At 42.3% G+C, this 57671-nt stretch carries 57 protein-coding genes and 1 pseudogene (1 of these 58 running past the window's edge); 9 read left to right on the top strand and 49 right to left on the bottom strand.

The window, feature by feature from the left end; all coding sequences use genetic code 11:
- The 5 genes from ABHC48_RS16415 to ABHC48_RS16395 form a co-directional block, all read right to left on the bottom strand.
- Positions 1-585, bottom strand: the 5' portion of a protein-coding gene (locus ABHC48_RS16415) for a hypothetical protein (protein ID WP_195700029.1). Its footprint begins 1197 nt before the window's first position; 585 of the gene's 1782 nt are visible here — the first part of the coding sequence; the start codon lies at positions 583-585; its stop codon lies beyond the left edge, outside the window.
- 69 nt (positions 586-654) lie between these two features.
- Entirely contained in the window at positions 655-2877 is a 2223-nt protein-coding gene (locus ABHC48_RS16410) for an ATP-dependent RecD-like DNA helicase (protein WP_195700030.1), read from the bottom strand.
- Positions 2874-3266 (bottom strand): DUF4870 domain-containing protein, encoded by a 393-nt coding sequence (locus ABHC48_RS16405; protein WP_147422317.1) that lies wholly within the window; start codon positions 3264-3266, stop codon positions 2874-2876. The genes ABHC48_RS16410 and ABHC48_RS16405 overlap by 4 nt, the downstream gene beginning before the upstream one ends.
- Before the next feature lie 16 nt (positions 3267-3282).
- Positions 3283-3873: a single-stranded DNA-binding protein gene (locus ABHC48_RS16400; protein ID WP_173718710.1), complete on the bottom strand. Its 591-nt coding sequence runs from the start codon at positions 3871-3873 to the stop codon at positions 3283-3285.
- A 402-nt stretch (positions 3874-4275) separates the two neighbouring features.
- Positions 4276-4425 (bottom strand): hypothetical protein, encoded by a 150-nt coding sequence (locus ABHC48_RS16395; protein ID WP_237925509.1) that lies wholly within the window; start codon positions 4423-4425, stop codon positions 4276-4278.
- Between the two features lie 204 nt (positions 4426-4629).
- Here ABHC48_RS16395 and ABHC48_RS16390 point away from each other — a divergent pair, with 204 nt between their 5' ends.
- Positions 4630-4938: a type II toxin-antitoxin system RelB/DinJ family antitoxin gene (locus ABHC48_RS16390; RefSeq protein ID WP_195700031.1), complete on the top strand. Its 309-nt coding sequence runs from the start codon at positions 4630-4632 to the stop codon at positions 4936-4938.
- The gene (locus ABHC48_RS16385) at positions 4935-5306 is read left to right on the top strand and encodes a type II toxin-antitoxin system RelE/ParE family toxin (RefSeq protein ID WP_118580600.1); all 372 of its coding nucleotides are present in this window, start codon (positions 4935-4937) and stop codon (positions 5304-5306) included. Before ABHC48_RS16390 ends, ABHC48_RS16385 begins: the two co-directional genes overlap by 4 nt.
- Positions 5307-5388: 82 nt before the next feature.
- Here ABHC48_RS16385 and srtB read toward each other — a convergent pair whose 3' ends face one another.
- The 13 genes from srtB to ABHC48_RS16320 form a co-directional block, all read right to left on the bottom strand.
- Entirely contained in the window at positions 5389-6117 is a 729-nt protein-coding gene (gene srtB, locus ABHC48_RS16380; protein WP_173718709.1) for a class B sortase, read from the bottom strand.
- 68 nt (positions 6118-6185) lie between these two features.
- Positions 6186-12572, bottom strand: coding sequence for a SpaA isopeptide-forming pilin-related protein (locus ABHC48_RS16375; protein WP_334285702.1), 6387 nt, complete (start codon positions 12570-12572; stop codon positions 6186-6188).
- A 156-nt stretch (positions 12573-12728) separates the two neighbouring features.
- Complete coding sequence (locus ABHC48_RS16370; protein WP_195700032.1) at positions 12729-13985, bottom strand: hypothetical protein; 1257 nt, start codon at positions 13983-13985, stop codon at positions 12729-12731.
- A gap of 48 nt (positions 13986-14033) precedes the next feature.
- Entirely contained in the window at positions 14034-15308 is a 1275-nt protein-coding gene (locus tag ABHC48_RS16365; protein ID WP_195700033.1) for an ERF family protein, read from the bottom strand.
- 20 nt (positions 15309-15328) lie between these two features.
- A complete protein-coding gene (locus tag ABHC48_RS16360) occupies positions 15329-16012 on the bottom strand; it encodes a hypothetical protein (RefSeq protein WP_195700034.1) in 684 nt (227 codons plus the stop codon).
- 49 nt (positions 16013-16061) lie between these two features.
- Positions 16062-17177: a hypothetical protein gene (locus ABHC48_RS16355; RefSeq protein ID WP_118580588.1), complete on the bottom strand. Its 1116-nt coding sequence runs from the start codon at positions 17175-17177 to the stop codon at positions 16062-16064.
- Positions 17178-17194: 17 nt separating this feature from the next.
- A complete protein-coding gene (locus ABHC48_RS16350) occupies positions 17195-17326 on the bottom strand; it encodes a hypothetical protein (protein WP_255610563.1) in 132 nt (43 codons plus the stop codon).
- A 348-nt stretch (positions 17327-17674) separates the two neighbouring features.
- On the bottom strand, positions 17675-17905 hold the full coding sequence (locus ABHC48_RS16345) for a cold shock domain-containing protein (RefSeq protein ID WP_173718706.1): 231 nt from the start codon (positions 17903-17905) through the stop codon (positions 17675-17677).
- A 94-nt stretch (positions 17906-17999) separates the two neighbouring features.
- Positions 18000-18506 carry a hypothetical protein gene (locus ABHC48_RS16340; RefSeq protein ID WP_195700035.1) on the bottom strand — a complete coding sequence of 169 codons (507 nt, stop codon included), beginning with the start codon at positions 18504-18506 and terminating at the stop codon, positions 18000-18002.
- Complete coding sequence (locus ABHC48_RS16335) at positions 18469-19161, bottom strand: hypothetical protein (RefSeq protein ID WP_195700036.1); 693 nt, start codon at positions 19159-19161, stop codon at positions 18469-18471. The genes ABHC48_RS16340 and ABHC48_RS16335 overlap by 38 nt, the downstream gene beginning before the upstream one ends.
- Positions 19162-19174: 13 nt before the next feature.
- Positions 19175-19849: a hypothetical protein gene (locus tag ABHC48_RS16330; RefSeq protein WP_237925505.1), complete on the bottom strand. Its 675-nt coding sequence runs from the start codon at positions 19847-19849 to the stop codon at positions 19175-19177.
- The gene (locus ABHC48_RS16325; RefSeq protein WP_195700037.1) at positions 19846-20307 is read right to left on the bottom strand and encodes a zinc-finger-containing protein; all 462 of its coding nucleotides are present in this window, start codon (positions 20305-20307) and stop codon (positions 19846-19848) included. Before ABHC48_RS16325 ends, ABHC48_RS16330 begins: the two co-directional genes overlap by 4 nt.
- Before the next feature lie 83 nt (positions 20308-20390).
- Entirely contained in the window at positions 20391-21350 is a 960-nt protein-coding gene (locus ABHC48_RS16320; protein ID WP_118580573.1) for a S1 RNA-binding domain-containing protein, read from the bottom strand.
- Between the two features lie 451 nt (positions 21351-21801).
- Between ABHC48_RS16320 and ABHC48_RS16315 the strand changes: the two genes are divergently transcribed.
- Both ABHC48_RS16315 and ABHC48_RS16310 read left to right on the top strand, forming a co-directional pair.
- Positions 21802-22125, top strand: coding sequence for a type II toxin-antitoxin system Phd/YefM family antitoxin (locus ABHC48_RS16315; protein WP_173718701.1), 324 nt, complete (start codon positions 21802-21804; stop codon positions 22123-22125).
- Positions 22122-22457 carry a type II toxin-antitoxin system RelE/ParE family toxin gene (locus ABHC48_RS16310; RefSeq protein WP_118580567.1) on the top strand — a complete coding sequence of 112 codons (336 nt, stop codon included), beginning with the start codon at positions 22122-22124 and terminating at the stop codon, positions 22455-22457. Before ABHC48_RS16315 ends, ABHC48_RS16310 begins: the two co-directional genes overlap by 4 nt.
- A gap of 228 nt (positions 22458-22685) precedes the next feature.
- Here ABHC48_RS16310 and ABHC48_RS16305 read toward each other — a convergent pair whose 3' ends face one another.
- From ABHC48_RS16305 to ABHC48_RS16270, 8 genes are all read right to left on the bottom strand, one after another.
- The gene (locus tag ABHC48_RS16305) at positions 22686-23003 is read right to left on the bottom strand and encodes a type II toxin-antitoxin system RelE/ParE family toxin (protein WP_118580564.1); all 318 of its coding nucleotides are present in this window, start codon (positions 23001-23003) and stop codon (positions 22686-22688) included.
- A 2-nt stretch (positions 23004-23005) separates the two neighbouring features.
- Positions 23006-23272 carry a type II toxin-antitoxin system prevent-host-death family antitoxin gene (locus tag ABHC48_RS16300; protein WP_173718699.1) on the bottom strand — a complete coding sequence of 89 codons (267 nt, stop codon included), beginning with the start codon at positions 23270-23272 and terminating at the stop codon, positions 23006-23008.
- A 124-nt stretch (positions 23273-23396) separates the two neighbouring features.
- Complete coding sequence (locus ABHC48_RS16295; RefSeq protein ID WP_195700038.1) at positions 23397-24182, bottom strand: transglutaminase-like domain-containing protein; 786 nt, start codon at positions 24180-24182, stop codon at positions 23397-23399.
- A gap of 212 nt (positions 24183-24394) precedes the next feature.
- Entirely contained in the window at positions 24395-24904 is a 510-nt protein-coding gene (locus ABHC48_RS16290; protein ID WP_118580558.1) for a Uma2 family endonuclease, read from the bottom strand.
- A 194-nt stretch (positions 24905-25098) separates the two neighbouring features.
- Positions 25099-26430, bottom strand: coding sequence for a threonine/serine exporter family protein (locus ABHC48_RS16285; protein WP_118580555.1), 1332 nt, complete (start codon positions 26428-26430; stop codon positions 25099-25101).
- Between the two features lie 27 nt (positions 26431-26457).
- Positions 26458-27264 (bottom strand): DUF4866 domain-containing protein, encoded by an 807-nt coding sequence (locus ABHC48_RS16280; RefSeq protein ID WP_118580552.1) that lies wholly within the window; start codon positions 27262-27264, stop codon positions 26458-26460.
- 166 nt (positions 27265-27430) lie between these two features.
- On the bottom strand, positions 27431-27904 hold the full coding sequence (locus ABHC48_RS16275) for a DUF2284 domain-containing protein (RefSeq protein WP_117849756.1): 474 nt from the start codon (positions 27902-27904) through the stop codon (positions 27431-27433).
- Between the two features lie 56 nt (positions 27905-27960).
- Positions 27961-28854: a LysR family transcriptional regulator gene (locus ABHC48_RS16270; RefSeq protein WP_118580549.1), complete on the bottom strand. Its 894-nt coding sequence runs from the start codon at positions 28852-28854 to the stop codon at positions 27961-27963.
- 139 nt (positions 28855-28993) lie between these two features.
- Between ABHC48_RS16270 and ABHC48_RS16265 the strand changes: the two genes are divergently transcribed.
- From ABHC48_RS16265 to ABHC48_RS16255, 3 genes are read left to right on the top strand one after another with little or no spacing between them, the layout of a single operon-like run.
- On the top strand, positions 28994-30295 hold the full coding sequence (locus ABHC48_RS16265; RefSeq protein WP_173718696.1) for an adenylosuccinate synthase: 1302 nt from the start codon (positions 28994-28996) through the stop codon (positions 30293-30295).
- Positions 30292-31233, top strand: a complete 942-nt coding sequence (gene pyrB, locus ABHC48_RS16260) for an aspartate carbamoyltransferase (RefSeq protein ID WP_118580546.1) — start codon at positions 30292-30294, stop codon at positions 31231-31233. The genes ABHC48_RS16265 and pyrB overlap by 4 nt, the downstream gene beginning before the upstream one ends.
- Entirely contained in the window at positions 31233-31658 is a 426-nt protein-coding gene (locus ABHC48_RS16255; RefSeq protein ID WP_118580543.1) for an aspartate carbamoyltransferase regulatory subunit, read from the top strand. Before pyrB ends, ABHC48_RS16255 begins: the two co-directional genes overlap by 1 nt.
- A gap of 85 nt (positions 31659-31743) precedes the next feature.
- On the opposite strand, the gene ABHC48_RS16250 is transcribed toward ABHC48_RS16255, so the two are convergent.
- From ABHC48_RS16250 to ABHC48_RS16185, 14 genes are all read right to left on the bottom strand, one after another.
- A complete protein-coding gene (locus ABHC48_RS16250; protein ID WP_118580540.1) occupies positions 31744-32106 on the bottom strand; it encodes an MmcQ/YjbR family DNA-binding protein in 363 nt (120 codons plus the stop codon).
- Positions 32107-32693: 587 nt separating this feature from the next.
- Positions 32694-32990, bottom strand: a complete 297-nt coding sequence (locus ABHC48_RS16245; RefSeq protein WP_118580537.1) for a hypothetical protein — start codon at positions 32988-32990, stop codon at positions 32694-32696.
- Positions 32980-34896: a VirD4-like conjugal transfer protein, CD1115 family gene (locus tag ABHC48_RS16240; RefSeq protein WP_226855588.1), complete on the bottom strand. Its 1917-nt coding sequence runs from the start codon at positions 34894-34896 to the stop codon at positions 32980-32982. The genes ABHC48_RS16245 and ABHC48_RS16240 overlap by 11 nt, the downstream gene beginning before the upstream one ends.
- Positions 34889-35905 (bottom strand): DUF6017 domain-containing protein, encoded by a 1017-nt coding sequence (locus ABHC48_RS16235; RefSeq protein WP_118580534.1) that lies wholly within the window; start codon positions 35903-35905, stop codon positions 34889-34891. The genes ABHC48_RS16240 and ABHC48_RS16235 overlap by 8 nt, the downstream gene beginning before the upstream one ends.
- 27 nt (positions 35906-35932) lie before the next feature.
- Entirely contained in the window at positions 35933-37000 is a 1068-nt protein-coding gene (locus ABHC48_RS16230) for a hypothetical protein (RefSeq protein ID WP_207749349.1), read from the bottom strand.
- Positions 37001-37141: 141 nt separating this feature from the next.
- Positions 37142-37780 (bottom strand): DUF6100 family protein, encoded by a 639-nt coding sequence (locus ABHC48_RS16225; RefSeq protein ID WP_226855589.1) that lies wholly within the window; start codon positions 37778-37780, stop codon positions 37142-37144.
- Positions 37781-37853: 73 nt separating this feature from the next.
- Complete coding sequence (locus ABHC48_RS16220; protein WP_118580531.1) at positions 37854-38411, bottom strand: DUF5697 family protein; 558 nt, start codon at positions 38409-38411, stop codon at positions 37854-37856.
- 211 nt (positions 38412-38622) lie between these two features.
- The gene (locus tag ABHC48_RS16215) at positions 38623-41448 is read right to left on the bottom strand and encodes a hypothetical protein (protein WP_226855590.1); all 2826 of its coding nucleotides are present in this window, start codon (positions 41446-41448) and stop codon (positions 38623-38625) included.
- Positions 41345-41839, bottom strand: coding sequence for a hypothetical protein (locus ABHC48_RS16210; protein ID WP_177968933.1), 495 nt, complete (start codon positions 41837-41839; stop codon positions 41345-41347). Before ABHC48_RS16210 ends, ABHC48_RS16215 begins: the two co-directional genes overlap by 104 nt.
- Before the next feature lie 22 nt (positions 41840-41861).
- Positions 41862-42686 (bottom strand): hypothetical protein, encoded by an 825-nt coding sequence (locus ABHC48_RS16205; protein WP_118580528.1) that lies wholly within the window; start codon positions 42684-42686, stop codon positions 41862-41864.
- 11 nt (positions 42687-42697) lie between these two features.
- Entirely contained in the window at positions 42698-44761 is a 2064-nt protein-coding gene (locus ABHC48_RS16200) for a transglycosylase SLT domain-containing protein (RefSeq protein ID WP_118580525.1), read from the bottom strand.
- A 3-nt stretch (positions 44762-44764) separates the two neighbouring features.
- Entirely contained in the window at positions 44765-47137 is a 2373-nt protein-coding gene (locus ABHC48_RS16195; RefSeq protein WP_195700039.1) for a hypothetical protein, read from the bottom strand.
- Between the two features lie 71 nt (positions 47138-47208).
- The gene (locus ABHC48_RS16190; RefSeq protein WP_226855591.1) at positions 47209-47592 is read right to left on the bottom strand and encodes a hypothetical protein; all 384 of its coding nucleotides are present in this window, start codon (positions 47590-47592) and stop codon (positions 47209-47211) included.
- Positions 47593-47837: 245 nt separating this feature from the next.
- Positions 47838-48338: a hypothetical protein gene (locus ABHC48_RS16185; protein WP_118580522.1), complete on the bottom strand. Its 501-nt coding sequence runs from the start codon at positions 48336-48338 to the stop codon at positions 47838-47840.
- Between the two features lie 175 nt (positions 48339-48513).
- On the opposite strand from ABHC48_RS16185, the gene ABHC48_RS16180 reads away from it, so the two are divergent.
- Positions 48514-48762 (top strand): helix-turn-helix transcriptional regulator, encoded by a 249-nt coding sequence (locus ABHC48_RS16180; protein ID WP_118580519.1) that lies wholly within the window; start codon positions 48514-48516, stop codon positions 48760-48762.
- Positions 48763-48871: 109 nt separating this feature from the next.
- On the opposite strand, the gene ABHC48_RS16175 is transcribed toward ABHC48_RS16180, so the two are convergent.
- Positions 48872-49327, bottom strand: coding sequence for a transposase (locus tag ABHC48_RS16175; RefSeq protein ID WP_226815984.1), 456 nt, complete (start codon positions 49325-49327; stop codon positions 48872-48874).
- A gap of 26 nt (positions 49328-49353) precedes the next feature.
- On the bottom strand, positions 49354-50088 hold the full coding sequence (locus ABHC48_RS16170) for an IS110 family transposase (protein WP_243284565.1): 735 nt from the start codon (positions 50086-50088) through the stop codon (positions 49354-49356).
- A gap of 499 nt (positions 50089-50587) precedes the next feature.
- Here ABHC48_RS16170 and ABHC48_RS16165 point away from each other — a divergent pair, with 499 nt between their 5' ends.
- The gene (locus tag ABHC48_RS16165) at positions 50588-51031 is read left to right on the top strand and encodes a transposase (RefSeq protein WP_243110512.1); all 444 of its coding nucleotides are present in this window, start codon (positions 50588-50590) and stop codon (positions 51029-51031) included.
- On the opposite strand, the gene ABHC48_RS16160 is transcribed toward ABHC48_RS16165, so the two are convergent.
- From ABHC48_RS16160 to ABHC48_RS16130, 7 genes and pseudogenes are all read right to left on the bottom strand, one after another.
- Positions 50965-51810, bottom strand: a complete 846-nt coding sequence (locus tag ABHC48_RS16160; RefSeq protein WP_118584005.1) for a transposase — start codon at positions 51808-51810, stop codon at positions 50965-50967. The two genes, ABHC48_RS16165 and ABHC48_RS16160, sit on opposite strands and share 67 nt — an antisense overlap.
- A complete protein-coding gene (locus tag ABHC48_RS16155; protein WP_040446298.1) occupies positions 51767-52255 on the bottom strand; it encodes a hypothetical protein in 489 nt (162 codons plus the stop codon). Before ABHC48_RS16155 ends, ABHC48_RS16160 begins: the two co-directional genes overlap by 44 nt.
- Entirely contained in the window at positions 52209-52580 is a 372-nt protein-coding gene (locus tag ABHC48_RS16150) for a transposase (protein WP_118584006.1), read from the bottom strand. Before ABHC48_RS16150 ends, ABHC48_RS16155 begins: the two co-directional genes overlap by 47 nt.
- Positions 52581-52731: 151 nt before the next feature.
- On the bottom strand, positions 52732-53604 hold the full coding sequence (locus ABHC48_RS16145) for a DegV family protein (RefSeq protein ID WP_005360251.1): 873 nt from the start codon (positions 53602-53604) through the stop codon (positions 52732-52734).
- Positions 53605-53684: 80 nt separating this feature from the next.
- Positions 53685-54881: an AI-2E family transporter gene (locus ABHC48_RS16140; protein ID WP_118584007.1), complete on the bottom strand. Its 1197-nt coding sequence runs from the start codon at positions 54879-54881 to the stop codon at positions 53685-53687.
- 20 nt (positions 54882-54901) lie between these two features.
- Positions 54902-57523 (bottom strand): cation-translocating P-type ATPase, encoded by a 2622-nt coding sequence (locus ABHC48_RS16135; protein ID WP_118584008.1) that lies wholly within the window; start codon positions 57521-57523, stop codon positions 54902-54904.
- Between the two features lie 57 nt (positions 57524-57580).
- A pseudogene (locus ABHC48_RS16130) lies at positions 57581-57671 on the bottom strand (CDP-alcohol phosphatidyltransferase family protein); the annotation flags it as partial.

Raw genomic sequence — 57671 nt, 5'->3', positions numbered from 1 at the left:
TGTGGCAGTCATCCGCAGATACAGGTTATCACAGCAGCGAAAGGACATTTTGAGCGCCTGCCCCGCCAGTCCTGCTTTTATAGCACGTTTCAGTTCATCAAAGCAGGTATGAAACTCATCGTCGTAATACTGGCTTTCGGGAACTATACTTGCATAGACAAGCATTGCAAGATACTCCTCCCCGGTAGATTTTCCCTTTAAAACGCCAGGCATCTTTGTTGTTTCTCCTGCGGGATCATTTTTCTTTCTAATTCCACAGAATCTTCCGTTTTGATAATTGTACGTCATGACACAAAGTTCCTGCTCCACCGGGTATTCCAGGCAAAAATAACGAACAGACTTTTCTGCCAGCTGAATTCCGGCAGCACCTTCTTCTTTTTCTTTCATTCCCAAAAGCTTAAAAATAGCAGCCAATGTAGGCGGATGAAGCTTTGCAGATTTTCCATTTGTCCGCGTATTATATCTGGAGCAGTCTTCCGCTTCATAGCTGATTCTTTTTTTCTTTGCAAACTTTAAATATGCCTCAATTTTTTCCGGCAATGCCAATTGATAGGTCCACGGTTCATAAAAACAGATTTCTGGCATTTTGATTCCTCCATATGGAAAAGCAGGGTATGAGCATTTTGCGTCTCATATCCTGCTGATCTTTGTTTGTTATGCTGATTTCTTTTCCTGTTCCAGGTAGGCTTTGTAAATCTTTTTGATCCGGTAACCAAACATGGTATTTCGTTTGCTCACCGTATCGTTATTGATTGCGATTACCATTGCCTCTTTACTTCCTACTATTTTCACCCCACGCCTTGCTCTTGTGACTGCCGTATAGAAAAGATTTTTCCGCAGCATCCGATAAAAACAGGTGAGCATCGGCAGAATCACTACTGGATATTCCGAGCCCTGTGCCTTATGGACGGTGATACAGTAAGCCAGATTTAGCGGCCATATATCCCATTCGGTATATTCCATGATTTTTCCATCCCCAAAATCTACACGCATCCTGCTTTTCCCGTCTGCTTTATAGATATTTAGGACTTCTCCAACGTCACCGTTTGCCACATCTTCCTCATTTTTCAGCTGCATAACGAGATCTCTCTCCCGATATGTAGTCGATCCATTCTTAATTTCCGGATAACCGTACCGCTTCGGATTCACGATATCCCGAAGGACAGGATTTAATGCATCTGCACCTACCTTCGTATCCTTTCGAAGTGGGGAGAGTACCTGAACCCCTTCTACCCGGTTTTCGTTTTTTTGAAGTTCTTCCCGGTAGAGCTTCTGGATAATTTCAGCAGCTTCTTCATCATCTTTTGCCGGATAAAACTGGAATGTATCATCAAAAACCAGATTGGTTTTCCTTTCGTTTATCTTATCCGCATTCTGAATAATCGTGGATTTTCCTTCCTGCCGGAAGCTCTCTGTTAGTATCGTAACTGGGATCACACCAGATTCGATCATCTCTTTAAATACGTTTCCCGGTCCCACTGATTCCAGCTGGTCTTTATCGCCTAAGAATACCAGGCGGGTTCCAATAGGAACCCGAGACAAAAACTTATCCATAAGTGGCATGTCGATCATACTGCACTCATCCACAATGATAAGAGATGCCTCCAGCATACTCTCTTCGTCCCATTCTTCCTCACCCGCTTCTCCTTTTAACCCAATTGCTTTATGAATCGTCAGAGCGGGATAAGCAGTACAATCACTCATCCTTCGTCTGGCACGACCAGTTGGAGCACATAACAGTATCTCCGCGTTCTTATGAAGAATTTTCTCTACCTCAATGATAAAGCTGATATCTGTCGTCTTTCCACGTCCAGGTCCTCCGGTAATGATGGTAACCGGATATTGAAACGCTCTTAAAATTCCTTCTTTTTGCCTGACATTTAGTAGAATCTTCTCTTTTTTCTGAATGCTGCTTATAATGGAGTCCACCTGATAACTTTGTGTCCCACCTCGCAGGATCAGTTTAACTAGAGATGCAGCGGCTCCAAGTTCTGCACGAAAACTATTCTTTAAATAAAATCCGCCATCACTACACACCAGGGTCCCATCCTTACGGATCATTTCATTTCCGGCATCCCGGATGGCTCTTTCTGGCACCAGTCCGGTTTCCTTTTTATGGTTTAAAAGCAGGGCTGTCCGCTTTAAGATTTCCTCACAAGTCAGGTATAGATGGCCTTCGCCCTCTGCTTCCGACATAATATGAAGGATCGCCGCTTTGATCCGCATAGGCTCATCTGGCTTAAAATTCTTTGCTTTTACCGCAATCGGATCCACCGTTAGAAATCCAAACCCAGGAATCTCGCACAAACGAAATGGCGTGTTCTGAATAATGAGTGGGGCTGCATTTCCAAAGTGTTCCTGGATCTGCGCCACCTTCCTTGGTGTCACCCCAAAGGGAGATAAGGTCACCATTAACTGCCGCAAAGTCTCGCTTCCACGGTATCCTTCCAGAATCTCTGAGAGCTTTTTTCGGGTAATGCCTTTGATTTCCAATAACTTCTCAGGATTTTTTTCAAGAACTTCAAACGTATTTTCCTGGTAACGGTCTACAATCCGCTCGGCAAGTACTGGCCCGATTCCCTTGATAAGGTCAGAGGCCAGGTATGCCTTGATTCCTTCTGTGCTCGTGGGTAATACAATCTGAAAAGAAGAAACCTTATACTGCATTCCAAATTTTCCGTCTTTCCAGGTTCCGTTCAGTTCTACTTCAAGGCCATCCTCAGTCGGAAGCTCATTTCCAACTGCCACAAACATGCCATATCTGCCATTTTTCTGGCTGCTTACTTCCTTGGGAAGGGTTTCTTCCGTTACATAGGAGGCAACGGTGTATCCATTTCCTGCATTGTAATAGATACACCGGACTGCTTTACATTTCATTTTGGTCCATCACCTCCGGAAACACCTCTTTTTCTTCCCTGTTTTCTTCCTTGCTTTCTCCTCTGTTTTACCGGTTCTGACCGCGTTTCATCCGGACTCTTTTGAACGCCACCGGGCGCTTCAGCATGACCGCGTACTTTACCGGGAGCTGGTTTCTTGGTTTCAGGGTGGCTGTGTTTTTGTTCATCATTCTCATTCGGATTCTCCTTTTTTTCATTTAGATATTTGTAACAATAGATACCTGCTGCAATTGGAAGCCCCAGTGTCAGACTCTGTACAATCACTGCTAAAAACAGCGGCCATAAAAAGGGTGACAGAAGCATTCCTATAATTCCAGTTATCAGGCAGGCTTTTTGGTGTGCCTGGCACCATTTTTTTACTCGTTCCATTTTTTCTCCTTTGTTATCAGCAAAAATCTCCCATCTCTTCATTTCCCATATTCATAAATTCCTCGTCTACGTTGTAGCGGTTTTGTGAAGTCTGGCGTGAAGACTGGGCTCGTTGTGGTTTACTTCCTGTACGGTTTGTTTTCCCCTGGTTCGTGTTTTTGTAGTATGGCGAATTTTGATAGGAATTTCCTGGATTCTGGCTGGATCGTCCATTGGAATTTGATCCACTATTTCGTGAGGGCTGTGAGGAATTCCGATTGGTACGTCCGTTCTGGCTCACATTTTCACTTTCGTCCTTACTGTCTACAAACTCAATGTCGTTTACAAGCAGTCTCATACCATATACTTTTTCGCCACTATTACCTGTATAGTTATCATTATGCATCTCGCCCTCTAAAGCGATTTTTTTGCCCTTATAAAAATACTTTGCTACAAACTCAGCTCTTTCCCCAAATGTGACACAGCTAAAGTAATCAGCATTCGGAGCTCCTTCCTGCTTGAAATTTCGCTCAACCGCAATCCGAAAATACGCGACTGTCTTTTTTCCCGCTGAAGACATCACCTTTGGATCCGTTGCCATCCGTCCGATAAATATAGACTTATTCATGTGCACACTCCTTGTTGTTTTTGATTCGATAACAAAAAACATTCAGAATGAATCCCAAATGTCCGTTATCATTTTCCTTCTTTTACCAGTTCTTCCGATCTCCTTTCTTTTGGATTTTTTATTTTTCCTCCTTTCAAGATGTTGATTCGTATTTGTTTTTTTGCAATAAAAAAAGGCCACTTAGAACGTTTCATTCTAAATGACCTAATTTCTCACAAAAGGCAGGAACCATGTTCCTCATATTTTTCTTTCGGGCTTCTCCGAAACCAAATTTTTTTACCTGTTTTACAGGCACAAATATAAATCTCAAAATCATAATAACACAAGATATAGTATGCGTCAACAATTCATTTTCTGTATTTTGTGTTATAAACAATATGTTTTTCATTTTTACTACAAGAGTCAAATTCTTGCCCAAAGTTCGGTTGGTGTAAATGCCATAACTTTACTTTTGGTAAAATCTTTCAAATTTCTTGTAATGATATAATCTGCATGAACAGATTCCACCATTGCACTATGCACTGCATCTTCAAACAATTTTGCTGTCATCATAGCAAAGCTCCTTTTCTATGTTTAGTACATATCGCGATATATATCATAGTCAAGAAGATATTCTGCTATATATCTTATCGTCTCCAGAACAGTAGCTATTCACCATTTATACCTGATTCAATCCCAAGATTGTATTGCTATTGTACTGACATTTGTGTATAATAACTATAGATATCTTATTTCTCTTGAAAGGAGCGGATCTATATGGCTGCAAAATCAGCAAATTTATATGCACGAATCGAACCAGATGTAAAAGAAAAAGCAGAAAACATTTTGTCTACGCTTGGAATTCCAGCTTCCAGTGCTATTAATATGTTTTATAAACAGATTATTTTACAGAGGGGACTTCCATTTGAAGTGAAATTACCATCTTCAAGACCAGTTGACATTCATACATTATCTGAAACAGAATTCAATGAAGAATTGGAGAAAGGATATTCGGATATGCAAGCTGGACGGGTTAAAAATGCGAAAAAAGCCTTTGCAGATATCCGCAATGATTATGGCATATAATCTATGAGGTTGAATTATCTGAACAGGCTGACAACGATTTAAGAGGGATTTTTGAATATATTGCATTTGAATTGCAATCCCCTGAAAATGCAAGCGGACAGCTTGATCGTCTTGAAGAACAGATTTTAAGTCTGGATATTATGCCAGAACGGTATCGAAAATATGAAAATGAACCATGGAAAAGTCGTGGACTTCGTGTATTACCTGTAGATAATTATGTGATATTTTATATTCCTGATTCCAATAAGAAAGTCGTAACAATTCTTAGAGTAATGTACGCTGGACGTGATATTGAAAATCAGTTAAAATTTCACACAAAGCAATCAGAGACCATAACTTCCTTTTCTGCAAATATGGAAACGCCATAATAACTCGAATTAAGTTTCACTTTCTAAACAATGCCATCTTTGATAATTTTGCTATCAAAGATGGCATTTTAACTTCCTGCAATTAAAAGACTTCTATACTTATATCCTCACCATTTGTCTCTGACTCTTCACCTTTCTCTGGCAGTTCACAAAAAAGCACCAGCCGTTTTGAAGAATCAGAGCCGCAGGTGGATAACAAAAGTGTCCTGGTCTCCACCTGTTCTCCCAGCCAGAAGGTATCACTATCCGCTTTTACATAGCCACATTTTATGACGGTATAGGTTAAGGCTTCCCCATCTGGTAAATACAGATATACCTTATTATGCTCCTGTAAATACGATTCACTTTCATATTTATGCAGCCCCTGAAACATGCTGCCATCTTTCATGTTATGCCCGTATAGAATAGTTTTACGGTTGGTAAAATCCGGACTATTATCTTTATCCAGAAAAATACTTCCTGCCACATGTTCCGTCTTTTTAAAGGTATGCTTCAGATAATATTCATTGTCAGTTCCCTGCACAACCGGATAATCAATCCTGGTGTCCGGGATCCGTATCCAGGCAATGATCTCTGGATTTATTTTTTTTAGGGCTTCAAAATCCACGGTAACCGTTTCTTCCTGGTTTTCCTCCGGTGTTTCTCCATCTTTCCTTTCTTTTGGCTCCTCCACGGCAACGTATTCCCGCAGGGTGTCATATTCCTGCTCTCCGTCCCTATACATGAGAAACGTCCCAGCTCCCATACAGATACCAAACCCAAGCAGCAAAAGGCACACCGCTACAATCCCCATTTCTTTTACCTGCTTCATAAATTTCCTCCACTTCCAATTTTTTTGCAAGAAAAAAGGACCGCCACAAACGTGACAGTCCATTTTTCTTATTCCTCGTGATTTTTCTTTTTGGTGTACCAGAAGATTCCGGCTATTCCTCCAACGGATAAAACAAGAAGAAGGATTGGCAGCCAAATGTTAGTGTCATCTCCTGTTTTCGGGGATTTTACATAGTCACCAGTCGGGATCCGCTCATTGGTAAGTTCTTTTGTGATCTCGATTTCTTTTGTCTTATCGTCCTGGTAGGTAAATACAATGGATTCCTCTTTTTCGCTTCTCACATAGCCATCCGGCGCTTTGGTTTCAACCAGGATATACTCGATTTCTTTTTTCATCTTTCCATCTTTATAAGAAGCGATTGGAATATCTCCGCTTGTAGCAACGCCCTCTTCATCTGTGACAAGGGTTGCCACAACTTTTCCGGATTTCTTGATCCGAAGTTCAAACTCTGCTCCAGCAAGAGGGGAGCCATCTTCTGCATCGGTTTTCTTAAGAACCAGTTTTCCAACTGGGCGGGCATCTTTCATTTCCACCTTCTGGATTTCTCCAGTATCTTTGACCTCAAAAGATACCTCTTCTGCAACCAGGTAACCATCTGGTGCCTGTTCTTCCCGAAGGGTATAGGTTCCAACTGGAAGCTTCTCCACCATATGCGGATCTTTTTTTGATACCCAGCTTTCCACCACTTTTCCATCTTTGTCCAGGATGGTTAATTTTGCGCCAGGTACTTCCTTGGAATCTGTCACGTCCGTTTTACTAATTTCTACTTTTGTCACATCATCCAGCATCTGGTGTTTTTGAACCTCGGCCGTATCTTCCACCTTAAATTCAATACTTTCTGCGGTGGTGTAGCCATCTGCCGGTTTGGTTTCTACCATGGTGTAGGTTTCGCCTACCAGCAGGCCACGGATCAGATGTGGCTCATCGGTAGAAATCCATTCTTCTACTACAGTTCCATTGGAATCTAAAACCTGCAAGGACGCGCCTGGAAGTTCTTTTCCATCTGTTAAATCCGCCTTGGAAAGCTCCACAGAAGTCTGCACATCCTCAAAAGTAAATTCATAGACTGCCTGGGTGGTTTTATCTCCCTGGTACTCAAAGGTAAACTCCTGTGTTTCGGTTCCACGCACATACCCGTTTGGTGCATAGATTTCCTTGAGGTAATACTTTGCACTGATTGGAAGGTCTGCCATAAAGTGGATCCAGCCGCTTTCATCTGTGGTCTTCAGTTCAATGATGGTATCCTTCTCAATCAGGATTTTGCCGCTTGCAGATACAATATCTTCCGCTGCAAACAGTCCAAAAATGGCTCCGGAAAGAACCTTTTCACTGTCCTTTTCTTTTTTCAGAACATTTACCTGCACCTTCTGGCGTCGGTTCTGCCAGTCTGCACTATAGGTTACCACCGGGGTGTCCTGGTCGCGGTAGGTAAGGTCTACATATCTTGGCTCATCATCCAATACATATCCATAGGAAGTTTCTTTTTCGATAATGTAATATTTACCAAGAGGCAGATTGTCAAGCTCTGCGATACCTGTTCCATCCGTTGTAATGGTACCCACAAGCTGATCTTTTGTGTAGTAGTTTTCACTGACACCATCTGCTGCTTTAATGTCCTCAGCCGCGTACACGTTAAAGGAAACATCCATCAGACTTCCAGTTACATAGCTAAAGAAATGTTCCACCACACCTTTTGCATTGTCAAGCAGGGTAACATCATCTATGAACTCCCCTTTTTTATTTACCAGCAGGCGTGCAATCGGCACATCATCTTCCATCTTTACCTTCTGTACCTCTGCGGTATCGGAAATCTGAAAGCTGATATCAGTGGTGCGTAAATAGCCGTATGGTGCGATCTGTTCCCTGAGAGTATAGATTTCTCCAACCTTTAAGCCTTTGATTACATGCGGCTTGTCTTTTACAGATGTCCAGGAATCTACCACTTCGCCTTTTTTATTTAGGATAATTAAGGAAGCTCCGTCCAGTTCCACGCCGGTCGTTACATCTGCCTTTGTGATTTCCACGGTGGTTGGCTGGTTTTTCTTGGTGGCTTTTAATTTGATTACTTTTACATCCTGTCCCTGGTAGCTGGCATCAAATTCCAGGATTTCATCCGAGGAAACATAGCCATCCGGTGCCTGAAGCTCTTTCACATAATACTTGCCAAGCGGCAGGTCCAGGGTAATCTGTGCCAGTCCATTTTTGTCACTCTTTACCTTCTGAAGCAGGGTATCTGCCTTTACAATTACCTTATCGCCGGAATAAATGTCATTATTGTTATAAATTCCAAACTCGGCACCTTCCAGCTTTTTACCAGTTTCGGCATCCTCTTTCACCACTTTAAGTTCTACCTTCTGGCGCTTATTGGAAAATTCCACGGTTTCTTCCACAACTGGAGTGTTCTGATCTTTATACAGGAAGGTAAGCTCCTGGCTGTCCGAGTTAATGACAAATCCGGTTGGTGCTTTGGTTTCCACAACACGGTAGGTACCAAGGGGCAGATCATTTAGAATGGCCTCTCCTTTTTCATCTGTGGTAACCTTCTGGATCAGCGTATCTTTTGGGTAAATGACAGTGCGGTTGCCCGCTTCATCCACCTGGTGATCCGGGGTATAAATATCCTCTGCGGCATAAACCGCAAACTCAGCACCAGAAAGGGAAGTTTCCTCGTAGATAAAATCTTTTTTGAAAGATTTTAAGGTTTCCCCAGATTTATGGATGATGAGCTTTCCTTTTGCCGGATGGTTCTCATAGACAACCGTGATGATCGCATCCCCAGTTGTGGAATCCATCTGGTAAGCAGTGTTGCTGTCTACTTTAATCTCAACGAAATTGGTATTCTGGATATACCCATCCGGGGCAGTTACTTCCTCAATCCGGTAGTTGCCGCATTTAAGAGCATTTGGCAGGATTAAATAACCGTTTTCATCGGTGAAATAAGATTTATGGGTTACGGTACTTGGATAGGTTGTGGTCTGCTCCACATATTTTCCTGCATCCAGGTCGTAGATCTTAAACTCGGTGTTTGCAAGAAGGACCGGCTTCTTGGTTTCATCGTCTTGTTTGATGATTTTTAATTTTGCTGAAAATTCATCGTCCAATAACACTCTCCAAACCTGGGGTTCTGACTTGTTCTCGCTGATCACAACCGTAAAATCATCAACAGGTTTGAAATTATGAGGGGTAGTGGTTTCCCTTACGATATAAGTTCCATAGGGAAGGGGAATGGTGCAGGCATAACCTTTTTCATCCGTAAAGATTTCCGTCTTTCCATCTTCAGTTAATACGACCGGAACTGCATTTTCAAAATCATAGGAGCCATCCTCTTTTGTATTTAGGCTGCTCACCAGATAGGCCGAAAATCCGGCACCCTTTAACAGATCCGCATCTGTTTTTCCATTATTGGCGGTCTTAATCAGCTGGAACGGCTGTTTCTTTACATCCTCAGTAACCGTGATGGTACGCTCGATTTCTTTTACCTGGTCACCTTCATAGGTGCCCTCTACATCATGCTCTCTTTCGTCAAGGACGTAGCCCTCAGGAGGGGTAATCTCTTTTACATAGTATTTTCCAGGATAGAGATCGGACACACTTGCATTTCCATCTGCATCTGTTGTCAGGGTTGCCACCTGTGCATTTTTGGGATACAGGACACCGCTGACACCATCCGGATGAGTGACCACCTCCCTTGCATACAGTCCGTAAACCGCGCCTTTTAAAGTGGCATCTCCCTGTGCGCTCTTTCCTGTTTCACTGTCTTCCTTGGAAAGATGGAGGTTCACACGTACACGCTCATCGGTAAAGATATGGGTAAATTCCACGTTTGCCTCTTTGTCCCCAGCGTAGTTAAATGCAAAGGAATAAACATCCGCTGCATTTAACACATACATCTGCGGAGCCTGAAGCTCTTTTACATAGTAGGAGTTATTCACCGGAAGATCCGCGCTGAAATGCCCGGTTCCATCCGCAGCAGTTGCCACCTTTTCGATCAGGGTATCCTTCTTTACGATCACGTTACCGTCCTCGGATACAATATCGTTTCCTGCGTACATGCCAAAGATGGCACCAGGTAATGGCTGCTTGGTGTCCCCGTCCTGTTTCACCAGTGACACAGAAGCTTTCTGCCTGTCATTCGTAAAGGTTACGGTGCTAAAAGAAACTTCCTCATTTTCACTGGCAGCGGATAAGGTTACGGTTTTGGATTCCCCAGTGCAGATGAGTTTGTCCGGTGCCTGTGTCTCGGTTACCACATAGGTTCCCAAATTTAAGTTATCCAGGGTTGCACTTCCATCTTCCCCGGTGATCAGACCTTCTTTTACAAGGTCACCCTTCTTATAAACGGTAGAGCCATCTGCTGCCACAATGTCAGCGCCTGCATAGACGTTATACACGGCTCCTTTTTGTTTTCTTGTTTCATAACGGAAGGTTACCTTTTCCTCAGTCACATCTGCCCCTGTTAATACCTCACCCTCTTTGTAAACGGTAAGGGAAGCCTTTTTCTCATCGTCAAACAGCTCCTGTGTAACTTTGCTTCCCATCACAAGTGACACGCCGTGGGCGGTAGCATCCACAAGGTAGCCAGAGGGACCTGTGATCTCTTTTAAGTAAACCACATCCTGGGTTTTGTCAATTGTCACAGAAGAAACGCCATTTGCATCCGTTGGCGGCATTTCTGTAATCAGGTTCTGGCATGCCTCGTCGCTATAGACACCATAGACCGCACCTGCTAACAGGGCATTGGAGCCCCTATCTTTTTTGATGATCTCGATAGTAGCCTGCTGAAGCCAGGTGACGGAAAAATCTATGAATTTTTCATCGTCGACGCCCTCACCAAATACCAGGGCAAGGTTCTGGGTATCGGTACCGGTCGTTACTTTATACGCCGAAAAGTCTTTCGTAATGTAACCTTTCATCGTAGACTTCCAGGATCCCGCTACCTTTGCCGCCTGGTCAAGCGGTGCGGATAAGTAAAAAGTAGTTCCACCATATAATTTTATACTGACTCCGGCAGCACTTGCTTCTCCTGTATCTACGTTATGGAAAACCACGCCAGCGGGGAGCTTCATGGTAATGTTCTGTAAGGAATCGGCTTTAAATTTGATTTCCTCCGTACGCTGCTCGTTTCCATCTATATAAGCTGTTACGTTGTCATTGGAAAACTCCATGGCGACATCCGGGATATCCGGCTGTGCCATACAATATTCATAAAGTTCCATGGCAAGAGCCTGTCCGGTAGAGTTTGCCCCGGAAAAAGCATCGTCACCTCCGCTTGCATAAGAAACCGCAAGATGGGTAATGACAAACTGTTTTCCTGCGGAAAAATCCGGATGCTCCTGTTTGAAAAAGCCATTTACACCAGAAGCTTTGGTTCCGTAGTAGCACACTTTTGCAAGCTTTTTACCATCCCCAAGTTTGGTGATCTTATACACACCATCCCCAGGGCTGTTTTTCGAGGGCTGAATACAATAAGCGGTTGCACTGACATTGTCAAATTTGACCGTATATTTATAGGTCAGATAACTGCCAAGCCCATAATCACTGTAGTAATAGCAGGTTCCCCTTGTCACATCCACATCGGTTCTGGTGCTGGCATAGGTAGCAATAAAAGAAACCGTTTCGCCCTCTTCCAGGCTTAAAAAATCAATTTCCTGTTCCTCTGCCTGCTCTAACACTTCGCCAAGCGTCAGGCCAGTTTCCGGATCTACGGTAACCTCTTCCTCGGCACGCTCCAGTTCCGAATCAAACTCCTCTTCTGGTAAAATGTCAGAGGCAAAGCCATCGTCTTCGGATATAGTCTCTTCGGACTCTGTAGTGTTACTATCTGGATTCTCACTTGGGTTCACAGTTTCATCGGAAATTTCTCCTTCTTCTGGTACCTCTGTCAGATCAGACTCCTGGCTTTCCTCTTCCGAACGAGCTTCCCCGACCACGACCGGCTGTTCTGGCAAAGGATCGGGATCCTCGCTGTCCCCTGACTCTTCTGTACCAGAATCTCCTGCTGCCTGAGTCTCCGGCTCTTTTTCCGTTACCGTGATGGTCCTGGCAACCAGATAAGAATCCCCCTCTTTTGGCGTAATCCGGTAGACACATTTATAGGATCCTGGTCTTGCCGGATCAAAATTGGTTCCGTCCTCCATAGCTGCTTTTTTCAGCTCCGCTTTATCCCCGTCCTTTAATCCCAGTCCGGTAAAATCTTTCTGGACATCAAAGGCTGCTCCCTGCTCAATTTCAATGGCAAGGGAAGGATCGGAGGTCGTTTCCGCAATCAGCTCTTCCTCTGATTTTTCTACCATCTGTTCCGATATGGCTTCCTGCGCCACCTCAGTTTCCGATTCCGCGGATACTACAAAAGTACCTGTCGAAGCGAAGCTGCTGCAGCACAGCACAAAAGCCATTGCACCCGCAAGCCATCTTTTTCTCTTAAATTTACCCAATGTTTTTCTCCTCTCCTGCTAGATAATGGTCTGTCCCTGGTACTTATGTGGTATGGTCTGTCTCGAATTCCCATCTTTGTTTCTCCTTTCCTCTGGCTTATTTAGCCAGATAAAAAAGGACCTGAACATTTTCAGATCCTTTTTTATCTGATTAAATCAATAAAACCGCTCTTTTTCCTGTGGTGGCTTCCTATAAAGCCAGTCATCCACACCTTTATAATTTCCAAGCCACAAGCCTTTTTCATCTGTATCCCAGCTGATTCTCATACAGTTTAGGTTCAGCGTTTCACACATCTCATATAGCTTCAGACAGCCTTTACGGATGGTATCCCGTTTTCTTCGCTTATAGGGACACTCCTGTTTTTTTAAGAAGCGTTCCGGCTCCTCACACCAGATACACTTTTCCTTGCAGTCACAACGACAGGTAAGATTCATCATCTTATCCATGTCCATACACTCATACACGGTTTGTAAGCCTCTGCTTTTTAATTCCATCAACACCGGTTGCAGGCTTTTGTAATTTCCCACGCCAGGGATTCCTATATAAGAATGTCCACTTCTCATGCTGGCAAGTTCAGCCTTTAAAATTCCTTCTGTCACCCGGACGTTCTTCTGAACCGGGCTTATATAGCCGGATATCCCGGCCGGACTGCCGCTTGAAGTTCCACCCTCAAATCCACTGCTGGTAAACCAGATATATTTTTTTTTGTTCACCGGATGGTCAACCCGGATCTGAAAGCCCTTTATTTTTTGATCCAGGGAATACACAGGGCACAGGTAGCCTCTGTTTCCTTCATAAAAAGAGGCTTCCCACTTGCCATCCCGGTTCCGGTAAAAGCCTGGAATTCCATCCAGCCGGATTCCTTTTTCTTCCAGTTTTTTGGCCAGGAGCCTTGCATTTTTAGGTTCCACGCTTTTATATCCTTTTTTCTCCAGTTCCTTGATTTCAAAATCCGTAGCACCGCGTCTTTTAAAGTCAGCTTTATGCAGATCCTGAAGCTGCATAAGGGCAATCATCTGACGGTACACAAAATCAACATACTCCGGGGATCGTTTGGGGACAGATGGTTTTCCTTTATAGCGGCTGGTTATCTTTTTGGGTTTGTTTCCAGCTCCCTGACTGCCAGTTTCCAGGCGGTTTACAATATCCTGATAGGCCACCTTACACCGATCTTCTCCATAAAGCCCCATAATGTCTGCATACAGGGTAAGCATATTTCCGCCCTGCCCGCAGTGGAAACAATGGAAAACGTTTTTGATTTCCCCATTTTTGCTAATGCAAAAGCTGCATTTTCCTCTGGTATCGCCACAATAGGGGCATTCCACCGGAAACTCCTGATCTGATCCTCCTTCAAGGCACCGTATGGACAGTAACCACGCCACTTCTTTTATGGTAAATGGATGTTCGTACATAATCCCTCCTAAAAAATGTGGCTCCGTTCTCCCGGAGCCACAATACGTTTATGCTGCAAGTCTGTTCTGTTTTTCATGTGCCACAATAATCTTTGCAGCATTTACCATTTCCATGTTGCTGCCGTAATAACCGGTTGCCATCCATCTGACTGTGTCTGCCCCTTTTGGGTTTTCCATCATCTCACCGAGCGTCTTTCCACTAAAAAGACCAAAATTGCACATTACCTTTCTGGCACGTTCCAGCTCTTCTTCCTCAGATTCCATACCGAAGCCTTCGTCTGTTTCCTCTTCGCTGTCATCTGCAAAGGGGTTTTCGTCTTCTGCACGAACAAAATGAAACTCTTCTTCCTCGGTTTCACCAGAAATTTCTTCCGCTTCTGCTTCAAAACGCTCTGTATCCTCGGGCACTTCGTCTGGCATCTCATCTGCTGTTTCCTCTAAGGGTTCCTCACTTGTACCAAGCGTTTCTTCTTCAGACTCGTTTTCCTCCAGAAAACTCTCTTCCAGATCTTTTTCTTCCATGCCAAACTGCATCTGGCCAGGCAAATTTTCATCCTCCTCTTTGCGTGCATCCCGGATCTCGTCAGGACTGATTTCAAGATCAAAAGAATCATCCGAAACCGGAACAGCCTTTTTACTGCTTCTGCTGTTTCCATTACGAACGGTCTTCAAGGTAGTTTCTTTTTGCTTCAAAGACTGCCCGGTTTCTTTTGTAGAAGTGAAAGCAGAGTCAGATTTCGGGGGATTTTCAGACTCTTCTTTGGCTTCCTTCTTCTTTGGCTCTGTCTGCACCGCATTTTGGTTCTGTTTTTTTGCAGGTTTCTTTGGTTCCTCACTTTTTTCTTTTTTTGTTTTATCGCCATCCGGAGCAGGGCCTCGCATATCCGGATCCTCGGTGGTCGCCTGGACGATGTTGAATTTATTTAATAAATAATACTTCAGTCCGTAGCTCCAGGCTGCACCTTTGGCCTTGTCTGGAATCTCATTGGTTCCGACTACATGAATATCACTGTAATTTTTTTCTTCAGGATGATCTGCATTTGTCCAGCAAAGCTTTAAATCCGCTTCATAACGCCACATATTGCCAAACGGTGTCAGATAGGCTGGATTTCCAGAAGCATCCAGCTGCGTGGATGCTTCACCAAGGACCTCAAAATCCACGCCGTATTTATTTAAGGCAGGGGTGAGGTATTCATAGACATCATCCAATCTCACAAAATCATAGGGCACCTCTTCGCTGTAACGTTTTCTTAACAGCTTTGGCACCATCTTTCTTATTTTAATCATTTTCTGAGTCAGGTTCAGATACGCATATTTACCCATAAATTCAGTTCCTCCTTATTTTATGCTGCACCTTTTTGCAGCTCTTTCATTTCTTCCCGCACACAGCCAATGTAGATTCTTTTTTGCGAAATCTCCCAAAAAGATTCCGAAAGCCACTTATCTGCGATCATTTTTACAGCCTTCTTCGCATGGTTCAAGGTGTAAAGAAACATCACATCCGTATATTCCATCTGCGCTTTTTCAAAGGTAAAGCTTGGACTGTAAAACAGCTCCTCAGGCTTTATTCCAGCCTCCAGGAATCTCTTGGAAGTTTCCTCTACCTGTATCCGGTTTATATTTGGAACAAGGCTGCCCTTCTGGTGCTGGTACTTAAGCAAAAGCTGATCCCAGTTTGTATCCATCCTGTTTTTCACCAAATGGGTAACCTTCATTTCCACCTCTTTCTTCAGACTTTCTTTCGTCGGAAAAAGAAAATCGGCAGGTATCCCGACCGCCTGATAGAATACAGAATCTGCCTCATACAAAGAATAATCCGGCAGATAAAGTATGCTGCAAAGCTTTGGTTTCCGAAGCTGTAAACAATCCCTCCAAGGAGAAGCTGCATAAAATAACATGCAGTTTTCTTCCTGGCACTTTATGAATAGCTGGCTATGAAACTTTTTAATACTGTGTACCGGATCCTGTATCCACGAAAGTAATTCCCTGGATTTTTTTGCTTCCATAACCCAGTCCGGATACTGCATATGTTCCTCCTTCATACAAAAAGACAGGGGTTCCTGCCTTTGTCATTATTTAATATTTAATTTCACCTGGCATATCAAGCTCATGCCAACGTTTGCTTACACAGGCTGCCACTTTTTCCTCCAAAAGAAGTAGTCCTCTCGCATTCGTTTCCTGCTGCCTTGCAATGGAAATCACATCACAGATCCCGCAATAGATTTCGTAGGCACTACAGGGGACATCCCCTGCTGCCGCCCGAAAACGCTCTACCGTTTCTGCAATCAGCTTTTTGGAAAAACCAGCCTGCTTCATAACGCCGATCATGGCATTGGCAGGATGGTTCACCCAGATTTCACTAAGCCGCAGGACCTCCTGCAGAGCTTCCTTATAGTATTCAAAAATAGAAGCCATGTTCTGGTTGAAGTCTTCGGTACCCTTGCAGTTTTTGTGACGCACTTTCAAGTTTTCTCCCAATACAATATATTGGTTCTGAACGGACACCGTATAGAAGATATTGGCTCCTGAACTTCCCACATCGGAGGTGGTGATCCGGACCGAAGCATACAGCTCTCCGTTAAAAGTCTTCCCATAGCGTTCCAGCAGTTCCTTGTAGGCTTCGGTCAGTCGCCGGTCTCTTAGCTCCCAGGTCGCATTTACCAGATTGTGGTCCGCACATCCGGATTTAAAAGACGCGTATTCAAAATCGCTGTAGATATAAGCCCCTGCAATTTCATAGACCTCTGGCATGGACAAGATAGAATAGTCTTTTTCGTCGCCAGACAGGACTGCCCGCACCTTGCCTTCACAAAAGCGGAGCAGGGATTTTCCCCTGGAGACCTTCAGACATTTGTTCAGGATATAGGCAAGTGTTTCTTTGTCTAATTCTGCAAGCGCCTTTCCGTCTATCCTGGCCCTGCCTTTTAAGCTTTTGATGGCAGATATGCCAAGAAAACAGCTGCGGTCTGGGGTTTTAATCAGCAGCCCGGAATTATTTATGGTATCCTCTTTTAAATATTCCAGATTGATATTCCCAATCGGGGTGCAGGTACTGTCCTTCGTAACCGCTTCCACTGTCAGATCCTTGCTTTGTGCCCGGAACCATTCGGCCCGTTTTTCCACATCATCCAGATACTTGTAAAAAGCGGATTCCTCTTCAAACGTTACATTAAAATCATCCTTATAGTACATAGCCCCTCCTTTTGCATTCAGGACAGGAGCTTTACTTCAATGGACTTAATTCTTCCATCCGCAATCTGGAATTCATATCCATCTTTTGCCATATCAAGCAGCATTCCCAGTTCTAACAAATTTACAGCATCCCAATTTACTTCCTGCATAAAATGTTCTCCTCTTCTTTCTTTTTCTGTTATCTGGCATTCCTTTTTTCCATTTTGACCAGTACGGTCTCTTTGATTTTTCTCATTCTGCTTCCTCCTTTTCTTCATTTTGCAACAAAAAAAGACACCAAAAGAATTCCTATCTTTTCGTATCTTCCAATGTTCTAACTTATTTGCTGAGTTTAGGGCGAACCGCCCAAAAGAGATTCATCCGGAATGTCCGGATCTAAAATATAAGATCAGCCATAGATGACTGATAAAATATAATTTCATTTAAAGGTTACCACAACATGTTGTGGCTGTCAAACACATTTTTTATATATTTTGTGTTTCAAAATTTGTTTTCTTTTATGCCTCTTCCTCTACCGAAAGGGGAAGGATATTCATTGCAAGTGCCCTTCCATTTTCGTCCGTTCCAACTTCAAACTGTACAGGCTGCTTGCCGGAAAGCATTTTAAAGCCTTCCATCTTGATCTGGGAGAAATGTGCGAAGTAATCCTCGCCATCCTCCCCGGTTACAAATCCGTAACCTTTTTTTGCGCTGAACCATTTCACGGTTCCACATTTTGTTTCCGCCATATTGCATAGCTCTCCTTTATACATATTTTCCATGCGTTTACATGGAAACAGGGCGGCATGGACTCGAACCATGCCTGGTACTCCCTGCCCCGGATTACTCTTTTACTTCCTCCACTCCAAAAAAATTTCCAAAATCAAAAGCTGCATCCAACCTTCGAATTCCTGAGAATGCATGTGCATTCTGGTTAAAATAAAAGCGGTAGTCTTTTCCATACATGACAACTGTCTCTTTATTTAACAGCAGCTCTGTGGTAATCCCATCATCCCCTTGCACCAGAACCCTCTTAAAACCATCAAAAAGAAGTTCCGCATGGATCTCTGTCACAGTTCCTTCCACCACCTCATAGGATTTTGTAACTGCCAGGTAATAAATATACCCCGCATACCCAATTCCACAGACTGCCAAAAAAACTGTCCATCCCACAAATCCAGCTGATTTTTGCGCCAGACCAAGGGCACAGCCTCCATACAATAAGAGAAACGATAACAGTAAGGTATTCACAATTCTCTTTTTAAAAAAGCCCGGTATCCCGGTATAATGTTCTCTGTATTTTAGGTACTGCTCAGACAGCCATGTTTTCCATTTCTTCTTTTTCTTCAAGGAGACCTCCTTCTTGGATGCAGCTGATTACAAACTGTTTCTTCTTAAATAGGGAAACCAGGATCTGCATGAATTCCTGCAAGACCTGTTTCTGAACGATCTTTCGTTCTTCCACAGACAGGGGAACGGCACCCGCCTGTCTGGTTAACTCTGCCAGATGATAAGGAATATAGCCACCACCTGCAAGCTGCTGTAGAACCATTCGCTCTTCATAGGTAAACACGGGCCTTTTAAAAGCCCGCAATGCGATTTTCAGTCCTTTTCCAAGTGCCAGATCGTCTGCAAATGCGCCTAACCGCTCTGAAAACGAATCCGTGACAGGCGATATCACAGATTTACTAAGAAGGAGCCACAAGGCTTCCTCCTTACTCTCGCCATCACACTCCGCTACCAGACCACGTTTTTTCAGGCGCCTTAAGCAAAACAAAAAATCCTCTTCATCCGCCCACTCAGTTGCATGTGCTTCCCCAAATGTAATACATAAGACACGGTACATCTGGGAATAAATTTTATTTTCCGCACAGAGGCTCCAGGTAAGGGCCGCCCACAGCATAGCTTCCATCTCTGTGAGCACCTTTTCCTGACCGCCAATCTTTACCAGAAGCCTGCCCTCATCATCTTCCATTTTGCATCCAATGGCTGTGTACCATTTCATAATCCAGTTCCTCCTAGTGTAGCTTCATAACTTCCAGGAGTTTCGGAATCACATAACAGGCAATCATTCCTGCCACAATGCAGACTTCGATATTTGGTTTTCGAAGGTTCCATACCTCCTGGTTCTTTGTTCCAATGATCCTGGTTTTTCCAGGAACATTCCAGCGGAGCTTCCTATAAAACTCCGTAAACCTCTGATGATTAAATCCAAATGAGCGGACAAGGAAGATCGTCCGGTTCTGCTCTTCCTCGTCCAGAAGAAAAAAGCTCTCCCGGTTTTCGTTTTCGTCCAACACAATGTAAAATTCCGGGATTCCTCTGCGACTGCCTTCTACGATTCTATCAATCTCCTCATAAAAGATCCGGCAGCACTCATAATGCCCGTTTTTTTCCGGCTGGCAGACTGCCAGACTGAATTCATCCAGCTCCATGTAACAGACTTCCGCTTCCATGATTCTTTTACTGATTTTGTTTGACTGCCTTAGAAGAAGAAAAATCCCAAGGAAAAGTGCCGCACACAGATATATGAGATCCCAGCATCGGATCTGGAAAAACAGAAAATAAGCCGCGATTCCCTCTATAAGGGAGCCTGCTCCGATCAGTACAAAATACCGTTCCCTTAGATCCATCAGGTGGTAGACATCTTCCTCATCCGCCTGCATACGCAGGATATTTTTTCCGCCTCTCATGCAGCCATTGTTTTCTTCTCACAGGAAGAAGTTCGGTTTGTCTTTACATATTGTTCCATAAGTGCATTGCACTCCCGGATGGTTTCCTCACAACGATATTCTGAGAACATTCCTATATGCATGTCCTTTTCCCGCAGGCACAGGCGGTTCTGCAGCCAGATATAAGCACCATGTTTGGTCATGATGCCAGCCTGTACCACCTTATTTAACGCCCGGTGTGCTTCAATCCGTTTATGGCGAAGATCCCCATTTGCCAGAGTTCCCATAGGCCGCATACTCTTTTTATGGACTCCAATATAAGAATCACAGGATGGGTAACCACTGCAAACATACAAATAGTTATCAGGATTTAAATTACGCTCACCATAAACATACTCTGCTGGACGCAGCACCGCCAGCCCGCCACAGTAGGGACAATACAGTTTTTCATTCTGCTGTTTTTTCTTCATTTTTGCCATTTCATTCGTCTCCTTTCCTGTTTGTCCCGATTTTAAAAAAATCGCATTTTCTGTGTCAATAGGATTTTCGTTAGTTTTAATTTTTATTTATATCTTTTAATCAGCCTTGTGATAATCCCTTCTGCGACTTCGTAATTATCGTTAATTCTGGTCACTACAATTCCGATTTTATCTCCCTTTCCCGGAAGGGTTGGCATGTTGCACGAATGTGCCACGGCATTCACCCCGATATCAAGCCTCATAAAATACGTGCCTTTATAAACTTCTGTGATCACACCTGTGTACTTGCCCTGACGGTGGCATTTCCGAAGATTATCTTTATTGAGATTGGCCGTCGGGGTTTTGGCATCCACTTCCACGCTAATCTGTTCTGGTTCCTGACCATCTACTTTATTAACCATAACCTGGACAAGGTCACCAACCTGGAATTTTTCACTGGCATCCAGCATCCACTCCCAGGCCATATCACGCGCCCGGACGGATACTTCCACACCAAACACCTCCAGGCGTACTGCTTTTGGTGCTACTGCGATCACCCTGGCTTCTGCGATTCTTCCGGGATACAGGAGCGGCTTCTCCCCTTCTTCTCCAATGTAGAAAGTCTGACGCTTTTTCAGCATGGCATCCTTTCGTGAGGCTACCACACTCCGGCTTTTAGTATCCAGATCCTTGATAATGAAATCAATGTCACAGCCAAGCATGTTGTTGGCAATACGAACCTGGCGGTTTAAGGTGTCTGCGTTCTCCCGGCCGTCTCCGCTTAAGTTAATCATCATTTCATTCATCGGGATGATAATACGAAAACCGTTGTAATAAGTTACTGCAACCATCCAGCCGCTTTCCAGCTTCTCAATACCACCAAGCTGGCCTGTGAGTACCTTTCTGGTACGGTGTGCATTAAGTAGCTGGTGCCATCTGGTATCCTCCTGCTCCTGTGCGCTCTCCACCTGTGCGTCAACGTCGATTGTTAAGACACCTTCATAGGCTGCGCGTGGAATTTCTTTTTCCGTTACTTCTTCAATTGCTTTTTTTGTGTTCGCCATGTGTTGCCCTCCTATTATTTATACGACAAGAAGGCACAAAAAAAGCAGCCTGCATAAACAAACTGCTTTTTCGTGCCTTCTTTTTACGAGTACCATTCTATTATAAAGAGAATCTGAAGTCAATATTATGGATGTTGCAATCGTGTCGCATTTTAGTTGCAAATAAATACACTTGCTAATATTGGCTGCAAAAATCTTCAAAAGTTCAAGCCTAATAAATTTTTTATTCCAGTAAATTCTTATAACCAATCTCCCAGGTAATTATTTATCTCCTAAATTTCACTATTTTTTAGAAGATATTTCAATCATTAGGAGATAAAATCACCATCACCCGAAAGGCAATACCTAAAGGATTCCATTTCGCGTATATTTGTCAGTAAATATATTGATTAATTAGTTGATATTTTGCAGGTATCTGCTATAATACAAGTAAAGAAAGGAGTTGACGATTATGGCATCTGTTATGAGTGCAATTAAAAATACGGTTCCAATCAGCCAATTTAACCGTGGCCTTGCTGGAAAAATTTTTGAAGATGTGAAGCAGAGTGGTGCTAAAGTCGTAATGAAAAACAACGTTGCAGAATGTGTTCTCATTTCCCCTGAAGAATACGTCCGTCTAATGGATGAGGTAAATGATGCTCGTCTTCTTGCCGTTGCTTCTGAACGTATGGCACACTTTAATCCTGCCACTTTAATTTCTGAGGAAGAAATGAACCGCCGTCTTGGTATTACAGAAGACAATCTTACCGGTTTTGACGAGGTAGACATTGAATGAATTGGAAACTAGAATACCTTCCTGAAGCAGAAAAAGACTTAAAAGACCTAGATGGAAGTCAGCGTATTCTTGTTCTGAAGGCCATCAAAAAAGTTCAGCAAAATCCACTGCCTGTTGAAGAACAAGGTTATGGAAAACCGCTTGGTAATCACAGCAGTACTAATCTTGCCGGACTTCTGAAAATCAAACTCCGCTCTGCTGGTTTGCGTGTTGTATATCAGCTTCGCCGTACCGAATCGTCTATGATGATTATTGTAATCGGCGTCCGAGCAGACGAAGAAGTATATGAAATTGCTCAGAAAAGAGCGAATAAACACAATCTTTTTGATTAACCTGCACCTTTTTAAGTGATTACATTCATCTGTATAAAGCTTTTGTTAATACACAAGCAATTACCGTGAACCACCGATACCCCTTATAGTTCTTTCATACTATTTCAATTGAATCACAATGTACCCATAAAAAATGCAGGGATGCTCACCTCCAGCGATACATCTCTGCATTTTTAGATATGTTGCAATCATGTCACATTTTAGTTGCAAATAAGTACGACTGCTGGTTCAACGGATGAGCCAATTATACTCTTTTCTACAGTCTAAAATGTAATCCACATAAACTGTATCATCCTCAATTTGATATAAAATCAAATACCAGTTTTTCACAAACATTTTGTGATATTTATTACATGGAATATAAGGTTCATTCAAAAAAGGAAAACGATTTGGACTATACGCTAATGAACGCATTGCTTCCATTAATTCTTTTTTCTTATTTCTTGCGGCATCCTTATCTACCTGTGCCAGAAAGCGAATATGTACTCCAAGCATTTGCTTCGCCCGGTCCGATACGATAACTTTGTATTTTCTTCTTTCTGACATTTTCATCCCTCTTCTATTATATTATCAAGATAACTGTCCAATTCATCAAGACTGCATCCTGTTCTTCCTGCCAGACGATCCTCTTCAACAGCAAGCAGTTCTTCTCTTAATTTCAACATTTTCTCCCGTCGGTTAAAGGATTCAATATCCATCACCACAAGATCACCTTCTCCATTTTTTGTCAGAAAAACAGGCTCTGAAGATTTACGGCAAAGATCTGCAATCTCATTATAATTTTGCCTAATAGCAGCTGATGGACGAATGTTCATAAGATCACCTCTCGCTTTCATAGTAATATTATATACATATTATAATTTTATTATGCTATATTTGTCAATACCAATTACAGGCCTATTCCATTTCTGCCCCAGCTTCTCTATTGGCATTCTGAAATCATCTTTCAATCGTGAAATGAAACACCAGCTGTTCCTGATCCTCCGATGAAGTTCTTAAGGATCTTCGAATTCCGGTTGTATCTGCAAAAGTTCCGCCATAAGCATCTACCTTGATCCATTTACCGTTTACCTTTACTTCATTCCACTGGTGTATCCAGCTGCCGGCATTCACATGCCGTACCGGAACATTTGCAGCCTCACAAAGCAGGGTATAGGCTTTTGCATATCCGGAGCAAGCAGCTTTTTTCATAATCAGAGCAGCATAAGCTTCATTGCCATAATTTTTCTGGTATGCCTCTGAAGACTGGTTTAACTGCCAGGAGCAGTGCTCGGTCAGATACCTGAATAGCACAAAGGCCCGCTCCTTCGTATTCAGATCCGCAGTCACATATTTTTTTACAATTTTCTTCGCTTCTTTTTTAGCCAGATTAAGTCGTTTGGATTTATTCGGCTCTTTTACGGTCACTTTACATTTCAGGGTACGTTTTCCCACTTTTGCACAGATGTATGCTGATCCACCCTTTTTTCCAGTTACTTTTCCAGAAGCCGAAACAGATGCAACGGATTTTTTAGAAGAACTCCATTTTACTTTCTTTTTGCTTCCCGATACTTTCAGCGACGTGGAAGCTCCCCGATAGATGGTAACCGCCGATTTGTTCAGTTTCACTTTTGCAGCCTGGACATCCACTGGCCTTATAAAGCTTCCAAGGAACAAAACTACCAATGCCAGCCAAACAACTACGAATTTCTTCTTTCCTGTGTTACATTTTTTTGCTTTTCTCATCGCAAACCCTCCATTTTCGAAACCATTTCCTGTTGCAGTTCCAATGTAGCAATTTGATTTTTTCTGTGTCAATAGGATTTTTGAAAAAAATATTTTCAAATAAAAAAGTGATTCACTATTTTGCAAATCACTTTTACAATTCTTATTTATAATCAAATATCCTTTTTTCGCAATTTCACCTATCACATTTATTGCGGTCTTGGTTACAAGCACTAATCAATTTCTTCAAATAATTCGTCAAAGGTAATCTTTATCTTTGGAAAATGAAGCAGTTGTAACTCATCCTTATTTTCTTCTGTGACTGTTTTTAAAAGATAGTATTTGGGAATCTCCCCCTCATAATCCAGTTCATAGATTTCAACTGTTTTTTTACGCCAGTCAACGATCCAATACTCTTCAATCTCCTGCTCACAATACAGCTGCATTTTCTCTGTCCGGTCATAATTTTCTGTTGATGGTGACAAAACCTCCATAACAAAACGTGGCGCATCTGTAAAAGTGTTTCCACGCCTTGATTTCGTACGGCAGTTTATGGAAGCATCCGGAATCACAATCTTGTTATTGCCCTGGTTATCTTTGAAACGGTATTGCACATTATCCGAATATACATAGCAAGTACTATTTTTTAACTGGTGCCTGACCGCTGCAACAAAATTTACAATTACAGCAGAGTGCTCTGGTGTAGATCCTTCCAGATCTGTTATTTTAAGATCCCAATCCATATTTCACCCTCCTGCATTTTACAATATAAAGAACTTCTTGTTTTCTCTAAATTCCACTCTTCTCTATTAAAAGAAAAGAATTATTTTTGTCTCCTCCATTATAGCATCCTCCCTGTAGATTGGAAAAGTAATTTTTTTTAAGATTGGTGCATAAACAGGGGTGTTGGCCCTCCGTGACTCGCTTTTTGCACCTGTCAGGTACAATACCGAAACGCCTTATCTGTTAAAATCCTTGCAAAGATTAGTCCAAGCGGAAGCGCTGCAATGATCAGAAGTGCAGCTGCAAACCAGGAGGCAGACACAGATAAGGACATGATTCCAAGATTATAAAATCCACGGTATAAATAAAGCCCCGGTACCATGATCACAATAGAAGGAACGGTAACGGAAATCCTTGGGTAGCCCACCTTATTTTTCAGAAGGGAGGCCAGAAGCCCGGCTGTCAGAGCTCCGATAAATGCGGTCACTGCCGGAGGTAAGGCGGCAAGATCCACAAGCTCCAGCCGCAGGGTATTTGCAACCGCCCCAAGCACTGCTGCAGAACAGGCAAGCCTTACCGGACTGTTAAACATGATGGAGAAACCGAACACGCCGAAAAAGCTTGCAATAAGCCGTGTGAGGATCCACATTGCAACAGGCATATGGATCTTTATGAAATCCACCGGCTGTAAGTGAAGAAGCATAGCCATGATCCAGGCAGACATAGTGGCTACCAGAACAATAATCAGTGCATAAGTAAGCCGTTCCATACCAGAACGCATATCCAGTTTTGCCAGGTCGATTCCGCTGGTAATAAAGGGAAAACCAGGGATGATAAAAAGCATGGCACAGATATATCCTGCTTCATGCTGAATGGAAATCCCAAACAGGATTTCCCCTAATTTTAATAATCCTGCATATACAAAGCATGCCAGGGAGACAGAGGAAACAATGCCAAGGAACAGGGTAAAATGATGCTTGGTCAGCTTGCAGCGAAGGAAATTTCCAAGTCCTGCTCCAATAAAAGCACAAAACATCTCTACTGGTCCTCCGCCTAAAAGAAAGGTAAATCCACAGCATGCAATGGCGGCAGCCAGTCCCAGGGCAGCCGGGGAATAAAGGCCATGGATCCTTTCAATTTCATCCAGATAGCTGTGAAGCTCTTCCCCGGACATGTTTTTTCCCTCTGTTTCAAAATTGCGGATAAAATGCTCCAGCCGGTTCAGCTTTGACGTATTCACCCCTGTATTGGTAAGGCATAAAGACTGGGTAAAGCCATTTTCCCCATCAAAACAGGTGTACTCAATGGACATCAGTCCGATATCTGCGGTACAGGTAATTCCCATTGCTTCGGCCAGGGCATTCATGGAGCTTCGGACCCTCCAGGCTCCAGTCCCACAGGATAAAAACATGATCCCCACACGTCCGATAATGGAAGCCTTTTCGGTGATGCTTGCATTTATAACGGGAGTATTTTGGCCATTTTCATCGGTGTATTCATGCCACTCCACGTCCATGTGATTTTTTCTGATCATTTCTGGCTGCATAAGCCCACTTCCTTCCGAAAAGTCCCTTTATAATTTCAGGCTGTCATTTCCAGCTAGTTCCATCATCCGCTCCCTGCAGGCAAGGACGATCCCGTCAATTTCCTCCATATGCTGGAGCATTTTCTTTTCAAACTCATGGATGGGAAGCAGAACGCCAAGTTCATCAAAGGGTTTCTCAGGATTTTCCTTTTTTACACCGGTCTCCTGTCCGTAAAAGACCACTGCACGGGGTGCTGCCTGCTGGATCTCCTGGAAAGTCTTCCATACAACCGCATAAGCCTGCGCTTCTGTAAGCCCCAGCTTACAGGTATCCGGAAGTGCATAGAGGATTAAAATCCCACGCTGGCACTCTTCTTTTTCCTCTTTAATTTCCAATCCATCCATGTAAGAGCGTACAATGTCATATCCATCTGCCAGATAAAGTCTGGATCTTGGTACGCATTCATGCCGGTCAAAGGTTTCCTTAAATTTTCCATAGTCATGGGCGGAAACCATCTTTCCAACATCTTTAAGAAGCTTCCCTTCCACATTGGTAAGAAGGACCGGATTCTCTCCTGCCTTTCCATGGAATTTTCTTGGGATCAGATAGGCTTCGCGGAGCAGATCAAACATACTTTTTCCGCACAATTCCAGAAGAAGGGCACTTACATCCCCGTTCTGGTAAGCGTGAAAGAGTACCTGCAAAAAGTGGTCCGGATCCTCATCCACCAGCATATGTTCATCATCCAGATACTGGTAAAACACTTCACGAAGTCTTCTTGATGCCTCCGGGGAAGCCAGGATTTTGGAAAAAATATCTTCTACAGCCTGTTCTCTTGGTAAAACTGTTTTCATACTAAAACGCCTCTTTTTCTGTTTGGATCATGATGAGAGCTGTACTTGTCTCTTTTCGGGAGGGATTATAGCATTGTTATAGTCATACCGCAATAGGATGAAAGGTTTCTCTTTCATATCATATTTTTATGTCTGCCATATCATTGACCGTTGTATGTGTTTTCCATTACAAGTTTCCATGAAATAAAATTTGTGAAAAATACCGTATCTTATCATCGGTCCCCCAGCAGATCATTCCCACCGCATCTGCCATTTCCTGGGCATCAACACAGTAGGCGGACATGCAGGAATGGTGCCTGTAAGGACCAGCGGACATGATCAGCAGGTCGGTATTTCCAGATTCCATTATTTTAGAGGCCAGCTGTTCGGTGAGTTTATTGTGCGCAAGCTTCGCCATTTTGTAGTCCATATCCTTGTTTTGTATCGTCTGGAGAATAAGCGCTTTTTCATAGGCGAATACCCTTTGTTTCATAGATTCTACTGTTCCGCATTCAGGTGGACAGGCGGGATTCACGTTGTAACATCCACACTGATTTTCTTCACAAAACTTTCGGTATTCCGGTTTGAACACAAGTTTTTGTGTATCCATGATTGCCGCATTTGAAAACCCAAGTTTTTTTGCTTCTTTGATGTAATCCATAGAAAACCTCCTCCAAGTTTTTTACAACTCACTAAAATTTTCTCCATACGCTGGTTTTAAACCCGCCCAGCTACAATTGTGTTTTTTAATTCCCTTGCCGCAGCGCCCATAGGATGCTGGCTGTCATACACCAGACAGATCTGACGCTCCGGGATTTCGTCTTTTAGTGGGATCTGTACGATTTCTTTTTTCAGAAGGGAGGGCGCTGCCATTGGCTGGGGCAAAAAGGCAAGGCCAAGCTCGCATTTTACAAGCGGCAGGATCTGGTCCGCAGTGGCAGCTTCCGTATCCGGGGAAAGATCCAGGCCATGGGATAAAAATACACTGTTGTAAAATTTATAGGTCATAGTTTCCCGTCCAAGAGAAATCAGCGGATAGTTCTTTACCTCCCGAAGGGAAAGCTCCTGGCTTCCAAGCGCTGTAAAAGTGGTACCACCAACCAGAATCTCCTGGAAGGGCATGAGCATGATCTGTTTCAATGGGGAATCCACCTCTGCCGGAGTGGAAACTACTGCAAAATCGATCTTTCCGCTTTTTACGGATTCAATGGCTTCCGGGGTGGAATGGTTATAAAGCTTCAGCCGGATTCCCGGATAAGTCATATGGAAATTTTTTAATTTATCAAGCAGGAAAATATTCAAGGCAGTTTCGCTGGCGCCAATTGCTATACTTCCGTGGGAAAGCCCGGAGCTGTCCGCCAGCTCCTCTTCTGCAGCCTGAAACTGCTCCATTGCACCAAGCACATGGGTATAAAGCCGCTCTCCTTCCGGGGTAAGCTGTACACCGCGGTTAGTACGGATAAATAAAGTGGTATTCAGCTGCTGTTCCAGACAGTTCATGGCCCGGGTGATGTTAGGCTGGCTGTTGTTTAACGCCTGGGCGGCCTTGGTAAAGTTGTGGTATTTTGCCACATAATAAAAGATCTTGTAATACTCGAAATTTACGTCCATAATATTTTTCCTTTTCTTTTGGCATATCATATATTTATTCCAATTATATCAATTATAGTTTTTACTTATTCCTACGTCAAGCGTATTATGTACCCGAATAAAAAAGGGAAACAGGAACGTGTTTTCAAAGGAGGAACAAATGCTTACAGCAGTAACCGGTATAAACTGGGGCGATGAAGGAAAAGGCCGTGTGATCGATCTTTTAGCGGAGCAGGCAGATGTGGTAGTCCGCTACCAGGGCGGCAACAACGCAGGTCACACAGTGGTCACCGACCAGGGTAAATTTGTCTTAAATCTTCTCCCATCTGGTATCTTACATCCAGGTGTGGTATGTGTCCTCGGGGACGGAATGGTAGTCGATCTGGAACATCTTTCCCGGGAAATCCATGAAATAGAGAAAAAAGGAATCCGGGTTACACCGGATCATCTGAAGCTTTCAAAGCGTGCCACGATCTCCATGCCATGGCACAAGGTACAGGATGAGTTAGAAGAAAACCGGCTGGCAAAAACCGGAAGCGCCTTTGGCTCTACCCGCCGTGGAATCGCCTACGCCTACAGTGACAAGTACCGTAAGAAAACCCTTCGTCTTGGGGATCTGCTTCATTTAAAAGAGGATTCCGTAAAAGCCAGATTAAAAACCATGCTGGAGGCAAAAAACCTGGAGCTTGCAGGCTGCTATCATCAGGAGCCAATGTCTTACCCTGCTCTTCTCACCTGGTGTGAGGAACAGGCAGAACTCTTTGGCTCCTATATTGCAGACACGGGTGAGTTTCTGGAACAGGCACTGTCAGAGGGCAAAAAGGTAGTGCTGGAAGCCCAGCTTGGCGCCATGAGGGATATTGATTATGGTATTTTCCCCTATACCTCAAGTTCCTCTACCATTTCTGCCTATGGCCCGATCGGTGCCGGAATTCCGGGAAAATCCCTGGATCATGTGGTGGGCGTTTTAAAAGCATATTCTACCTGTGTTGGTGCCGGTCCTTTTGTAGCAGAAAAGGCAATGTCCGATGCCTGGGAAGAAGAGCTTCGAAAAGCGGGCGGTGAATATGGTGCTGCCACAGGCCGTCCCCGCAGGGTGGGACCGTTTGATGCCGTAGCCAGCCGTTATGGATTAAAATGCCAGAATGCAGATCAGATCGCACTTACCAAAATGGATGTCTTAAGTTCCATGAAAGAGATTCCCGTGATCACAGGCTACAAACGTGACGGTGTTGTGACCATGGATTTTGACCCTATGGATGAACTGGACAGCTTTGTCCCTGTAGTAGAAATGCTCCCGGGCTGGGAATGCGATATTTCCGGCTGCCGGACGTATGAAGAGCTTCCGGAGAATGCCAAAGCCTACATCCGTATCCTGGAGCAGCTTTTGAACCATGAGATCCAGTTTATTTCCGTCGGAGCCAGACGGGATCAGTTTTTAACAAAAGGAGCCTGGTTATGAGACATTTGATCGATCCACTTGATTTTACCCTTGAAGAAACTACAAAAGTTCTGGATCTGGCAGACCGCATTGCAGAAAATCCGGAAGTGTACAGCCATGTGGCGAATGGGAAAAAGATTGCTACTCTTTTTTACGAGCCAAGTACCAGAACACGTCTTTCCTTTGAATCTGCCATGCTAAGCCTTGGAGGAAAGGCCCTTGGCTTTGCTGGTGCTGAGCAGTCCAGTGCCACAAAAGGAGAAACGGTAGCTGATACCGCCCGGGTGGTAAGCTGCTATGCAGATATCATTGCAATGCGGCATCCCAAGGAAGGCGCTCCCCTTCGTGCCTCCATGTATGCCACAGTGCCAGTAATTAATGCCGGGGATGGCGGTCATAACCATCCAACCCAGACACTGATTGACCTTATGACTATCCGTCAGAGGAAAGGTCATCTGGATCATCTGACAGTTGGCTTTTGCGGGGATCTGAAATTTGGACGCACCGTACATTCCCTGGTAAACAGCCTGGTACGTCATCCTGGAAACGAGTTTTACTTCATCTCCCCGGAGGAACTTAAGATCCCGGATTACGTGATGGAAGAGACCTTAAAGCCAAACCATTCTTTTTACAAAGAAGTCACCAGCCTGGAGGAAACCCTTCCCAAGCTGGACGTGCTCTATATGACAAGAGTTCAGAAAGAACGTTTCTTTAACGAGGAAGATTATGTCCGGTTAAAGGATACCTATATTTTAAACCGGGAAAAATTAAATCTGGCACAGCCGGATATGCCGGTTCTCCATCCTCTCCCAAGGGTGGACGAAATTGCCACAGACGTGGACCAGGATCCAAGAGCCGCTTATTTTGACCAGGTGCAGAACGGAAAATATATCCGTATGGCATTGATCATGGCTCTGCTTGAAATCCCGGATCCGCTGACAGGAAGGACGGTGCTGTAATGTTAAAGATTGAATCTATCCAAAACGGAATTGTGATCGATCATATCCCGGCTGGAAAAGGAATGGATATTTACAAGCTTCTGGAACTGGACTCCCAGAAACAGTCCGTTGCCCTTTTGCAGTCTGTAAGAAGTGAAAAATACGGCTGTAAAGACCTGATTAAAATAGAGGGGCTTACAGAGCCTGAGCGTCTGGAAGTCCTTGGTTACTTAAATGAGGGTGTCACGCTGATCGTGATCCGTGATGGAAAAGTGGTAAAAAAATACCACCCTGTTCCGCCAAAAACGTTAAAGAATGTAATCAAATGCAAAAATCCCCGCTGCATTACCAGTACGGAAGCAAACTGTGAGCACATCTTCAAACTGTCCTCCAGTGGAAAATATAGATGTATTTACTGCAACCAGGAAGCTTCCCTCTTAAGATAAAGAATAATACATCCTCCCTTGTACATCGCTTAAGAGGAAAATACCCTTTAGGTTTATTTCTATTCCTAAAGGGTATTTAAAAAAATTATTTTCTTCCCGTATCAATTAAATCATAACTCATATCCAAAAAATCCAGTGTTTTACCATCTCCAACAGAGCCATCCAATACTACAGATATCCAATGCTCCTTATTCATGTGGTACCCTGGCCTAATCCCATAGGTTCGTGCAATAAACCCATTTAACTCCGGATTGCATTTCACATTCATAATGTCTACGCTTCCCTCTTCCGGAATTCCTAATTTATTCTTATCTACATTCATAAAAACTGCATACCATTTTCCGTTTTTATGCCGAAGCACCGCTGACTTAGGATCCCGCTTCCAAAGATGCTCCGGTGTTGTTCCATATTGCTCTTTTACATACTGATAAATTGCCTCTTTTGTCAAAAAACTTCCCCCGCTTTACTTCTATAACTCTAAACCGAAATATATCCTCATTATAGAGAGTGTGAGAAACCGTGTCAAGATTTTTGGCTCAAAGGATCTCACGATATTTCCTAAAGCATTTTGTTTTAATTTTCTGATTTTTGGTTCCGGTTTTCGATTTTTTTATAATTTTCATAAAATCTATTGACTTGTTTTCATTTTTCAATTATTATAAAGATGATATTCTTTTAAAGTTTTTTTTCATTATTTGTTTCATCATTTTCTCCTACTTAAGAACAATGTTTTTTAGCAGCGCCCCTAATTGCAGCTGCAATTTGTTGCTTTAAGTATGGCCTTTGGTCCCAAAATAGGAACCTCAAAAAAGGAGACTCTTCTATCCTCTATGGAGTCTCCTTTTTTGCTGCCTTTTTTATAAAAAAATTCAGAGCTATTTGCAAAATCCGAATAATCTCTTCTGCAAAATAGCCCTGAATTTTCGGTCCGTAGACCTAAGTATTAAAAAGTGAAAACTAAATTATGTTTCTTTATATTAGCATGATTTATTATAAAAATCAATAGCTTTATAAGATATTCCAACTTTGTATTTCCTACATTTGATTCTCGTACCGAAGCCTGGAAAAATACCAGACTTTCCCCTGGATATACCTGCAAATATGATTATCCAATAAATACTTCTTTTCGCACAGCTCTGGATTATCTTTTTTCCAACTGCTCTTTTCCAGAAATTCTTCTAAAGAATCATATATTTCAATACATCCTGCCGCTTTTATGAGTCTGCTAACATCCGTCTCGTTTATGTGGATATCAAATTCCCGCATGAGAAGGATCTTAAAACCATACCGTACCATGGAATTGTCTTTGATCTGTGCCAGATCAATTGTCATCCGGCTTCACCTCCCTCCCAGTAAATAAATCTTCCACTCGTGTTACGCTTTGAACAGGATTCGTTTTTTTGCCTGGTTTTCTTTTGGGCTTTGTATCAAGTGCAACAGGTTCTTCCCAGGTCTCACTTATACTACCTTCTGACTGAGGTTGAGTAGATACATCATCTTCCTGCCCCATATATGAAAAAGGCTGTTCCTGTGTTTTTTCCTTTTCCCATTCTTTGTACCACTCTGGGACGTGTTCCACAACTTTTTCCAGACGGAGCTTCTTTGCATCTTCATGTTCGGTATAGTCTAATTTCTGGAACTTCAACACATTGTGGCCACGAATAATCAAGATTCCCTGGTTTAGTGGATAGCGAAGCACCTCATCTGGAAGAAGGAGCTGCCTTTTTCCAAGGGATCTTGACTCTGAATATTCCGGTACATAGTCAGTGGCACGTATGGTATAATAGTTTTTCCTGATAGAAGCTACTGACACCGTAATCTCTCCAGTCCGGTCACTATAATAGGTTGCGGTTGTCATGTCATTACAGCCAAGAAAAATGGAGAAATCACAGCCTCCAAGAATTTCCTCCCACTGATTGTCCGGGTAACGGTTCTGAAGCTGTGGAATGTTCTGGAACAAGATACTCATGCCAATTCGCCTGGATCTGGCTGTTGCAAGCTTCTTTTTGAAGTCAGGAACCACGCCGATGTTGGGGAACTCATCAAGGATGAAACTTACTGGAACCGGCAGCACGCGCTCTTCAGTCCGATCAGCCAGACGAACCAATTTGATGATTAGAAATGAGGTGAAAAGAGTTGCCAACATATCAAACGTAGAATCCTGATCGGATGTGATACAAAAATATGCACACTTTTCTTTTCCTGGAAGTGAAAGATCGATATCCGTATGACTGGTGATTTGTTGTACCAGTTTATTTTGCAAAATCTGTAACCTGGTTCCAAGACCAAGCACCGCATTTCCTTTTACCTTTTCCGCTTTTGCAAAGAGCTGATATGGCCCTTTTGCTGGATGGTTCGTTGGCAGTCTTTCAAAAATCGAATCCAGCATATCGACACTTTTATTGAGCAAGAGTTTATAGGCCTCCGCAAAGGTACGCTGCTCTGGCGGATATTCCTCATACACATACAGGCAAAGAGCTTTTAATAAATCCATCTCCACATTATCGTAAAAATGATCAAATTTGTCTGTGGTGTTACGAATTACCACATCACAAAATACATCGATCAGCTCTCCCTCATCAATTTCTGCCAAACAGTTCCAGGCATCCGAATGCGTCAGCTGAATCAAGTTCAATTGTTTTACCACATATCCTGAATCTTTCAGATACGCACATAAGTCCTCATAAAGTTCGGATTTGGGATCCGTAATGTACATGCTCTCCCCACGGCGCACGCACTGTAATGCCATGACTCTTGCAAATGCCCTGGATTTCATAGAACCCTGGGAGCCGCAGACAGCAATGTTCCGGTTTAGCCTGGAATCTACAGGAAGGCTTAGAACCTTTCCTGTTCCAAGCTCCCTGCCAAATATGATTCCATTTACTCCGTCTATTGTTTTATCAGCCCTTAATATCTCTGCCTGTTCCCCTTCTTTCATAAAGCCAGCAGTTCCGTAAGTACCCTGATCGGACAACTCAAAACCACGCTCATCCTGTAATGGGTTTTCACTGCCACGATAAATCACGAGTGCCGTAAGAAAGAAAAGTACCAGAACCGAGAACAGGATCCACATCCTGCCCCCGGTGCTGGTCCATCCTGCCGCCATACAGTGAATAGGGTTAAGGTCAACATTTGCATCTCCAAGAAGAATGTATAAAAATCCTCCCATGTATCCTGCTAACAATACTGCCCCAATGATTACAAGAATCAACTTCCATTTATCAAATTTTTTAAACATCCTTTTTCCTTTCATCACCTCTCATTTCTTCTACTATGTGATATTGATATAGGTTATCGTAATAGCTGCTCATTGTGTTGACAGCATTATATAGTGCTGTAAGAAGGACCGCCCGGATATTCCTGGCCTTTGTGGTATTGGAATCCATTCTGAATAAAACAAAATCCACATGCTCTTTTGTTAATTTGGCAAATTGGGCTTTTACCACATTTGCTGGCTTCTCTTCCCGGTTCACCCGGATTATCTCTGCGGATGAAGTCATCACATCCACAATCAATCCCAATATTTCCCCTACCCTGTCATCATGTGGATGATCCAATATCAGGTTTTCATACTCAATCTGCCGTTTTATCTGATCTTCCACTTCCCGATATGAAGAGAGGGAGAAATCTTTGTTAAAGTCTTTGTATGTATTCTTTGTATATGTCTCCCCCAAATCGGGGACAGCTGTCACTTTTTTCGGGGATACCCTCTCACTTATATTAGTGACCCCTGTCACTTTTTTCGGTGGGGGCTGTCCCCCAAATGAGTGATAGGGGGTATCTGGTATCCCTATGAATGCATTTTCCAACGTTTCCGGATAGGTTAATTGAATTAATACATCTACATCCAGATTTAGGAACATGACATTGGAGTAAAGTTGCCCTTTGATGTTGACTGTCCGAAATACCCTTGTTACCACTCCTAGCTTTTCCAGTTCAACGATAGCGTTCACCGCATCTCGTTTCGTGATACCAAACTGATCCGCCAACTGCTGATAGTTTCTCTGTAGAATGTCAGCCTGGAATTTCTTTTTGAATCCGCACAACTGCCCGGTTGCCTCATCCCGGATTTCCACAGGCCGATACCAGTACACAATGTCCGCCAGAATAATAATCGCATTTAAGTTTGGTTTTCCGGTTTCTTTTTTAATTGTGTGATACCAGGTGGACGGAATGACATTTCCCGTAAACTGCAGGCGGCACATCCTGTTTACTGTTTCACTTCCAGTGTCAAATAGATTACTCATAGACACCTCCTGACTTAGACTGTGGGCTTATTCGTCCCTGCCCTTAGTCAGATATTCCATGATTTTATCTGTATTCAGCTCACGAACCCTCACCCCCTCTCCAAAATATGCTCTGAGCACATTCGCCTGGTAATCTAAGCAGATGATTGTTCCTTTCTGCTTCCAGCCAATTTCCTGCTTTATGCGGCACAAATGACGCATATCCAATTCATGACAGAAATAGATTAGCTGCATGTCCTTATCAAAGCCCTCGCTTAAGGCGTATTGTTTACGCCTTGGATACTTTACTAATGTTGCTAACAGATTTTTTATCTTCTCCCGTTTCCAGGAAGTTAATAGAAGCTCCATCTGAACCTTTGCGTTATCTGTCCGCGGGATGTAATAATAGTGTTCGTACACATCATCTACCTGATATAGATTTTTGCGAACACCGCCATCACTATTTAAAAGTTCAAGAAGGAAATCCATAGTATTTCCCAAGATAAGCGAATCAGCCTGTCGTAATCCTCCACCAATTAACAGCATACGTTCGGTCCAGGTACGCATTGCCATTTCCATCTTTTGCGCCCATTTCATTCTTTTTGCCATGGTGTTGTAAACGACATAAGCTGTATCCCCGGTAAGTAGCACGCCGCAGGCTCTGGAACCCTTGATTGCTTCTGCGCTCTCTTTGTATTCCAGACTGCCATAATACACTGCTTTTTTCCCACTTTTTTCAAACCCATTTCCAAGATCTGGCTTCTGGCTTTGAAAAATCTCAATACCCATCTTCCAAAGAAAGACCCATACCTCGCTCATCCGATAAAGCCGCAGCCTCTTTTCCGGTTCACTTTTCACATGATTGGTCTGTGCAGATCCAGAAAGAAAAAAGGAAAGGTCATCTTCATACCTCTCCAGAAGATACCTTTTCCCTTTCCTCCTTAACACATACCCCTTATATCCGCCTGCATTTCTCACAGAGATATAATTTTCCTTTTTCAGCCTGGTAATAAGAGCTGCTGCATAAGATTCTGATTCTACAATTTCTCCTACCAGGCCTGCTGGCAATTCCCCTGATATCGCAATCAGTCTTAACAACACATCCTCCTTTTTCATTTCCACCTCCCACTCAAAATCAATAAGAATCTGTACCCTATATGTTGAATACTTGGGTATCTTTTCTGGATTCTCATATCCCAAAATGCCTTATTCTTCAAACACTTAAATGCCTATTCTATATATCGAATTTTTCTGATCTTAAAGTGCTTCTTTTTCGATATCCAAAAGCTGGCTGTTTTCACGGATCCAGCCTGGAAATTTCTTAGCCTCCATCACATATAATAATGTGCCATCTTCCATTCCAAGCCTGGTTGTATGAAAAGTATCCACATAAAAACCACTATCTGACTTCATACAGAAACTGGAAACAATGTCCAGTACATGTTTTTCCTCAATGTTATCGTGATCCCGAACACGCCCTACCAAAGGCAGATTTTTATTATAAACATGCACAAAACAGACAAGGCATTCTTCGAAAAATGGGATTTCCAGCGCCTTTTTTACCCGTTCCAAGCACCAGTTCTGAAGTGCTGTATGCAGTGGCTTGTATAAAAAATCCGTGTAAAAATCTTTTCTATGGGGCACCAGAAGTGGCAATGCCACCTTTAGGATTCCCTCAGAAAATTCCACCTCGATTCCATGAATGGTCACAAGCTCCGCCTTGTAGTTTTCGTATTGAACTGGGTTAACTGTCACTTCTAAGGTAAGCCTTCGAAGCTTATCGGTTAATTTTTCAGATGTTTTTGCGGCTTCCAGGACTAACTCCGTGAAATAATCATATTGAAGTTCCGATTTTAAACGGACACACGAAGTAAGAACATTCCGCGACTCCGCCATATATTGCTCCATCCGCCAGCTTAAAGCCTGAGTCTCATCCAGCTGGTCCTTAATTTTTCCAAACGGCTCAGTACTATTCTTCTGATCCGCCTTGACTATATTGGTAATACTCGACTTCCCCACCTTCTTTCACAACACAATACCCAATCACATCCGCTATGTGAATAGCCGATATATAATCGGGATTTTCGACTACAATAATATGTCCGCAACTGTCAATTTTTTTCCGCGAAAACAGATTGTTTACCACCGTAACTTCCGCCTCTGAAATATACAAAATATCAAAGATTTCTCCCTCTCCGTAGAATACGATCCGTACCGGATACTCTTCCTTCGAAGCAGGAAAGTGTTCTTCCACTTGTTTCTTTTTCATCACATCAACCAGTACCCAGACAGCCTTCATAGTTCCCAGATCCTTAGCAGCAATTGCTTCCTCACTTGCTGCCACCACTTCCAGTTCTGGATGAATGAAAACCTGCCGCTCTTTTTCCAACGCCTTAAATGCTTTTCCAACAAAATGATCCCTGCCATCTAATGCAAAATAAGCATAAATCTGTGCCTTTTCCAAAACATGGTATTTCTGCACAAGCTCTCTGGTTTCAGCAATGACAGGTCTTTGTTTATTCTCCATTTTTTAATACCTCCAGCCAATCTTTTCAATTATCTCTATGACGCATAAAGGACGTTTTCTTTACGTCATTTATAACAACATTCACATTTTTTGTGATAATACGTCTTATAAGTGTCTTTCTATACGTCATTAATAACATTTACTGTTTTTTTCAAACACGAATACGTCATGAATGCTGTATTCAATACGTTTTCTATACGTCCTTTATGTGTCATTCCGTGTTCCCATAAGCGGATTCCCCATACTTTTGAATTTTGCCTTTTAATTTCTGCAGGTCTTTCCGGTCTGTTGTGATCAGATCCTTTTCTAACTGACTTGCCTTAAACTCTACAACCAGGTTATTGCTATTTGTTGAAATAAGTCCACAACCTCTCTCAAAGTGAACAATAGAATTAAACTCCGCTTCTGATAAATCCAGTTCCTTTTGTATCAGCTCTGCCTCTGCCACCTCCAGGTTTAAAATGATTTTGGTTTTCGCGTTGCTTAAGATTCCTCTTCCAATCTTGCCTCCGTTCAACTCATAGTAATCAACAAGATCCTGTGAGGCACTGATTGCAGCTCCACCATAAGCACGAATGGTTTTGTAGATTTCCTGGATATAGTCAGCTGCAAGTTCATTAGAGGACAACAGCTTCCAGGCTTCATCAATGAAGATTGCTTTTTCTCTGGTTCGGTCTTCCTTCGTCCGAGACCATACGTAATCAAGTGCTACAAACATTCCAATCAGCAGATCTCCTGATAATTCAGAAATGTCAAGCACCACATATTTATTATTCAGATCCACATTCGTCTGCTGGTTAAAGCTGGCTGCGGAACCGTTCACCAGACGGTTTAAGATATTGGCAAGCCGCTTACACTCTTCCTTTCGAAGAAGGACTTCGTGTAAATCTCCCAGGATTGGCATTTTTCTATAACCCCCTGGCTTTGTCGGATCAAACAGACTCTGGTTATCATGGATGATTCCCTTTTCCTGGTAACAGAGCACCATAGCCTCATCAAGAAGCTGCTTTTCCTCATGCGTCATATCTGGTACCAGAAGGCTGAAAAAGATATGCAGGCTTTGGATCTTCACAGCTAGTTCTGAACGTTCCGAAACATATCCATCCAACAGCTCGCTGGTTGCTTTATCAGACTTCCTAATTTCCATAACGTTGATACAATTGGAAGATGCTGGCGAAATCTGAATGAATGTGCCACCAATGTTGTTGCAGGCCCTGGCAAATTCGTGTCCCTTATCCGGGGCGATAATAAATACCTGGATATTTTTTCTTCTCATACGAAGTGCCATAAGCTGCATGGTGAAGGTCTTGCCAGAACCGGAAGTCCCGAAAATAACCATATTGGCATTTTTATAAACAGACGTATTGAAAATATCCACCAGAACAAGGGAACTGTTTGCCTTATTCACGCCCATCAAAATACCATCTTTATCCGACATTTCATAGGCAGTAAATGGATAGCAGGCCGCAGCTCCTGATGTTAGAACATTTCGTTTGGATCTTTCATAGATTTTCTTATCCAGGCACAACAGGGGAAGAGAGGACAAAAATCCCTGTTCTTCCCCGAATAGACACTTGGATACCCCGATATCCTGCGAATTTAAGAGCTTTATCATCTCTTTTGAGCGCCATTCAACTTCCCGCGCACTATGCCCTGTAACGGTAATTAAGGTGCTCATATAGTAAAATTCTTCGCTTCCAGAGAGTCCACGTTTCAGGTAATAACCTGCCTGAATGGATTCACTTAAACTGTCAAAATCACTGTTGGAATCAAAGGTATCTTTTATTTTTGAGCGGTTCAAACGGATCCGCCGCCCGATCCGCTCCATGCTTTTATTTTTATCCTGGCGAAAGAAAAACAAATCTATATCAATTCCCTCACCAGCGTTAATGAGAAGGGAAAGCCATCCAGCAGGCACCCTGGAACGATATCTGCCAGATGGAATATAGAGGTAGGCATGATAAATGCCATCCAGAATCACATATTTATAGCTTTTAAAATTCAAAGAATCTGGTGCAATCAGCTCTGTCACCGGAATTTTTGCCACACTTTCTTTCCCATTTTCCAGAATATAATGATTCCGTACTTTTTCAATCCGCTCATCCAGCGTTGTTTTAAGGCTCGTATCCCGATTTAAAAGCTGATAAAACACTTCCACACAAAACCGGGTTTCGTTTTTATGCTCCAGGACCACATTTCCGCACATGGCAAGATATTTCTTCGCAGTCTGTACCGCCGATTGCAAGTATAAAAACATATCTCTTTCATTTACAGATTTGGTTCCGCTTAACGGATATTCAAAAATGAGAAAGAAACGCCGTGTGATGGCTTCCCTGGTTCCCAGCTGTGTCAGGAGCTTTGCATAATCTTCCTGTAAGATTCTACATCGTTCATCTGGTTCCTGTTCTGCTTCTCTTCGTATCTTCTCTATGTAATCCTTGATATCCGCCTTTTTGGATAAAATCTTGAACTGTAAATTGGGCGGTGCAATTTTCAGATACGAGGCAAAAGAATAGATGATATTTCTTTTCTCAGGTGCCGACCGCAACAGAAAATTAATAGGTAAAATCTCAATGATTTTAATGTACCTTTCATCTTTTGTTTGAATCACTCCATTTTTTATCTGACTGATTGGCAAATAGGACGAAGCCCAGGTCACTGGAAGAATATCCAGGTCACCGGCGTTCTCTTCCCTGCCTTTTGTTTCTACCGGTTCTGTATCTTTCACCGGAATAGGCTGTTTTTCCTTTACAGTTTCTTCCTCTGTCTGCACAGCCAGATTTTTCCGGAGGCTGCGTTCTTCTGCTTCCTGTTCATGGAACCGGGCGACAGCTTCCCGTTTTTCTTTTTGCGCCTGTAATCTGTCTTCTTTTTTCCGAAGTTTTTCTTCCTGCACATCCTGGCGTTTTTGAAGTCTGGCAGTATTCTTTCGCTCACGCTCCTGCTGCCGTTTTTCCCTTTTTTCGAGTTTCTCGGATTTCTTCGCCTCCTTCAGTTTTCTCTTCAGTTCTTCGACTTCGCTTCCGATCTCTGCCACCCTCCTTTTTTCTCTTTTTATGTTCCCGTCTGCAGCGTTTCTTCTGCTGTTTCCGGATACGGCGGTTTCGTTTCAAACGGTACTGACCGCTTGGTGCAGTTAAAACACGCCTTTTCACCATATACGAAAACAGCTGAATAAGAAAAGAGGAAAGACTTTCGCCCTGGACACCGATTACTGCCAATATCACAAGCGGCAGAATCAGGATGATCCCGACATAAATCTTCCCTTTTATTCCAAGATTTAAAAATACTAAAAAGCGGATTCCAACGAGTGCCAAAAATGCTGCTTCTACCACATTTCGGGCTTCTGCCCTTCCAGAGAACAAAGTTCCATCTCTTACAAAATTAGGTGGAATGATATATACGTCTGAATGGTCATTTTGTGTCATTTTTTGTGAAGCTCCTTTCCTGTTATCTCTTTTTAGACCATATCAGGCCACCGATTGCGGCAATTAGAGCCACCCCTACGCCGAGCAGTATAAATAGATTCTTCTGTTTTACTGCATCCACGATATTCACCTCCTGTGCTTGATTTTCTAAAATTCCCTCTGTCTCCTCTTCCTGTCCTTTCTCCGGAAGCACATTCATTTCATCAATAGGATTTTCATTTTTCTCTGCAGCCTGAGATTCTTCCCCTGCTGCAGGGATTTTCTCTATAACGACTTCTGTTACTGTAATCTTTTGCACCAGGAGACCTTCTTCTGGAAGATTCAGATACATATTCGAAAACTCTGTTACATAAGACAGATCTCCTGCTGTTGCACTTACAGACTGAATCCGATAAGTTCCACTTCCAGTGGACAGATTCCACTCATAGAAGTTGTCCGCATTTAGGAATACAGTTTGGATTATCCCATTTTGTTCTTCTAAAGCAACCTCTATCGTACCGGTAAATCCATCAAAAACCTGTGCCCGAAATGCAATGACGGCAGGAACCTGTTCGGTACCTGTATAATTATCCTCCAACCCTGCTTCCATGGATTCCGAGCGTCTAAGGATAGCGCCCTCTTCATCAAAGAGCACATATTTTCCAGCTGGATTGACGGTATCATAGCCCCAGTCATTCCGAAGCATTTCTCCACTTTCCAGATATCCATGTCCGCCATCCCAGGATACAATCTGTGGAAGATCTGTAGCATTCTGCGTGTCAGTGTTTGCAAGTACCGTAGTTGGCATTGCCAGTAATGCAGAAGAATATAGGCCCATAAGCAATCCATATTTCAAGTGTCCGTCCATACTCAAACCTCTCATTTCCCAATGATCCAAAAGGCTCCATCTGCCAGGTCACGGCCGTAAGAAGCAATCGTTTCCACGCTGTACACTTTTCCAGTACGTTCCCTGCTGGCACAATCGGCAATGGTGATATAGCCATCTTTGGTAACACCCGTCAGAACAATAAAATGCCCGCTTCCACTACCCGTGATGGTGTAGGCCTCACAAATTTCCACCACCATTTTTCCGTCTTTCAAGGCATTTACAACATCTCCCATTCGGTCTTTTCCCACTCTTTCACAGTTAAGTCCCCAGTGATGGGCTGCATTCATCGGAAAGGAATGACATGTTCCAAGCCCATAGATATATTCCCCGTTTGCAATGGAAAACGCGCAGGTCATCTCCGGAGTCACCGTCTGCCCGGTTAAGGTTGAAATTACAATAGCAAGGGATGTTGGACCGCATCCAGAGGCTTTGATCGTACTGGCTCCATAAGACATGGTAGCCCAGGGATCTTCTCCCTGGTTATAGTACACAACTTTTTTGACACCCTTTCCCACCGTGTCATAGGTAATAATATCCCCGGTCGCGTCAATATTACCGATATAGGTATCACTCCCACTGGTTCCGCCAGTCAGAAAGTCCGTCCAGTGAAAGACATTGTAAAGGGCATTTTTGACAGCTTCTACACCGCCTTGCAGGTATTCCAACAGCTTTAATACAAAATTGAATGTGCTTTCATTTGTCACATATTTATATTGATAGCCGCTGCTTCCTGTCAGCTGTGTGTTCAAGATCAATGCCAGAGTGTACTCTACAACCTTTGTCGTTACTGTCCTCTTTTCTTCCCAGACATTGCCTCCCTGCTCCAGGACCTGCCGATAAGTCTGTTCATCTGTTTCTGCCCGGCTTCCATTCACATCCAGACAGTAGACTTTCTGTTCCATTTGGCCTTCCCATTCATCTGTTACAGTCCACGAAAAAAAGCTGTCCACATTTTGTGCGACAGCCTCCTTTAACACCTGATATGATTTCTCCAGGGACTCCTGATCTGTTTTTATTTCTGTGGAAGTACCGGATGTACTATCGTGAATCTCGACAAGCCCTAACACTTTCTTGACATAGGCCTGGGTTTCGGAATATGGCGGTACTTGATAACCATATTTGATAACTGCATAAGGTCCTGCATTATATCCAGCGACTGCAAGCTCTAAGCCATTGGAATAGCCTTTAAATTGCTCTACCAGCTGGCTGATGAATTTGGCGCCGCCCATAATATTCTGGTACGGATCATAAGGATTGGATACTCCAAGGGAAGCCGCCGTTTCCGGCATAAGCTGCATTAAGCCTATTGCCCCAGCACCTGATACCACATTCGGATTAAAATCAGACTCCGTTTTACAGATTGCAAGAAGCAGCGCCACTGGCACATTATAGGTCCTGGCAGCTTCCTGAAAATAGGCATCATAAGGGCTGGAAAGGTTGGTGTCCATATCAAGTCCCAGAACATTTGAATATCCAAGGAAAGAAGATATGGTGCTGTTGTCGCATTTATCCATGAGCATAACAGACAGATAATAGGATAAGCTTCTTTTTAGTTTTGTCTCAAACTCATCCACCACAACCAAAGTAGCATGCGCATATTTTTTCATCTGGTCTGCCTGGATTTCCTGCAAATGTAAATCCCTCTGCTGTCCTATGATCTGCAAAATCTCATTCTGATAATCTGCGTTTTGCAGAATTTGCTCCGCTCTGTTCCTGATATTTGCAAGCTGGTTGGACTGTGCCTCATTTGCATAGGAATCCGCGGTTGCAAACCCCAGATAGTTGAATATAATTCCGATCATGTTTGCAATAATAAACATCCACAAAAAAAGAAATAGAAATATAGCACCAAACACCTTCCAAACTGTTTTGCTGCCAGCCAAGGTTCCTACTAATGTTCCAAGCGGCCCTGCCATAGCAGTCCCGGCTGCCACACCAGAAGCAGTTCCACCAGCTTTTACAGCTGCCGATACCGCATAAGCAGCCTGTGCCGAATGAGCGATCATTTCACTCCCCTCATCAAGAGGGGAACTCTCTTGTCTTTCGTCATCCATAGCTTAATCCTCCAAGCTTCCGGTATCTCTGGTACCCTGTTTCTGTCCTCTTAACTCACTTCTTGATTTTGGAATTTCCAGGATTCTATGAGGATTGCGTAGCAGTTCCATATTCATAGGCATTTGTGCATCCTCCGTCTGGATTTCTTCCATACCATTTATTTCCTCTGAAAGTGTAAAGCTGTCATTTGCCTCTTCGATTGGATCCAGATTATCCTGTTCCAGGTATTCGTCTGGTTCCTGAATATAACTTTCTTCAGGTTCATTTATGCCATTTAAACCGTCTATAGCGAAATCTCCAGTTGTAGAATAATTTCCAAGGTCACCAGATTCTGCTGATTGTGCAGAAGACTCTCCCATGTTTGTAACCTGCTGCTCACTTTCTATATTCCCGGAAATACCAGAATCCGAATATGTAGGCGTTTCCATTTTGGGAACATCCGACACGTTACCAGAAGCATTTCCAACCTCTTCTGAAAAACTATTCGCGCAGCTTACCTCCGTATCTGGACTTGCATGAACACTCTCATTTCCAGACACAGCGTCCAGGATTCCAAAATCCGCTCTGGAATCAAAAGAAAATCCGTTTTCACCAGCAGTATTTTTATCTGAACCTAAATACTTGCTATTTAAGTGGCCAGATACATCCGCTTCAAAACCACTGGCAGAATAAGATCGTTCTCCTTTTCCATCAGAAGGAATATTTCTGCCTTCTTCCTGCCTTTTGTTACCAATGCCTCCTCCAAGATCCGTTTCCATTGCATAATCCGAAGTCCCCATGCCTGTCTCCGAAGCTGGATATTCACCAAGTTCTGCCATAATGCCATTATCACTGCTAAATGCAGATGCTCCTTCAAATGGCTGCGCTTCAAAAGACATAGAATCACTCCGGGCTGTGGTTTTTCCATCCGGGAAATCAGGTTCTCCTGGATTCTCCATTTCACCCAGTCCATTTACACTTGATAATGTTTCGGAGAATCCATCTTCCATAGTTTCGTTTGTAGTAACACCTTCTGAAGAAACAGCCTCTCTGCCTGAAGCTTCCTGATATTCTGGTAAGCTTCCCGTATTCAGATCCATTACAGTCCCTTCCGGTTCTACGAAATCATCGGATTCCATCCCAGGTTCAATTTCACTTGCAGATGTTACAGCAGTTGCGGCTGTCCCAGACACATAAGATGTACCAGAAGACTCCGTTCCATTTGCATGAATTCCCAGTTCGTCCAGCACATTTGCTGAAGCAGTATTTGAATGATTCACACTCTTGACACTTCCAGCAGCATTCCCATGCTTTTCTGGATATTCCGTATCAAAATCCCCACCCCAAAACAAAGATTCGATATCCACTTCATTTCCACCAGAGGGATTCATAGGGATAGGCCCCGCCGGTCCGGTAAAGCCATTTGTGGGGTCTGTGTTTCCCATGTTCGTAGATCTTCCTGTACCGTTTCCACTTCCATCCGTTCCAGAAAATACCCTTCCTGCCTGTGAAAAAATACGCTGTGCCGCCATAGCTGCTCCAAGTGCTCCCATGCCAGGGGAAGGCCGTCCAAGATTCACACCTAACGCCGCCATATAAGAATCCAGCTTGAATGTAATTTTACAAAAGCCCACCAGACACAAAGTTGCTACAAAAAACTTCGTGAAACCATAACCGCTTGCCATCATATTTCCATAACCAGACAAAAACATCTTTAAACACCAGGCATTTAAGATGATCAGAACTACCTGTCCACCAAACATTTTCGACCAGGATGCAAGGATGTTGTTCGTGGACTTAGATCCACCGGTTGCAAATGCCAATGGTGCTGTATAAGAAAACACGCCCAGAAGGACATACCGTTCCGCAATTACAAACAGCATTTTAAAATAATTCCACGCAACTACAAACTGCATAATGAGCATTAAGATTGCTATGCTGATTGTTCCAAGCCCAAGCGGTGCTGTAATCCCCTCTAAGGCAGTTACATACTCCGAAAAACTTTGCACCTTGATGTCAGTTCCAATCACCCATTGATATGGGGTTCCCGCAATTTTCAATATGTAATTAATAACAGGCTTTGAGGCAACCACAAAGAACAAGCAGATGGAAGAACGTCCAATTAACTCGATTGGTTCTTCTGCATTTATTCCAACCTTCCCGAACATGGATTTGAACAGCTGCCAGATTAGAATCATAAGCAACAGCGCAATTCCCATAGGGACGATCACATTCTGGTACAAACTTCCTACTACAGAAAACAGTTCTTCAAACAGGGAGAGGTTACAGGATAGTAAATCTGTAAATACATCCGTAATCAGTCCCATCATATCAATGATAAACTGAGATACCATTTCTTTGACTGCATCTACCAGAAGATCCAGCAGCCAGCTCATGTTTCATTCATATCTATTATAGATACCCTCCTTTTATGCCGGGAGAGCTCCGGCTTTTTCTTTTCTTCAGATCATCCCGTAAACATGCTTTGTGGAATAATCTTTTCCAGATACGTTACAATCGCACCCAATGTCATAAGTGCCGCCCAGCAGATAACAATCCTTTTTAACCAGGATCTGGATTCATCCACAGTTCGTCCAGATTTGCTAAAATTCATTAAAAAAAGGCATACTGCCGCACAAACCACCGCCGCCACAGTTGCAATTCCAGCTACATCCGTATAAACCGTCTGCATCGCGTTTTTCGCAGTTGCAAAAATATCATCTGCATACACAGGTACTGCGGTCATAAGAAGTACACCTATAGCACAATATGCAATTGGTAGTACTTTTACAAGCCAGTTTTTCTTTCCAAAACATGCAGCAATTTCATCTTTTACTTTCTGTTTTTCCATAGATTTCCTCCCTTCAACCAAACTCCGGAAGATCAGCTTCTTACAAGGTCCTTCTGTGCAATCCGGGCGAAAAAAAAGACAACCACTTTTCTAATGGCTGTCTTTTCATACTTTCATAAAGTTCCTGGCTCTCTCATGCACCAGGTTCCGCATGCACAGAACTTTATAGTATTATTCTATTCGTTAAGATATCATATGTCAATTTCATAACGGTTGCATTATAGCTTCATTTGGATAGCAAAACACTACCGTGTATTTAACTCCTTGATTTTTAGTCCCAGCTGTTCAATCTCCTTGGAATAATCTTTCATCTTTACCTGATTATATAATTCAAAGAAAAACTCCAAATGTAAAAGAGAGTCTTTTACCTCAAATGAAAACTGATCTGTCATTGTCATTGCAGATACAAGAAAATTCTTTAGAAGTGTGTCTCCCGATGTACTCATCAAAAAAGCTCCCCAGTATTCCAGTTTTCCTGTGTGCCTCTCTTCATCAATGTCTAATGTCAGATTTCCGCCCTGCATCTTTGCAATCTCAGCAGCTTTTGGATAAAGATTTGCCAGCAAATAATCATAACATTTTTCACTTTTCACTAACTTATACTGAGAAAATTCCAGATTTGCTTTTTTCATTAACAAATCACAGGAATCCTTTGATGGCTTATTTTCTGTTTCTGATGCATTATCAGAAAATAGCTCTTCCATTTCTGCATCATATGCTTCCTTATAAAATGCTTCAAATTTCATTTTTCATTTCCATATACAGGTAAAATAACTTATCTGTATCCCTCCCACATTTTTTATTACTATATCACTTTTTCTTTGCTTTGACCAGTATAACGGACAATATAATTTTTCTTTTTTCATAAAATAGAAACATCAACGTTGACACCTATACTGGTCAAAAAGGGGGGGGATGTTTATGGAACAAAAACTAAGATGTGATATCAGCATTGGTCCAAACCTTCAGAAGCTCCGCAACAAATACGGAATCTCCCAGGAAAAGTTATGTGCCATACTCCAGCGAAATGGCTGTGACATTGGTCGCACAACTTACGCCAAATATGAGAATGGAGAGCTCAATGTAAAAATCAGTGTACTATTAGAATTAAAAAAATTATATAACTGTTCCTTCGATGCATTTTTTGAAGATCTGGAAGAACCAAAATAAGGAGCTGTCCTGAAAACGTAGTTCAGCGATAACCTATAAACAAGTATTCTAAATAAGCTCGCCTTTTGGCGGGCTTATTTCCTTCTCTTAATTATACAGTTAAAGAGATTCATTTCGGCTGAATCATTACATTTACCCCTAACTTTTCTAATGTACGAATATTCCTATTGATTATCTTTTCTTGATTGATAACGGAGTAGTAGTCCGCTCCAAGGTCATGATAAGGAACTTTCTCTTTTAGTATATGATAGATCGCGATTAACATGGTATGGGCTACTGCAATTAAAGCCCTTTTCCCACCTCTGCGCGCGGCAATTCTTTGATAACGGGAGTAGAGATAACTTTGCTTGTTTCGTATTCCAGCACGAGCACATTCCACCAGCGTTGCTTTCAAATATTTATTTCCTTTCCGTATTCGTGTACTCATCTTTTTTCCGGCGCTTTCCTTACACTCAGGCACAAGCCCCGCCCATGAGCTGAAACGGGATTCATTTTGAAAGTGCTCCATTTCCACACCAGTTTCCGCTAAAATTCGTTCTGCACTTTTTCTTCCAATCCCAGGCATATCATCCAAAGCTTCGATTGCCCAATTTATGGATTCTGTTTTTTTTTAATATCTGCATCTAAATCCATAATTAAAGCGGTCAGGCTTTCAATATGCCCAAGTTGATGTTTCAACATTTTTTGCTGATGTTCTGATATCCGTCCTTGTAGGGATTTCTGCATTTCTGGAATTTTATCTCTGGCTCTTCCTTCAGCAAGTTCACTTAAAACAACCGGATCTGTTTCTCCAGATACAATTGCCTTTAAAATTGTCATACCGCTTTTTCCGCTGATATCGGTAATTACACTGCTCAATTTAACATTGCAGCCTTCTAACACAGCCTGGATTCGATTTAATTCACGAGCACGTTCTTCAATTACCTCCTGGCGGTAACGGGTTATTTCTCGCAGTTCTCTTTGATCCCTATTTGGTATGTAACTTGCTTTTACTAATCCATGGCGTACCAGATCGGCAATCCACTCTGCATCTTTTACATCCGTCTTACGTCCGGGAACTCCTTTGATATGCTGCGCATTCACAACCATGATCGGTATCTGTTCTTCTTCAAATATATTATATACAGGTTTCCAATAAGAGCCCGTACTTTCCATGGCAGCCATCTCACAATCTGTTTCTTTCAGCCACGAAACTAATTGGAGAATATCTTCCGTCATTGTTGAAAACTGACGGATTTCTTTTTTTCTGACACTCGTAAAAATACAGGCTACCATCATATTTTTATGAATGTCAATCCCACAACACCGCTTATACAATACTTCCATAAAGCAAACCTCCTTCGCATAAGCCGATGCAGCTCCTTGCTTAATTGTTGGCTGTCCTGCGTCCTCATCAAAACCCGATGGAAACAAAAAGTGGTACACCTAAGGAGCTGAAAATCAGTCTGTCGGACGGGCTTGTAAGCACCAATCCCCTTCCGATCTTATTCGGCACCTTAAGTATACCACTACATAACGTATAGCTAGTATCCAGTTTTCATTTATTGTGGTGAGATTTTCTCATGATTGTCTGTCGGGAAATAGATAGTTCCAGAGCAGAGAGGGTATGACTCACAACGAGTCATACCCTCTCTGAATTTATCTGAAAAAAGAAAAAAGATGGCTAACGACAACCATCTTTCTCTCCGTTACATGTTATAATGTAACTATGCTAACCAATAATTATTATAATGATTTTTTTGAATTAGGGCAACAGAAAATTAACTTTAGTTTCTTCGAATTGAGTTTACCTGACGACGATCCAGTCTATACCCTGAAAAAAGTGATGGAGGAATTAGATTTTTCTGGCTTGTTAGCCAATTGTTCAGATAAGGGAAGAACCGGGTACAATCCAATCATGATGTATGCTGTAGTTACCTATGCAAATATGCGGGGAATACGTTCTGTTGACCGTATTGTTGATCTGTGTGAAAGAGACCTTGCTTTTATCTGGCTGACGCGCGGAAAAAAACCGAAATGTGATGCTTTTTATGACTTTAAAAACAGGAAGTTGACATCTGATGTCCTGGATGACCTGAATTACCAGTTTATGCGGCGGCTGCAGAAAGAAGGGCTGGTCACATTAAAAGAACTTTTTATTGACGGTACAAAGATAGAGGCAAATGCGAACCGTTATACTTTTGTATGGCGCGGAAGCATCAATTACCATCTTGCAGGCCTCCTGGATTCTATCGACCAGCTTTTTGGAAAATATAATGCTTTTTTATAATCTAATAGCTTTTGAAAATCTAATGCTGCTATTTTAAATCCGAAGAATAACCGGGTACGTTTTTTGCCATGCACAGGTATCTTGTCCACATGATATCTTCGACGAAGAAGAGAGGGAATTGCTTCTACTCCATTTCTAAATTTTGCATATTCAGAAAATTCTTCCGTCTGCATGTACTGTAATTGTTTTGCACGACCAACGGATTTCCAAGATACTTCCTTTCGGACTCGTGTTTTTAGAAAACGCGACTGACACCGTTCTTTGTAAGGACATCCTTCGCAGTCACTTATCCGAAAATACGCAACGGAACGCTCATTGCCTGGATCATAGATACAGTCTTCAGGTACACGATTATTCTTACATTTGATGAGATATTTTCCATCATCAGTAAAAACAAAATCAGCATATATTTCATCTGGTTTGCGTCCTGTGAAATTGGTTGTAACAAGTTTTAGATTATGTTCAGATGCTAAACGTGAGTTCTCTTCTCCGCTGTATGCCCCATCGGCAACAATAAAAGAACCATCAGAAAAATCTTTTTTCTCATTAAGATAATCTTTCATAAACTGATTATCTGCGTAGGTATTTTGCTGGTAATCGTAGACAATGACCAGACTGCTTTTTTCTCCGACAGCTTCAACTACGTTTCCAACGTATCCAAGATGTCTGCCACCTGCTTTATAGCGGAAAGTGGCTTCTGGATCAGAAGGATTAAGCAATACTTCTGAAGGATTTTCAACTTCCTCTTTTTTGTCGAAGCCGCCTTGAGCCACCATCATCAATGATTGTGCGTTCCTTTAATAGGCGAATAAGAAGCTGATATTCACTTGTATCATCAAAATCACCGGTTGAATCACAAATCTTTATCAAGATATCTGCATCTTTCATCACAACAACGTTTCTCTCAGTTGCATCCATATCCCGCTTGTGATAAATGCATTTATTATAATCATCTTTTTTAATATAATGATATTGTTCATCCGGAATTTTTGTTCCACGCTCATCCATTATTTTGCAAAGATTAGCAACACAAGTATAAAACAATTCAAGCAATGAGAGGTTTCTGATATTTGCAGCAACCATTAAACTGTCCATACGTTGTTTATCCGGAGTGATATCCATAAAATCAGATATTTCTTTTGCCATTTTTACAACACATTCATGAATAAGATCAACATCATGCTCTGTTTCCTCTTGCTCTAAACCTGCTGAGGGTTCTGTCACTAATTGGCTGCTCTTCAAAACTGGTTGTGTGCAGTACATACTGATAGCGGATATCAAATGCCATAGCTTCAACGATCTCATCGTCAGTAACATTAAGAGCTTCTTTAAGAATCAGTGCCCCAACAATCACATTGACCGGAGTATTAGGTCTGGATGCTTTTTTACTGTAAAGAACAGAAAAAATATTTTCATCAATAGCAGGAAAAACTTTGTCTGCAAAAGTATTTGCCCATGATTTTTCTAACATTCGTTTTTCGCGTTCTGTAAGATTAAAAGTACTGTCTAAAACAGTAAGCTGTTGATTATCATTTTTAACAAAAGACATATAGATCACCTCATAAAATGCTACCTACATTTTACCAAAGAATCCAATGTTTTTACATATCGTGTTAAGTTTTCAAGGTACAAATTTATATCAAAGGCTATAAACCTTTTGACACCCTAATCTTTTATTTTATCTTCTCCGGAGCAGTTTTTTACACTGGCTTACAGGTGCATCCGATTCCCAGTCCATCCGGACCGATATGACAGGACAAACCGAAGGAAAGTTTATCACACATGACTTCCATTCCCGGGAAACTTTCTTTAATCTGGTTTACCCATTCTTCTGTCACTTCATCGGTACTGCTGGACGCCGCCATCAGGTACACTTTACCCGCAGCATATTCTTCTCGGAAATTCGTTTCCAGCTCATGCTTCATTGCATCGATCATAACTTTACGTGATTTCTTCATACCACGGCATTTCTGGTAGATATCAAGCTTTCCTGTGCTGAAATGCATAACAGGTTTGATATTCAGGACATCTGCTGCCAAAGCTGTCACAGAGCTGACTCTTCCTCCTTTTTTGAGATATTTCAGTGTGCTGAGCCCGATATAAATTGTCATTTTTTCTCTGGTTTCTTCAAGAATTTTCTTGATTTCGACTACACTGTATCCTTCTTCTGCCATTTCTACTGCATCAAGAACAGAACGATGCATCGGGGTTGCCACACGACCGTTATCTACGACAAACACCTTACCGGCAAATTCATCTTCATTTGCCATGGCTTCTGCTGTCATACAGGACCCACTTAAAGCACTACTAAGAGGAATATAAACAATCTCCTCATATTCTTTCAGCATCTCTTTCCACATATCCATAACTTCTGTTGGTGACGGCTGAGATGTAGATACATCTACGCCCTTTCGAAGCATATCATAAAATTCATCTCTGGAAAGATCTACTCCTTCACGATACACTTTCTCTCCGATATAAAAGGGCATCGGTAGTACCTTAATTCCGAGTCTCTGCGCTTCTTCGCTCAAAATTCCACTGTGGCTGTCTGTCATGATTCCTATTTTCTTCATAATATCTTCTTCCTTTGTAATCTATTTTTATAACGTCTTAATAATCGGCATTACACTTCATTTATATTTGTATCATATCATTATTTTTCATTCGGCAAAATAAAGGATGACGCAATTTCCTCCTCCGCATACTCTTCCACATCCGTTCTCGTTACTCGTTTTATATGTTGTTTTTTTAGGCGCAGATATACGAACTCCCGGAATATAGTATAAAATACCGATACAAGTGGAATGAAAATCAGCATACCTATAATTCCCATAAGATTTCCGCCGATTGTAACTGCCGCCAGTACCCAAATTGATGGAAGTCCTACTGATCCGCCAACCACATGAGGATAGATCAGATTACCTTCTATCTGCTGCAAAAGCAGAAAAACTATAATAAATAAAACTGCCTGTTTTGGATTTACCATAAAGATCAGAAAACTTCCCACGGCACAGCCAATAAAGGCTCCAAAGATAGGAACCAATGCGGTAAACGCGATCAAAATTCCAATTAAAAGTGCATATGGCATTTTTAAAATACTTAGCGTGATAACAAACATCATTCCGAGAATTACTGCTTCCAGACACTGCCCTGCAAGAAAATTTGCAAATGTCCGATATGTCAGCGAACATATGTTAAGAATTGCATCTGCTTTTTGTTTTGGAATAAAAGCGAAAATCACTTTTCTTACCTGTAAATGTAATTTTTCCTTCTGAAAAAGAATATAGCATGCAAAGGAAAACGAAATAAAAAAGGTCGCTAATCCACTGGCAATGGAACCTACTGCTGACATCGTCGTATTCATCATATTTCCGACTCCGTTTCCAAGAATACTTATTCCCCATTTAATTGCCTGATCAGGCTGAAACTGCAGCTGATCTACCAATTTCATAATATCCTGATTATCATGTGAAATTTCCCGAATCCAGTTTTGCATCTGTGGAATAAAATCTGAAATACTCGTCATCAGATTTCCCATGGTCTGTGTAAGCTGTGGAATCACACCAAACATTACCAATACCATTACACCTGCTGCCAATATAATTGTAAGAAGCAGGCTTATCGGTCTCGCAGCTTTTTTTCCTATTTTATTATTTTCTTTTATCTTTCCGAGCATTTTCTTTTCCAGGAAACTCATTGGTACATTAATCACAAAGGCAATTGCACCACCAAGCGCAAAAGGAAACACAATTTTCCATATTGACTTCAGCACTTCAATCACCACATCGAATTTCCACAAAGCAACTACAAGAAATGCCGTAAACACAATCAGTTCTCGAATTTTTTTCATAGAACATCTACTTAAATCCACTATCTTTTCCCTCTTTTTCTTAGTTTCATACGTATACACTTAAGTAATTGAATAATCAGAAGGCTTGCAAAAGCATATAAATATACACATCCAAGCTGCATCAGATTCAACGTTTCCACTTTGAATAAGTTATGGAAACCAGGAACCGTCAGTACTGTTGTAATGAGTACTGCACCTAACACAAATGCTCCCTGAAGCCACTTGTTATGAAAGAGACCTTTTGTAAAAATGACCGGATGATCTGATTTGCAATTATATCCATGAAACAAACGTGCCAGACAAAGAGTTCCAAAAGCATACGTGCTTCCAAGCAATGTACCATTCTGGTTGTATCCTGTCAAAAAACTGATCATTGTCATTGCTCCAATTACCAAACCTTCCAGACCGATTTTGCTAAGAAAATCTTTTGTCAATATCGACTCATCTGCCAATCTCGGTTTTTCACTCATCACTTCACTTCTATCCGGCTCTAAGCCTAACGCAATTGCCGGAAGACTATCCGTCAAAAGATTAATGAAGAGTAAATGTACTGGTGCAAATGGCACCGGAAGTCCTGCAACCGATGAACAAAGAACGGTTAAAATTGCTCCGAAATTTCCTGACAAAAGAAACTGTATCGCATACTTGATATTCTGATATAAGTTTCGTCCATTTTCCACTGCTTTTACGATTGTTGCAAAGTTATCATCTGTAAGTACCATCGCTGCTGCATCTTTCGCAACTTCCGTTCCGGTCATTCCCATTGCAACACCAATATCTGCCTGCTTTAATGCCGGTGCATCATTGACACCGTCTCCTGTCATTGCCACAATCATTCCTCTTTCCTGCCATGCCCGAACAATGCGAATTTTATGTTCCGGTGACACTCTTGCATACACAGAAATATTTGAGACAAATTCTTTGAGTTCCTCGTCACTCATATTTTCTATATCTGCCCCTTCACAGGCTTCCGATAAATCATGTAATATTCCAACTCTCTTTGCAATTGCTGCTGCTGTAATTTTATGATCTCCGGTGATCATAACCGGTCGAATTCCCGCTTTTATACATTCCGCTACCGCAGCTTTTGATTCTTCTCTCGGAGGATCCATCATCGCAATCAAACCAAGAAATACTAAGTGATCCTCATCTTGTATCGTTAATGTGTGATTCTTAGGAATTTCACGATAGGTAAAAGACAATACTCTTAAACCTTCCATCGAAAATTCCTGATTTTGACGTTGTATTTTTTCTTTATCTTCCTCAGTAATTTTTCGAATTCCCTCTTTCGTCCAGATTTGCTCTGTACGTTCCAGGAGCTTGTCGACTGCACCTTTTACAATCATTTGATTTTTACCATCTATCAGGTGAAGTGTTGACATCATCTTTCGATCACTGTCAAATGGCAGTTCTCCATTTCTTGGATAAAGCTTTCTTACGCTTGCCGCCTCTATCCCATATCGACTTCCAAGATTAATCAATGCTGTTTCTGTCGGATCTCCAATTTCTACTCCATTTTCATTTGTCGAATCATTACATAGAATACTGTAATTTAAAAGACATTTTTGTGCCTGATCTGATATATCAATTGCCTCTGCTGAAATTCTTTTTCCATCTATATAATAATCTTCAACCGTCATTTTATTCTGTGTGAGCGTTCCTGTCTTATCCGAACAAATAATAGAAACACTTCCAAGTCCTTCTACCGCCTGTAGTTTACGAATGATTGCATGCTCTTTTGCCATCTTCTGTGTTCCGAAAGAAAGTACAATTGTCACGATAGAACTTAGCGCTTCAGGAATTGCTGCTACTGCAAGTGCTACTGCAAACATAAATGCACTGCTGATCTTTTCACCGCGGAACACATTTATTGCAAATAAGAGTCCGCAAAATACCAGAATCATAATAGAAAGCTTCTTTCCAAAGACTTCCAAACTCACCTGAAGTGGTGTCTGTTTTTCCGAAGTTGACTTCAAAAGTCCTGCAATCTTTCCGACTTCTGTCTGCATTCCTATATCCGTTACAACAGCTTTCCCACGCCCATACGTTACAAAACTACCGGAAAATAACATATTTGTCCGATCACCAAGTGGCGCTTCCGTCAATATTGTATCCATGTTTTTCTCAACTGCAAGACTTTCTCCTGTAAGAGCACTCTCATCAATCTTAAGACTTGCATTTTCAATCAGTCTTCCATCAGCCGGAATCATATCTCCTGCTTCAAGCAGTATCACATCTCCAACAACCAGTTCTCTTGCCGGAATTTGAACGACTGTACCATCACGCAATACTTTTGCCTCCGGGCCAGAAAGATTCTTTAAACTCTGCAGAGATTGTTCTGCTTTTACCGTCTGTATTGTTCCCAAGATTGCATTGATCGTAATAACCGTCACGATAACTGCCGCACTTTCCACATCTCCAAGCATACCAGATATGATTGCTGATGCAATTAGAATCAGTACAAGAAAATCCTTATACTGTTCAAAGAAAATCTGCAGGATACCTTTCTTCTTTCCTTCTGTAAGTTCATTCCACCCACACTTTTCTCTGGATCTTTTCACCTGTTCACTCGTAAGCCCAGATTTCTTGCCATTCACCCTTTCAAGAACCTCTTCTACCGTCTGCTGATAAATTTCCTTCATCACTTCCGCCTCCTCGTTCTCCTAAATATTTTTCTAGTCATTGCAATATAAAATTGCTTATACAGTCTCTCCCTTAAGAGTCCTGGTATTCTGGATAATATACAGAGCGACCGATATGACCATCATTATAGCGCACAAACCAATCAAC

Source organism: Ruminococcus sp. 1001136sp1 (assembly GCF_039841815.1).
Taxonomy (GTDB): domain Bacteria; phylum Bacillota; class Clostridia; order Lachnospirales; family Lachnospiraceae; genus Blautia_A; species Blautia_A faecis.
Note: the sequence above shows the minus strand (reverse complement) of the source record. Positions and strands in the feature narration are given on the sequence as shown.

Excerpts from the sequence above, each read along its gene's own strand:
- ABHC48_RS16315 (WP_173718701.1), top strand. The coding sequence starts at position 21,802 with ATGGCATCTGTTATGAGTGCAATTAAAAATACGGTTCCAATCAGCCAA.
- ABHC48_RS16330 (WP_237925505.1), bottom strand. The coding sequence starts at position 19,849 with ATGAGAGGCGGAAAAAATATCCTGCGTATGCAGGCGGATGAGGAAGAT.
- ABHC48_RS16355 (WP_118580588.1), bottom strand. The coding sequence starts at position 17,177 with ATGTACTATAAGGATGATTTTAATGTAACGTTTGAAGAGGAATCCGCT.
- ABHC48_RS16395 (WP_237925509.1), bottom strand. The coding sequence starts at position 4,425 with ATGATGACAGCAAAATTGTTTGAAGATGCAGTGCATAGTGCAATGGTG.
- ABHC48_RS16335 (WP_195700036.1), bottom strand. The coding sequence starts at position 19,161 with ATGAAATGGTACACAGCCATTGGATGCAAAATGGAAGATGATGAGGGC.
- ABHC48_RS16265 (WP_173718696.1), top strand. The coding sequence starts at position 28,994 with ATGCTTACAGCAGTAACCGGTATAAACTGGGGCGATGAAGGAAAAGGC.
- ABHC48_RS16205 (WP_118580528.1), bottom strand. The coding sequence starts at position 42,686 with ATGGACGGACACTTGAAATATGGATTGCTTATGGGCCTATATTCTTCT.
- ABHC48_RS16245 (WP_118580537.1), bottom strand. The coding sequence starts at position 32,990 with ATGACAATTGATCTGGCACAGATCAAAGACAATTCCATGGTACGGTAT.
- ABHC48_RS16405 (WP_147422317.1), bottom strand. The coding sequence starts at position 3,266 with ATGGAACGAGTAAAAAAATGGTGCCAGGCACACCAAAAAGCCTGCCTG.
- ABHC48_RS16150 (WP_118584006.1), bottom strand. The coding sequence starts at position 52,580 with ATGTCTTTTGTTAAAAATGATAATCAACAGCTTACTGTTTTAGACAGT.
- ABHC48_RS16345 (WP_173718706.1), bottom strand. The coding sequence starts at position 17,905 with ATGGCGGAAACAAAATGTGGAACCGTGAAATGGTTCAGCGCAAAAAAA.
- ABHC48_RS16160 (WP_118584005.1), bottom strand. The coding sequence starts at position 51,810 with ATGATGGTGGCTCAAGGCGGCTTCGACAAAAAAGAGGAAGTTGAAAAT.
- ABHC48_RS16210 (WP_177968933.1), bottom strand. The coding sequence starts at position 41,839 with ATGACACAAAATGACCATTCAGACGTATATATCATTCCACCTAATTTT.
- ABHC48_RS16165 (WP_243110512.1), top strand. The coding sequence starts at position 50,588 with ATGGAGGAATTAGATTTTTCTGGCTTGTTAGCCAATTGTTCAGATAAG.
- ABHC48_RS16175 (WP_226815984.1), bottom strand. The coding sequence starts at position 49,327 with ATGCCTGGGATTGGAAGAAAAAGTGCAGAACGAATTTTAGCGGAAACT.
- ABHC48_RS16220 (WP_118580531.1), bottom strand. The coding sequence starts at position 38,411 with ATGGAGAATAAACAAAGACCTGTCATTGCTGAAACCAGAGAGCTTGTG.
- ABHC48_RS16240 (WP_226855588.1), bottom strand. The coding sequence starts at position 34,896 with ATGTTTAAAAAATTTGATAAATGGAAGTTGATTCTTGTAATCATTGGG.
- ABHC48_RS16350 (WP_255610563.1), bottom strand. The coding sequence starts at position 17,326 with ATGCAGGAAGTAAATTGGGATGCTGTAAATTTGTTAGAACTGGGAATG.
- ABHC48_RS16370 (WP_195700032.1), bottom strand. The coding sequence starts at position 13,985 with ATGTACGAACATCCATTTACCATAAAAGAAGTGGCGTGGTTACTGTCC.
- ABHC48_RS16365 (WP_195700033.1), bottom strand. The coding sequence starts at position 15,308 with ATGGGTAAATATGCGTATCTGAACCTGACTCAGAAAATGATTAAAATA.
- pyrB (WP_118580546.1), top strand. The coding sequence starts at position 30,292 with ATGAGACATTTGATCGATCCACTTGATTTTACCCTTGAAGAAACTACA.
- ABHC48_RS16145 (WP_005360251.1), bottom strand. The coding sequence starts at position 53,604 with ATGAAGAAAATAGGAATCATGACAGACAGCCACAGTGGAATTTTGAGC.
- ABHC48_RS16295 (WP_195700038.1), bottom strand. The coding sequence starts at position 24,182 with ATGAGAAAAGCAAAAAAATGTAACACAGGAAAGAAGAAATTCGTAGTT.
- srtB (WP_173718709.1), bottom strand. The coding sequence starts at position 6,117 with ATGAAGCAGGTAAAAGAAATGGGGATTGTAGCGGTGTGCCTTTTGCTG.
- ABHC48_RS16180 (WP_118580519.1), top strand. The coding sequence starts at position 48,514 with ATGGAACAAAAACTAAGATGTGATATCAGCATTGGTCCAAACCTTCAG.
- ABHC48_RS16305 (WP_118580564.1), bottom strand. The coding sequence starts at position 23,003 with ATGTCAGAAAGAAGAAAATACAAAGTTATCGTATCGGACCGGGCGAAG.
- ABHC48_RS16310 (WP_118580567.1), top strand. The coding sequence starts at position 22,122 with ATGAATTGGAAACTAGAATACCTTCCTGAAGCAGAAAAAGACTTAAAA.
- ABHC48_RS16300 (WP_173718699.1), bottom strand. The coding sequence starts at position 23,272 with ATGAACATTCGTCCATCAGCTGCTATTAGGCAAAATTATAATGAGATT.
- ABHC48_RS16325 (WP_195700037.1), bottom strand. The coding sequence starts at position 20,307 with ATGGCAAAAATGAAGAAAAAACAGCAGAATGAAAAACTGTATTGTCCC.
- ABHC48_RS16410 (WP_195700030.1), bottom strand. The coding sequence starts at position 2,877 with ATGAAATGTAAAGCAGTCCGGTGTATCTATTACAATGCAGGAAATGGA.
- ABHC48_RS16320 (WP_118580573.1), bottom strand. The coding sequence starts at position 21,350 with ATGGCGAACACAAAAAAAGCAATTGAAGAAGTAACGGAAAAAGAAATT.
- ABHC48_RS16390 (WP_195700031.1), top strand. The coding sequence starts at position 4,630 with ATGGCTGCAAAATCAGCAAATTTATATGCACGAATCGAACCAGATGTA.
- ABHC48_RS16200 (WP_118580525.1), bottom strand. The coding sequence starts at position 44,761 with ATGGATGACGAAAGACAAGAGAGTTCCCCTCTTGATGAGGGGAGTGAA.
- ABHC48_RS16230 (WP_207749349.1), bottom strand. The coding sequence starts at position 37,000 with ATGAAAAAGGAGGATGTGTTGTTAAGACTGATTGCGATATCAGGGGAA.
- ABHC48_RS16140 (WP_118584007.1), bottom strand. The coding sequence starts at position 54,881 with ATGAAAAAAATTCGAGAACTGATTGTGTTTACGGCATTTCTTGTAGTT.
- ABHC48_RS16360 (WP_195700034.1), bottom strand. The coding sequence starts at position 16,012 with ATGCAGTATCCGGACTGGGTTATGGAAGCAAAAAAATCCAGGGAATTA.
- ABHC48_RS16235 (WP_118580534.1), bottom strand. The coding sequence starts at position 35,905 with ATGAGTAATCTATTTGACACTGGAAGTGAAACAGTAAACAGGATGTGC.
- ABHC48_RS16170 (WP_243284565.1), bottom strand. The coding sequence starts at position 50,088 with ATGGAAGTATTGTATAAGCGGTGTTGTGGGATTGACATTCATAAAAAT.
- ABHC48_RS16225 (WP_226855589.1), bottom strand. The coding sequence starts at position 37,780 with ATGGCGGAGTCGCGGAATGTTCTTACTTCGTGTGTCCGTTTAAAATCG.
- ABHC48_RS16135 (WP_118584008.1), bottom strand. The coding sequence starts at position 57,523 with ATGAAGGAAATTTATCAGCAGACGGTAGAAGAGGTTCTTGAAAGGGTG.
- ABHC48_RS16270 (WP_118580549.1), bottom strand. The coding sequence starts at position 28,854 with ATGGACGTAAATTTCGAGTATTACAAGATCTTTTATTATGTGGCAAAA.
- ABHC48_RS16195 (WP_195700039.1), bottom strand. The coding sequence starts at position 47,137 with ATGAGCTGGCTGCTGGATCTTCTGGTAGATGCAGTCAAAGAAATGGTA.
- ABHC48_RS16275 (WP_117849756.1), bottom strand. The coding sequence starts at position 27,904 with ATGGATTACATCAAAGAAGCAAAAAAACTTGGGTTTTCAAATGCGGCA.
- ABHC48_RS16185 (WP_118580522.1), bottom strand. The coding sequence starts at position 48,338 with ATGAAATTTGAAGCATTTTATAAGGAAGCATATGATGCAGAAATGGAA.
- ABHC48_RS16280 (WP_118580552.1), bottom strand. The coding sequence starts at position 27,264 with ATGAAAACAGTTTTACCAAGAGAACAGGCTGTAGAAGATATTTTTTCC.
- ABHC48_RS16290 (WP_118580558.1), bottom strand. The coding sequence starts at position 24,904 with ATGGATTGGGATCTTAAAATAACAGATCTGGAAGGATCTACACCAGAG.
- ABHC48_RS16285 (WP_118580555.1), bottom strand. The coding sequence starts at position 26,430 with ATGCAGCCAGAAATGATCAGAAAAAATCACATGGACGTGGAGTGGCAT.
- ABHC48_RS16255 (WP_118580543.1), top strand. The coding sequence starts at position 31,233 with ATGTTAAAGATTGAATCTATCCAAAACGGAATTGTGATCGATCATATC.
- ABHC48_RS16400 (WP_173718710.1), bottom strand. The coding sequence starts at position 3,873 with ATGAATAAGTCTATATTTATCGGACGGATGGCAACGGATCCAAAGGTG.
- ABHC48_RS16190 (WP_226855591.1), bottom strand. The coding sequence starts at position 47,592 with ATGGAAAAACAGAAAGTAAAAGATGAAATTGCTGCATGTTTTGGAAAG.